The organism is Aliidiomarina celeris (genome assembly GCF_003316875.1).
Classification (GTDB): domain Bacteria; phylum Pseudomonadota; class Gammaproteobacteria; order Enterobacterales; family Alteromonadaceae; genus Aliidiomarina; species Aliidiomarina celeris.
Map to the genome: position 1 here is coordinate 115,344 of NZ_QMIL01000006.1, position 43,691 is coordinate 159,034.

Below are 43,691 nucleotides of genomic sequence, written 5' to 3' on the forward strand. Positions count from 1 at the left end.
CTGTAGTGGCTAACATGACCATTATCGGGAACGACTACACCTCGGAAGACAAAGACTCTGAAGGTGTGTTACTACGCGCCGGAACGACAGGTAAGTTACATAACTTGGTTATTGCTGGCCCAGAAGGCATGGGTGAATGCTTAGAGTTCAACTCAGACGAGTCGATGGCGTTAGCTGCTAATTTCACCACGGAAATGACGCACTCGGTGATTGCTTGCCCGGAGCCTTTCAAAGGCGATGTAAGGCCAACTCAAACCGCCGAAGCATGGTTCCTTGCACAAGAAGGTAACCAAGTGGTTGCGGCGATGGCCGACGCAGTAAATGGCATTTTCACCACCATTAACGCTACGCCAAAAGACATGAGCGAAGTGAACAGCTTCTTCATTGCTGTACCTTTCGTGGGTGCTGTGCACGAGAACTACGATTGGACCCAAGGTTGGACTATTGGTCTTGAATCAAACTAAGGGCGACAACGTTATGAAGCAATCGAAGTTATTTATTGCTATCGCCACTGCCTTGTTGTCTCAGCCGCTTGCGGCTGGGGAAACAGAGGCCGACACCCAAGCGCCGGAGCAAGTGGCTATAGCGGCAGAAGCAGAAGCGGCAGCAGAAGCTGCCGCGGAAGCGGAGCAGCGCATTAACGAAGTAGTACGTGAGCGTGCTGTTGAACGCATTCAAGTTACCGGCCGGCAAATGAGCTCTGCCGCTATTGTTGCTGCAGAGCGTCGCGAACAACCGCAAGTAGCGGATTACTTGGACTCGGTATCGATTGGTCGAATTGGTGACTCAGATGTAGCTTCGGCGCTTCGCCGAATTACCGGGCTTACCTTAGTCGATAACAAGTTTATTTATGTGCGGGGTTTAGGTGAACGTTATTCGTCTACTTTGCTCAACGGTGGCATGGTGCCGAGCCCAGACCCAACCCGCAACGTAATTCCACTGGACATGTTTCCGACCAGCATTATCGAGAGTTTGGTTGTTCAGAAAAGCTTTTCAGTGTTTGAACCGGCCTCTTTTGGTGGCGGTGGTGTGAACATTCGTACACTCAATTTACCGCGTGAGCGGTTTTTCGAGTTTTCGGTGGGGGCGGGGTTTAACTCCGAGAACAGTAACAAGGGATTGAACTATGCAGGTGGTGGCGACGACTGGCGCGGTCGTGACGACGGTACTCGCAGCATTTCCCCAGTATTAAATAATGCACTTGAGCAGTATGGCTCGCTTGAACCTATTGCTATTGCACAAGCCCTTGGCGGTGTTACGGTTGAAAATCTTAACCAAGCACAAGCGATTAACCGCGACTTAGGCTTAGCGCTCAACCGTAATATGGGCATTACCGAAAAATCGATAGGCCCGGACTTTGACGCCAGCTTGAGCTACGGTGACCGCTTTCAGCTGAGCGACGATTTAAGTTTTGGTTTGATGACAGCGGTTTCTTATGACCAAAGCACCAAGAATATCGACGAGCAAGAGCGCTACTACTCGATTACCACCAATAACGCGCTTACGCCTTTGGTGGCGTTCGACGACATTTCGGGCACGGAATACAGCACCAAGCTTTCGGGCATTTTAAACTTGGGGTTGAATTACCGAAACGAGCACAAGTTAGAAACCACCTCTGTTTACTTGCTCGACACCGCCGACGAAGTGAAAATGAAAGTGGGCGATACCATTGAAACCATTAACGAGCTGAACCGCGAGAACGTCGACTATTCAGTGCGTTATGAAGAACGTACTTTGGTGGCTAATCAGGTACGTGGGTCGCATGTGTTCAGTTGGCTTGGTGACTTTGGTGTAAATTGGCAATACACCGACGCAAAAGCCCGTCGCTACGCGCCGGGCGAGGTGGAATATCGCTATTTGCGCAACTATAGCAACGGCGATGCAGACGGGAGCGACTACACGCAAGCGCTACGACGGAGCGACAACGCCGCGCTGTATTTGTTCAGCGACATGGTCGACAACACGGAAAATGGTCGCGTTGACATGAGTTTGCCTTTGTCGTTGAGCAGCTGGGAACTCGAGCTGCAAGGTGGCTATTTTTACTACCAACGTGCTCGCCGTTCAGAAGTGGATCGCTTCAAACTCGACAGCCGTGGTTTTAGTAATATCGAGCTCCAGCAGTCATTTTCGAGCATTTTCTCCGACGAAAATATTCTCGATCCAAGCAAAAAATTCCGTATTTCAGACGTAACCGCGCAGGCCGACGACTATGTTGCGGCGCAGCAGCTAGATGCTTATTACTTGGGTGTGGACGCACTACTGAACTACACCTGGCGGTTTAATTTCGGTGTGCGTTATGAAGACTTCCGGCAAATTGCGTTGCCGCTTAACCCTGCCTCGGGTCAAGTGCAAGGCAATGTAGGGGATTACCCGTTGCTCGACGATGATCTCTACCCAAGTTTGGCCATTACATGGCTTTATCACCCCGATATGCAATTACGTTTCGGGGTAAGTGAAACGGTAGTGCGGCCAGATTTACGCGAAGTTACCCCGGTACTTTATGTGGATCCGCTCACAGACTTTAAAGTGATAGGCTTCTCTGACCTTGCAAGCTCGAAGCTTACTAACTTAGATGTGCGCTGGGAATGGTACACCTACTCGGGTGCGTCGTTGAGTGTGGGCGCTTTCTACAAAGACATTAATGCGCCGATTGAAACCGTAGAAATATTGGGTTCAGACGGTAACTTGTTAGTGTCGTTTAGAAACGCTGAAACGGGCCATGTGTATGGTGTAGAAACGGAGTTTGTAAAACCTCTCGACGACATGTTCGGCGGTGCCTTGAACGGATTCTTTGTGGCTGGGAACTTAACCTTAAGCGACTCTGAAATTGAAATTCAGCGTTTAGGGGAGTCGAATATTACCAACTTAAAACGCAGAATGTCAGGGCACTCCGAATATGTGTTGAACACCCAGTTGGGATATGACTCAAGTAACGAGAAACATTCCGCAACGCTCAGCTATAACGTGTTTGGAGAGCGTATTACCTTCGCAGGTGTAGACGGTAAAGACGACGCCTACGAGCAACCGTTTCATTCACTCGATTTCACTTACTCTTATTACCCTATGGACGGTATGAGCGTGAAACTCGGCATGAAAAATTTGCTGGGTGAGTCGGTTGAAATTCTGCAACAGGGCGAAATACTGCAACGTAGAGAGCCTGGTGCCAGTATTAGTGCCAGTTTAAGCTATCGCTTTTAAGTAAATTCGCTTTTGCAGTGAAGAAAAACCCCTGACTTTTCAAAAGGTCAGGGGTTTTGTGTTGTTTTCGTGACGGCTGTAACAAAACTGCAATTTTAACGCGTTAAGCTACGCCCAACTTAGTTTTGTTCCTAATTGGGAGAACGAAAATGTTAAAAACGAAACGAATCCTTGCGGTGGCTACCGCTGCACTTTTGGGCTTTAGCAGCCATGTAATGGCCGATATTGATCCAAACCTACCAAATTATGAGCGTGCGTCTGGCGTGTCGGGGAATTTAAACTCGATTGGCTCCGACACATTGAACAACTTAATGACGTTGTGGGCAGAAGAATTTAATAAATTCTACCCCAACGTAAATGTGCAAATTCAAGGTGCGGGCTCTTCTACTGCGCCACCTGCGCTCACCGAAGGCACTGCTATTCTTGCGCCGATGAGCCGAGAAATGCGCCAGTCTGAAATTGAAGCTTTTGAAAACCGCTATGGCTACGCACCTTACCCGTTGCCTGTTGCCATTGACATGGTGGCGGTGTTTGTAAATAAAGACAACCCCATTGAAGGGCTGTCGTTGCCGCAAGTAGACGCTATTTTTTCGGCTACCCGCCGTGGTGGCCACCCGGAAAATGTATCACGTTGGGGCCAAGTTGGCTTAACGGGTGCTTGGGCAAACCGTGATTTTGCACTTTACAGCCGTAATGCGGTGTCAGGAACTTATGGGTTCTTTAAAGACATGGCGTTGTTTGGTGGTGATTTCAAATCAAGCATTAATGAACAGCCGGGCTCGTCTTCGGTAGTACAAGGTGTGTCGGAATCAATTAACGGTATTGGTTATTCCGGTATTGGTTACACCACCTCAAGTGTACGCGCTATTCCGCTTGCAGCTGAAACCGGCGCGCCTTTCTTCGAGCCAACGGGTGATAATGCAGCAACGGGCGACTATCCATTGTCGCGTTATTTGTACGTTTACATTAACAAGCACCCGAATCGTCCACTCGACCCAATGGTGCGTGAGTTCGTGAAAATGCTCTATTCTAATGTTGGACAAGGCGTAGTGTTCCGCGACGGTTACGTGCCTTTGCCTGCCACAGTAGGTAACCGCGTAATGGCCGACTTAGGCATTGAGTAACACCGTTTTAAGAAAAGCGAAGGCGCCAAGGAGGGCGCCTTTTTTCGTTGCAGTTTAGTGACGCAATTATGACAATATGACAGTTCTGTCACAATGCTGTCATATTTCGTTTTTATACTAGCCGCAAATTGGTCATCCACCATTTTGAGAGACAACCATGACAGAATCAGTAGCATCTGCCCGCGGTAAGGCTAACGACTCGAAGCTGCCTTCGGCGGAACTGCGAGCCAAGCGCCGCCGGGTACGAACGTTAAAAGACAAAATTTCGCGTATTGGAATTACTTCGGCCGGTTACGGCGTGGTGTTTTCTCTTGCGCTTATTTTTATATACCTATTCTATGAAGTGCTACCGATTTTAAAGGGTGCTTCTATTGAGCCGCAGGCTACCTTTAGTTTACCGGGTGTTACTGAACAAGACCCTCTCGCTCACCTCATTATGGAGCGTTACCAAGAGCTAGGAGTGAGTTTTTCTGCACAAGGGCAGGTTACTTTTTTTAACAGTAAAACGGGCGCAGTAAGCAAGCAAGAGCAGGTGCCGGTCGCCGAAGGCTTAAGCACTACCACATTTGCTGCGGGTGAAGCCATTGGTGGCTTAACGGCCTACGGTTTGAGTAATGGTGCTGTTGTATTTACCAAGCCGCATTACGAATTATCTTTTCCGAATGACCAGCGAGAAATAACACCCCGCCTAAGTTTTCCTTACGGCGAAGCACCAATTCAAGTCGACCCGCAGGGTCAGCCATTTACCATGCTCACTATTCAGGAGTCGACACGCGGCCGCCCGCAAGCCTTTGCTGTCGGCCTTACTGTAGATCAACGCCTAGTGGCTGCGCGCATTGCGACCCGCGAAAACTTGTTCACCGGTGCGATTACAACCCAGGTGACACGCGCTGAGTTACCCGAAATACCCAATACGCCAACGAAAATGTTGGTCGACAAGTCGTTCCGTAACTTATTTATTGCCGACGAAGCCGGCAACCTGCATTACCTCGACTTAACCGACCTGAATCAGGCGCGTTGGGTGCAGTCGGTAGACGCCAGCCCGAACGACGCCATTACTGCCATGGACTTCTTGGTCGGCTCGGTGTCGATTATTGTCGGCACCGAAAAAGGCGAGTTGAGCCAATGGTTCTTGGTGCGCGACGAAGACAACAATTATGCACTCGAACGGATACGCGACTTTCAGCCGCACAATGCAGCGATTCGTAAAATAGCGCCCGAATATACCCGTAAGGGCTTTGTAGCCGTTGACGACAAGGGCCAAGTAGGGCTGCACTACGGAACTTCGTCGCGTACCTTGTTGATTGAAGATGCCGAGCAAGGGCCGCTGCATAACGTAGCCATGTCGCCGGTTGATAAAGCCATATTTACGCTCAACAACCAGCAGCAGGTAACCTATTACTCCGTGTGGAATGAGCACCCGCAGCTGTCACTCAAAGCCCTGTGGAGCCGTGTTTGGTATGAAGGCCGCAGCGAGCCCGAGTATATTTGGCAGTCGTCGTCTGCAAACGACGAATTTGAGTCAAAGTTCTCGCTCATGCCGCTCACTGTCGGCACGCTGAAAGCGGCATTCTTTGCCATGTTATTTGCGATGCCACTGGGCATTATGGCGGCCATTTACACCGCCTATTTTATGACCCCAAAACTGCGCGGAGTGGTAAAGCCGACCATTGAAATAATGGAAGCATTGCCCACCGTTATTCTTGGCTTCTTGGCCGGTTTGTGGCTTGCCCCCTTTATGGAAAGTAACTTACCCGCGGTGTTCTCATTGCTGCTGGGCTTACCTTTAATGATGCTGCTTATGGCCTTTGCGTGGAAGTCGATGCCTAGCAACGTACGCAACCGCGTACCGGCGGGCTGGGAAGCGGTTCTGCTGATTCCTATCGTGGTGGTGTTTGGCTACATTGCCGTGGTTGCGAGCCCGTACATTGAAGTTGCTTTTTTCGACGGCAGCATGCGCCAATGGCTCACCGATAACGGCATTACTTACGACCAGCGTAATGCTCTTGTAGTAGGCGTTGCCATGGGTTTTGCGGTAATTCCAACGATTTACTCTATTGCCGAAGACGCAGTGTTCAATGTGCCCAAGCACCTTACACAAGGCTCTTTGGCTTTGGGTGCAACGCCGTGGCAAACCATGATGGGCGTGGTATTACCCACGGCAAGCCCAGGTATTTTCTCGGCGTTAATGATCGGTTTTGGCCGTGCCGTTGGGGAAACCATGATTGTGCTTATGGCGACGGGAAACAGCCCCATTGTGAACTTCAATATTTTCGAAGGCATGCGTACCTTGTCGGCCAACATTGCAGTGGAGTTGCCAGAAACGGCGGTGGGTAGTTCGCACTTCCGCATTTTGTTCTTGGCGGCGTTGGTGTTGTTTACCTTCACCTTTATTTTGAACACCATTGCGGAAGTGGTACGCCAACGCTTACGCAAACGTTACAGCAGCTTGTAAGGTTGGGGAAAAGTTATGAAGAATTGGTTTAAAAGCGGCGCCCCGTGGATTTGGCTTACAGGTGGGGCGGTAACGCTCAGTGTCGTTATGGTTGCAGGGTTACTAGGACTCATTGCGGTACGTGGCTTTAGTCACTTTTGGCCCAGTGACGTGGCTAAAATTGAAATTACCGACCCCGTTAGTCAAGAGCGCAGCGTTCTTTTAGGAGAAATTGTGCGCTCGGAAGGAATTACCGCAGTAACCGCTCGCGAGGCGGGGAATACAGTGCCGGAAGGGCAGGAAATTGTAACCCGTTACCTGATCAAACAAGGCAACCGCGACCAGCTCGGTACCGACTTTGTGTGGCGCTTCGAGTTTGGCATGAGTGACTTTGAGTACCCAGCAGGCGTGTATGTGATAGAACGGCGCGAGTGGGGTAACTTTTACGGGTTTCCTAAGGCTATTCAGATCGACGGGCAAACCACTACTGAGCTAACGAGCGGTAGCAGTGAACAATTTCACCAACAGGTGCAGGCTGCCGTGGCTGAAGCCGTTGCCACGCACCATAGTATTCGCAAAATTGAACGTGGCGACATTGGCGCGCTCAACACTCAACTTGAGCGCTTGCGGCTGCAAGAGCGGCAACTCGACTTAGACGGTGTAGCCGGCAGTGAAAGAGCTACAATTCAAGCCGACATTGACAGCCAACGCGCTGCTATTGAAGCCGACTATTTGGTGTTACGTAATGAGCTTGATGCGCTTTACGCCGACATGCGCCGCAATACGCTCGTCATGGAAATGGTCGATGGCCGCGAAGCGTCGATTCGGTTCGCCGATGTGGTTTCCATTATTATGCCGAACGATATGAGCGCGCTGCAAAAATGGGGCGAATACTTTCATCGCGTTTGGGGCTTTTTAACCGACGAGCCGCGTGAAGCGAACACCGAAGGCGGTATTTTCCCGGCAATTTTTGGCACCATTACCATGGTGTTCGTAATGTCGATTATGGTAACGCCTTTTGGTGTTTTGGCGGCCATCTACTTACGTGAATACGCCAAACAAGGCACAGTAACCAAGATTGTGCGTATATCGGTGTATAACCTAGCCGGTGTGCCCTCTATTGTGTACGGAGTGTTTGGTCTTGGCTTCTTTATTTACTTTTTGGGTGGCAACATTGACCGTATATTCTATGAAGCCGCATTGCCGTCGCCAACTTTTGGTACGCCGGGGCTGTTCTGGGCGTCGTTAACCTTAGCGTTATTAACGCTCCCCGTGGTGATTGTGTCGACCGAAGAAGGCTTAGCGCGGATTCCGAGCACTATTCGGCAAGGCTCGCTGGCGCTCGGCGCAACCAAATCGGAAACCTTATGGCGAGTTGTAGTGCCCTTGGCAACACCGGGTATGATGACCGGGCTTATTTTGGCCATTGCCCGTGCAGCCGGTGAAGTAGCGCCGTTAATGCTGGTGGGCGTGGTTAAATTAGCGCCCACCTTGCCGATTGACGGAGAGTTTCCGTTTATTCACCTTGAGCGCAAGATCATGCACTTAGGTTTCCATATTTTTGACGTGGGCTTCCAAAGCCCGAATGTTGAAGCGGCACGCCCGCTGGTATACGCCACCGCGCTTACGTTAGTGGCATTAATTGTGATTTTGAACCTGACCGCGATTGCGATCCGCAACCACTTGCGTGAGAAGTATCGCAGCGACTCAGACTAAGGAGCAAGCCATGGCAACTTCAACACAACCGAATTCAGCAACAGAGACGAATACCATTATGAGTACAGAGCAACAGGCAAAGCCGACCATTAAAACGCAGCTCCAGCAAGACGGCGTTGCCGAGCAGCTGGCAGACCTTGAAATTAAATTAAAGGTGAACAACTTGCGGCTTTCTTATGGCGAGAGCGAAGCGCTCAAAGGCATAAACCTCGATATTCCAAAGAACCGCGTAACCGCTTTTATCGGACCTTCAGGCTGCGGTAAGTCGACGTTATTGCGCTGTTTTAACCGGATGAACGACTTGGTAGACAACTGCACGATTACGGGTGAAATTGTGCTCGACGGGCAAAATATCTATCAGCCGAAAGTAGACGTAGCCGAATTGCGTCGGCAAGTGGGTATGGTGTTCCAAAAACCGAACCCGTTTCCTAAGTCAATTTATGAAAATGTGGCCTATGGTTTACGCTTACAGGGTGTGAACGACCGCCGTACCCTCGACGAGGTGGTAGAAACCTCACTACGAGGCGCTGCATTATGGGACGAAGTGAAAGATCGTTTGCATGACAATGCCTTCGGCTTGTCGGGCGGCCAGCAACAGCGTTTGGTTATTGCCCGTGCAATTGCAATTGAGCCGGAAGTATTATTGCTCGACGAGCCGGCCTCGGCGCTCGACCCTATTTCAACGTTAAAAATTGAAGAATTAATTAACGAGCTTAAAGAGCAATACACCATTGTGATCGTAACCCACAACATGCAACAAGCGGCGCGGGTTTCCGACTTCACGGCGTTCTTGTACATGGGGCAGTTGATTGAGCATGCAGACACCAACGCATTGTTTACCACACCCATGAAAAAACAAACAGAAGACTACATTACGGGTCGCTACGGCTAAGGTGAGAGCAAATGGATAAGTTAAATTTAGGCAAGCATATTTCCGGCAAGTTTAATGAAGAGCTTGAGTCGGTAATGAGCAAAGTACTGGCTATGGGCGGTTTGGTTGAAAAACAGCTCATGGACGCCTTAGAGGCAATTCAAAAAAGCGACCAAGAACTGGCCGAGCGAGTACTTAAAAGCGATCGCAAAATAAATGAGCTGGAGCTTGAAATTGACCAAGCCTGCACGCGTATTATTGCCAAACGCCAACCCACAGCGAGCGACTTGCGCTTAGTGCTTTCGATATTAAAAGCCATTTCAGACCTTGAACGTATGGGCGACGAAGTGGAGCGGCTTGCTCATGTGGCGCAAGAGTCGTTTAGCAAAGACCAAGAACATTTATTGGTAAGCCTAGAGAACTTAGGCCAGCTGGTGTTAGTGATGCTACGCCAAGTGCTCGACGCCTTCGCCCGAATGGACGAAGAAGCTGCGTACTCTGTACACCAACAAGACGCCAGCGCTGATCGGCAATACGAAGCCTTAACGCGCCAACTCATGACCTACATGATGGAAGACTCGCGCAGTATTCCAAAAATTATGGACGTGCTGTGGGCTGCGCGCTCGCTTGAACGTATTGGCGACCGTTGCCAAAATATTGCCGAGTACATTATTTTCTTTGTACGCGGTAAAGATGTACGCCACATGTCGCCGGCGTCTATGGAAAACACGGTAAAAGGCATTCGTTAATTTTCACTTTGCAGTGAATGCCGTTACACTAAGCGCGCTTTTCGCAAACAACGAAAGCGCGTTTTTTCTTTGGGCAAAGGTATTGGCAATGAAGCTAAAATTAAAAGTTATGCACGGGTTGGCACGTTTGCGCCACGCCAGTAAGTTTATTCGCGTGCCTCGCTTACCCTTTTTACGCGCTCAAAAATCGCTTCGTACCGACTTGCCGGCCGTTTTTGTGATGGGCTGTGGCAACAGTGGAACCACCTTAACTGCGGCACGCATTGGCCGCGCTAAAGGTGTATACCTGCTTGGCGAAGAAACCAGTTTATTTCAGCCGCGTACGCCCTTTTCGCAAGCCTATGCGGTGTTCGACCAACTACTGATTGCCTTGAAGTTTTACAACGCTAGCATGTTGTTAGAAAAAACACCGAAACATATTCATGCGGTTGATCGTATTTTAGCGTTGTTTCCGCATGCGAAATTCGTGGTCACGGTGCGCAACCCACTCGACAACTGTGCGTCGCTGTACAAACGGTTTCAACACAAGAAAAGTAAGGGGTTGGGCTACGCCATTACACGTTGGAATCGTGACAACTTGGCGGTGTTAACGCTGTTAAAAAAATACCCCGAGCGGGTACATGTGGTGCGTTTTGAGGCGCTCACTGAAAACCCTGAAACTACCTTTAAAGGCATTTTCGAGTTTCTCGAACTCCCTTGGCAGCCTGAAATTCTCGAAGCGGGTAAAACCGCTTACGATCAGGTGGAACAAAAGCGCAATATGAAGCTGCGCCAAGAGCAGGTCGCAAAACCCATCACCGCTCGCAGCAATACTTGGAAAGAAATCCTAAGCGAAGCCCAAGCAGAAAAGGTAAGGCAAAAAACCCAACTTATCGCCGACGCCCTCGAAAAGAAATTATCGTGCTGCACCGAAGCACCTACAGAATCCGTTTAATGCAATACCCGCGCGCGGATAGTGCCGGGGATTTGTTTTAAGGCTTCGAGCAATGACTCGGCGTCTTGGCTGGCCACGTCCATGACCACATAGCCGAGCTCGTTGTCGGTTTGTAGGTATTGGCTGGCAATGTTCACGTTGAGCTCCGCAAATACTTGGTTGATTTTGTTCAGCACACCCGGCTGGTTGCGGTGAATATGTAGCAGCCGACTTGATTCTTTGTGGCTTGGTAATGCTACTTCAGGAAAGTTCACCGCCGACAACGTGGAGCCATTGTCGGAGTATTTAATAAGTTTTAATGCGACTTCCGTACCAATGTTTTCCTGTGCTTCTTGGGTAGAGCCACCAATATGAGGCGTTAAGATAACATTGTCGAGGCCGCGTAACGGCGACACAAATTCTTCCTCATTGTTTTTCGGCTCTACCGGGAACACGTCAATTGCGGCACCGTATAAATGCTGCTCACGCAGAACCTCAGCGAGTGCAGCTAAGTCAACCACAGTGCCCCGTGAGGCGTTAATGAGCGACGCGCCCTTTTTCATCATGCGAAGCTGCGTTTTGCCAATCATCCATTGGGTTTCTGGCGTTTCCGGCACATGCAAGCTCACAATATCGGCGGCTTTAAGAAGCTCATGGAGGGAAGCTGCAGGCATTGCATTACCCAAGCTCAGCTTATTTTCAATGTCGAAAAACAACACTCGCATACCCAGCTGCTCTGCCAAAATACCCAGCTGTGTGCCAATGTGGCCGTAGCCAATAATGCCAAGGGTTTTACCGCGTGCTTCGTGGGCCCCGGTGGCCGACTTTATCCAGCCGCCTTTATGGCAAGCCATGTTTTTCTCCGGCACTCGGCGTAACAACATAATCATTTCAGCAAGCACCAGTTCAGCCACGCTCCGAGTATTGGAAAACGGCGCGTTGAATACAGGGATACCGAATTCCCGCGCGGCCTGCGTGTCGACTTGGTTGGTGCCAATACAAAAGCATCCAATAGCATTGAGCCTGTGTGCATTGGCCAATACCTTGCGGGTAAGCTGAGTGCGAGAGCGAATGCCAATAAAATGAAACTCGCCAATACGCGCTGCGAGTTCGGCTTCGTTCATGGCCGTGCTGTGCTGCTCAATTTCCGTGTACCCTTGTTGCTCGAAGCACTCCACGGCACTGGGGTGCACACCTTCAAGCAAGAGGATTTTAATTTTCTGTTTGGGTAGCGAGAGCACCGTGGCCATAAGTGTTTCCTATCGAGTTAATTTTCTAATGCTGTGGCCGTTACTCAACAAGGCTATGTCGGCATGACGCCGCGCGAACAAACCATTGGTAACAACACCGGTTATATTATTGATCGCTTCTTCTAAGGCTTCAGGCTTTTCTATATTCAAGTTATGAATGTCGAGAATGACGTTACCGTTATCGGTAATAACGCCTTCGCGGTAAACGGGGTCGCCGCCTAACTTCACGATTTCTCTAGCCACGTATGAGCGCGCCATAGGCACCACCTCTACCGGTAAGGGAAACGCGCCAAGCGCCGTGACTAACTTGGAATGGTCGGCAATGCAAATAAAGGTTTTCGAACAAGCGGCTACAATTTTTTCGCGGGTGAGCGCGCCACCGCCGCCTTTAATCATTTGTAAATGGCGGTTAATTTCGTCGGCACCATCTACATACACACTCAGTTGGCCAACTCCGTTGAGGTCGTAAACCGGAATGCCATGCTGTTTGAGCCGCTCGGTGGAGGCGTCGGAGCTCGATACAGCGCCTTCAATATCAAACTTAATGGCGGCCAGCGCGTCGATAAAATAATTCACCGTAGAGCCGGTACCGACCCCCACTAAACTGCCTTCTTCGATATAGTCGATAGCTGCTTCGGCTGCTTGTTTCTTGGCTTGATCTTGAAGCGCTTTGGTTTGCTGTGAGGTCATAGGGCCACCGTTGTTGAGAAATTGAGGTGTTGAGAAATTGCGAGCAACGGCTGGCTATTATACGGCAGAGATTCGGAACCGCCATACTTTTGCAGGGGTTATTATGTAGGGTAAGGGTATGTCCCATGCTGCGCTTGGTAGCTGCTCAACCTGTTGGCAGTTGTGCGCATAGCCTACCGGCATAAGCTGAGGGTGAGCACCGTGGTGCCAGTCGGCAAGGGTGCGGTCATAAAAACCACCGCCCATGCCAATGCGTTGACCGGTCGAGTCGAAACCAACCAACGGCACCAACATTACCTCAATGTCGGCTGCGGCTTTATAGTCGTCGGCTTCGCATAGGGGTTCGGCTATTCCATATTTATTGTTTACCAAGCGGCTTTGTGGCCGATAGGGCGCAAATCGTAAGGCCTTCTCCGGGGTAATTACTGGTAAGTAAACATGTTTGCCTGCCGCCCAGCAGTGCTCAACAATAAGTGCTGGGTTAAGTTCGCCGTCGTTGGCAAGGTACAGCGCAACCGTCTTCGCTTGGGCCACAAAAGGTAGATTGACAAAGTGGGCACAGGCTTGCTTTGCCGCTTCTTGTTGTTCCTCAGCGGTGAGCGCATTGCGGCGTGCCCGCAGTTGCTGGCGAATGCCGGTACGGTTTGTTGTTCCACTCGTTTTCTGCACTGCGCGCCCCTTTTGTGTTTTTTAAGTTCAACCATTTGCGCCTATAGCTTGCCACATGCGCTCGAGACTGCGAAACTTGCCTCACTGTTTTTAGCAAGGATACCGACATGCTGCAATCTCGACTACTCATGCTTATGGCTTTGTTTTTTCTGCTCCCCGCCTGTTCATACGCGCAGCCGGCCGAACGGCTGATTTTGCGTGGCGGTATTTTAGTGAATGGCGAAGGCGCACCTGCCGTGGGGCCTGTCGATATTGTGATTGAAGGCGACCGCATTGTGAATGTGCATGTAGTGGGTTACCCGGGCGTGCCCATACGAGAGCAAGGGCGGCCGCAAGCGCGCGCTGGCGACCGAGAAATCGATATTACCGATCATTACGTGCTGCCTGGATTTATTGATATGCATGGCCACTTGGGCGGCAATGCACAGGGTACGCCGGCTGAATACGTGCAAAAACTTTGGCTCGCCCATGGTGTTACTACGGTGCGTGAACCCGGCAGTTTCCGCGGTTTACAATGGACGATTGAACAGGCTGAGCAAGCCGAGCGGGGCGAAATTGCGTCGCCGCGCATTATTCCCTATGCCGGCTTTGGCATGGGCAGCAGCGAGCCTATTATCAGTGCCGAGCAGGCGCGAACCTGGGTGCGCGACATTCATCGGCAAGGCGCTAAAGGGATAAAGTTTTTTGGTGCAACGCCGCGAGTTATTGCCGCCGCACTCAGCGAAGCCAATGCGCTTGGGCTTGGCACCATGATGCACCATGCGCAGCTGAATGTGGTGCGCACTAATGCACTCGACTCGGCACGTTTAGGGCTCGGCTCTATGGAGCATTGGTATGGTTTGCCCGAAGCACTGTTTACCGAGCAAGTGATTCAAAACTACTCGCCAACCTATAACTACCAAAATGAACAAGACCGCTTTGGTGAGGCTGGAACCTTATGGCAACAAGCGGCAGCGCCGGGCAGTGAACGCTGGAATGCCGTTCGCGACGAGCTCATTGAGTTGAATTTCACCATTAACCCCACCTTCGGTATTTACGAAGCCAGCCGCAACCTTATGGCGCAGCGAAATGCCGACTGGCATGCCGACTATACTTTGCCGTCGTTGTGGAAATTTTTCACGCCCAGCCGCTATGCGCATGGGTCTTATTGGTTCGACTGGGGAACCGACCAAGAAGTAAGCTGGCGCGAGAACTACCGTATCTGGATGCAGTTTATTAATGACTTTAAAAACCACGGTGGGCGAGTGACCGCCGGCTCCGACTCTGGCTACATTTATAAAGTGTATGGCTTTGGCTACATTCAAGAGCTTGAACTGTTGCGCGAGGCCGGCTTTAACGCCCTCGAGGTGATTCGCGCTGCAACACTTTCGGGCGCAGAAGCTTTAGGGCTCGACGAAGACATTGGCAGTGTGGTGCCGGGCAAAAAGGCCGACTTGATCATTGTGAAAGAAAATCCGCTGCGAAACTTTAAAGTGCTGTATGGCACGGGGCACTATCAATTAAATGAAAACAACGAACCCGAACGAACCGAAGGTATTCGGTACACCATTGCCAACGGTGTGGTGTATGACGTGAGCGCGTTACTTGCCGACGTGCGCGCTATGGTGCGCGAGGCCAAACAAGCAGAGGCAGCAGAACAAGCGGAGAACCCATAATGGAAAAGAATCACCCGAGTAAAGTAGACGCACTTTATGTACTGTTACTCACCGCCATACCCTTGTTAGGTTTTGTTGGGGTGGGGTTGTTTAGCTTGGTGGGGCAGGGGCTTATTGCACTGCTGTTGTTTTTTGTGGCTATTGTATGGCCGGCTTGGGTGTTGCTCGGTACACGTTACCGTATCGACAGCAGCTATTTGTACGCAAGTTGTGGGCCGTTACGGTATAAAGTTGCGCTAGACGAGATTAAAGACGTTGCGCCGAAACGGAGCTTAGCGCTGGGCCCTGCATTGTCGTTCGACAAGTTGAAAATAACCTATGCAAACGACAAAGTGTTGTGGGTGTCACCTACCGACAAATACACCTTTGTGTTCGACTTAGGGCTAGGCCGTGAAAATGAGTTCGACGAGCTTGCAGATCCAGAACAGGAGTAATGTGCGGGTATTCACGCCAACGCAATGCTATTCGAGCGTGGTTTCGGTACTTATTTCGGGATCGTCTTCAGGCAGTTCAAATTGAGTGCTACAGGTGTTGAGTACAAGAATGGTGGCAATCACAATCACCACTGCTGCAACAATTTCTAGTTTTTTCATGGTTCTACCGCTTCTCTGCAGGTGTTTTACGGGCACCTCAGCAACAGCGTAAATAAAGACTCTCCAAGGTGCCGCTGCCTTGTGTTAGCCCTTGAACCCATAGGTCCAAGGCGGGTGCTGGAACAGCATTCTCAGGCTTCCCGGCGTATCCCGGGCATGCACACTGAATGTGTAACAGGACCCTATTCTAAAAGCATCGGCTCAGGGACATCCACATGCTGGCAAACACCCCAGAGAGCCATTTCATTGTAGCGCACTTGGTGCGCTAAAATCAGCCTTAATCGTTCTTCGGCTCACCGATTGCTTTTTTTATGGTCGCTTGTAAAAGGGAAACCTTGTCTTCAAGAGCCGCCATTTTTTCGGCTTGCTCATTTTTTTCGCGCATCCATTCATGGCATAAATTCAGCGCAGTCATTACCGCAATTTGCTCAATATTGGTAAGTTTGGTTGCCGAACGTGTTTCAGACAAACGCTCGTCGAGCTGCCGCGCCGCTTCGCGTAGGGCGCTTTCTTGCCCGTCTGGGCACATTACACGATAGTTGCGATCCAGCAAGTTAATGTCGACAATCTGACCACTCATTCAAAATCCTCTGGTGTAATTCTACGCCCGTTCCAATATTTGTTTGTATGTGCCGCAGCATAGCGAGCGCACTGCGGTTATGCAACAGAGTTTACTTCGCTTTCAAGAGATTGAAAACCGTGCCTGTGCTTGGTGGTGCGCGCTACACAGTGGTACGATACGGCAATAAAACATTGTTTAAGGACCCTTATGACCGACGCTAAAGATCACTTATTCGACCAATGGAGCCAGTGGCTAGAGCAAGAGCAGATGATTATTTCTGCGGCTGAGTTGCACGGCATGCTCACCGGGCTGCTCGCAAGTGGCGAGCGAGCTGAAGGAGACTGGCTGTTAATGGTGGCCGATTTAGCGAATGAGGGCAGTGCATTTTCGAAACCCATGGTGGAACGATTACAGCTATTAGCAAAAGCGATTCGCGCAGAACTCGCCAGCGAAGAGTTACTGTTTCAACCCTTGCTACCCAACGACGACGAGCTACTGACCGAACGGCTGTTAGCGCTTACAGAGTGGGCACAATGCTTTTTAGTGGGCTTTGGTGTGAACCAACAGAACCTAAAGAGTGCATCGAGCGATCTGCAAGAAGCGCTGCAAGATATGGCAGAAATTGCCCGGCTGTCGCCTGAAGTAGAATCGGGTGAAGACGACGAACGTGCCTATTATGAAGTATCGGAGTATGTGCGCATTACCGCTATTATGTGCTTTAACGAATTAGGCCAAATGCCGCCAGCGCAAACACCAACGAACACCACTATTCATTAGGAGTACGCGAGCACTATGACTTTGGCGAACTCGGTTCCGGTTAGCGAACTGCAACAACGCCGGCAGGCATTGGCAAAAGCAATGGCGCCCAATAGCGTGGCTATTATTCCGGCCGCGCAAGAGCAAGTGCGCTCGAACGACACTCACTATCCGTTTCGGCAAAATAGTGACTACTACTATTATACCGGCCTAAACGAGCCAGGTGGTCTATTGGTATTGCTGCCGGGAAAAGCCAATGAAAGCCTTTTATGGGTGCTTAATCGCGATCCCGAGCAAGAGATATGGCACGGCCGGCGGCTTGGTTGCGAGCAAGCGCAGGCGCTGTCGGGCGTTGCCCAGTGCTATAGCTTAAACACCTTGCAAGAGCAGCTCGCGCTGTGTATTGACGGCTGCGACGAGCTGTACATTGCCCAAGGTATGCAAAGTTGGGTGACTGCAACGCTCGAAGACGTACTGCGCCAGTTGCGGGCGAACAAGCGTAAAGGCCAGCGCGCGCCGCAACGTGTGCACGATCTCACCCCGTTCATGCACAACCAGCGGTTAATCAAGTCGAAGTACGAACAAGCCTGCATGCGCCAAGCCTGCAAGATATCGGTCGATGCGCACCGCCGCGCCATGCGTGCGACTGAGCCCGGGCGTTACGAATTTCAAATTGCGGCAGAGCTGCACCACGAAATGCATTGGCAAGGTGCCGCGGGGCCTGCATACGGCAGTATTGTTGGCGGCGGTGAAAACGCTTGTATTTTGCATTACACAGAAAACACCAGCGAATTGCGCGACGGCGACCTATTGCTTATCGACGCTGGGGCTGAATTCTTAGGCTACGCGGGCGACATTACGCGCACTTTTCCTGTGAACGGAAAGTTTAGTGAGCCACAACGTAAGCTTTATAATCTTGTACTGCGAGCGCAAGAAGCAGCATTTGCGGTTATAAAACCCGGTGCAACCCTACCCGACGCCTACAAAGCTTCGGTACAGGTACTTGTAGAGGGCATGGTTAAGCTTGGTATTTTACAAGGTGAGGTGGAGCAGCTTATTGCCGACATGGCGTTTCGTCCCTATTTTATGCACGGGCTTGGGCATTGGCTTGGGCTCGACGTGCACGACGTAGGCGATTACCAAGTGGCGGGTAAACCACGGCCTTTAGAGCCGGGTATGGTGATTACCGTAGAGCCGGGCCTGTATATTCCCGCCAACGCGGATTGCCCAGAAGCCTATCGTGGTATGGGTATTCGTATTGAAGACGATTTACTGATTACTGAGTCAGGCTTCGATAACCTTACCAGTGGCGTGCCAAAAACCATTGAAGGAATAGAAGCGCTGATGTCGCGAGGCAATAAATGAAACCGCATATTGTCATTGTTGGCGCTGGGTTAGTCGGCGCATTAGCCGCGAAGGCGCTGCATGATGCAATGCCGAGTGCAGCCATTACGCTACTCGACGCCGCTCCCGAAGGTGCGCGCCAAGACCCGCGAACCCTCGCGTTAGCCCTACGCTCGCAACAATACTTGGCGCAACTTGGCATTTGGCAAGCACTCGCGCAAGAGCCGAAACACGCGGTTACGCCCATTCAACATATTCATATTAGTGACGCCACAGGGCCAGGCAGTGCGCCGCTACACGCGGTCAACGAAGGCGTAGACGCGCTCGGTTATGTGGTGCAGGCGCAACAGGTACAAGACGCCCTCGACCATGTGCTGCAGCATTGCAGCACGGTGCAAAAACGTAATGGTGTTGAAGTGACTCGAGTACAGGCGAACGCCAGCGGCAACCGGTTAGAATTGAGCGACGGCAGCCAACTGCAAGCGAATCTATTACTGGTAACCGACGGTAGTATGTCGAGCACACGCGCCTTATTAGGAGTGCAAATGCGCCAGTTCGATTACGCTCAGCACGCCTTAGCCGGCTTTATTGAAACCGACAGGCCGCACCAATTTACTGCGTATGAACGCTTTACCGAGCAAGGGCCAATGGCGTTGCTACCCTGTTCTGGGCACAAACGTTTTGCCTTGGTGTGGTGCGCAGAGCCAAATGAAATGGCGCGTTTAAAAGCATTGCCAGAGGTGGTGTTTCGCCACCACGCGCAACACTTATTTGGGAACCGTGCCGGTTATTTTACCCACAGCGAGCGGCTGGGTACTTTCCCGCTGCACTTTGCTTATGCCGAGCGCTTTGTTGGCCACCATTTTGCTGTGCTGGGTAATGCGTGCCATACCCTGCACCCGGTAGCCGGGCAAGGGTACAATCTAGGCATTCGTGACGTTATTGCGTTGGTGAACACGATTCGTACTTACGGGCTGGGCGACCTCGGCAGTGTTGCGCAGCTTTTGGCCTACGCGCAGGCGCGCCGTGCCGACTATCAAACCATTACGCAGTTTACCGACGGGCTTGTGCATTTATTTTCTAACAACATAAAACCATTAAGCTTCGCTCGCCGTTGTGGTTTAAAAGCATTACGCATCATTCCAAGTTTAGCCAACCCGGTGGCGCAAAAAGCCATGGGCTTTGGTGCTGGAAAGAGTGCCGAAAAGAGCGCGGAGAGTAGTATATGGCGTTAATACGCGCACAGGTTGCCATTGTTGGCGGCGGTATGGTGGGCTTGGCGTTGGCATGCAGCATAGCCCAGCGTGGTCGTTCCGTAGTGGTGATTGAAAAAAGCCCAGCGGCCAAACAAATACCCGAAGCATTGCAACTACGTGTAAGTGCGTTGAACCTTGCGGTGCAAGGTTGGTTAGAACGCATGAATGTGTGGCAACGGCTGCCTGCCGAGCGACTCGGCACCTACCACGCCATGAACGTGTGGGACCGTGACCAAGGTGGCCGTATTTATTTTTCAGCAGCAGAAGCCGACCAAACCCACCTAGGAACCTTGATCGAGAATGCTGTGGTGGAAGGTGCGTTGTGGCAACATGCCGAAGAACTCGGTGTTAAATTTATAACCGGTGCGGAAATAACAGCGGTCGAACAACACGAACACGACGTTGAGCTTAAGCTTGCGGGCGTTGAAGGCGAACCTACGGTGCTGGCGCAGCTGTTAGTGGCCGCCGACGGAGGCCGTTCGCAATTAAGGCAGCTGGCAGCCTTGCCGGTTAGTTTTAAAGACTATGAACAAATGGGTGTAGTGGCGACCCTGCGCACGGAAATAGAACACCAAGGCATTGCACGCCAAGCTTTTTTACCCGGCGGTCCGCTGGCCTTGTTACCCATGGCCGACCCGAATTTAATATCGGTGGTGTGGAGTGCGCCGAGCCTCGAAGCGAATGCGTTAGTTGCGCTCGATCAGGTTGCGTTTGAACAAGCCATTACCGCGCACAGCGACAGCTGCCTTGGTTATTTAACCCTAGTAAGTGAGCGCCAAGCCTTTCCGCTGCGCGCGCAATACGCCGAGCAATGGGTGAAAGGTCGGCTGGTGTTAGTGGGCGACGCTGCCCACACCATTCACCCGCTGGCAGGGCAGGGTGCAAACCTTGGCTTGGGCGACGCCTATGTGTTGGCAGAACACTTAAATGAATTGGGTACATTGCAAGGGCAGTGGGACCCCGCGCAGTTACAGCGTGCGTTAAAACGCTATGAAAGAGCCAGAAAAACCGCTGCACTACGGCACCTTGCTACCATGGAAGGGTTCCATCAACTATTCCGCGCGCAACATCCGTTGCTGCGCGTTGCCCGTGCGACCGGGCTTAACCTTACCAATAAAAGCAGTGCAGCCAAACGCTTCTTTTTAGAGCAAGCCAACGCGTTTTAACCGTGGTGGTTATTACTGGTAGAAATTAGGTGCTGCGGTAAAAGTAGTCGCGCAAGTAATCCTGCAGGTGGTCTGCGGCGGTATTTTGGCTGTGGCCATGGCGCTCTAAAAATATATTAATATTACCGAGCGCCGGCAGTTCAAGATCGCTATTTTTCAATTCGTATAGATCATTTGGCACTGAGCTACGCGCTAACACAGTAACGCCAAGGCCACTGTGCAGGGCACTGCGAATGCCAGTGAGATCGTTGTTGGTATAGGTAATGCGGTAGGGGTGATGCGCAGCTTTCAGCGCGGCCAAGGTGCGGCGCCGATAAACACAGCCTTCGGAGGCCAACACCAAGGGCAATGGCTCCGATACCGCATTGTCGGGGCGGCCGGCAACCCACACTAACGCGTCTTCTTTGACCAACACGGCATGTTCAGGCGCTTGCTCGGCAACCGTTAAAATAACGTCGAAGCTGCCTCTGCTGGCGCCTAAACGTAAATCGCGACTTAACGCCGAGGTAACCTCCAAGGTAATTTGCGGATAACTGGTGGAAAACTGGCCTAGAATGCGCGGTAATAACGCAGTAGCGAACTCACTGGGAATACCCAAACGCACTTGGCCAGCAAGCGGCTGGCGTTCAAATTTGGCGATCAGCTGGTCGTGTTGCTGCAATAACAACTGCCCACCTTGGTATAAATCTAGCCCTGCGCCGGTCAGCTTTAACTGGCTGCCTTGGCGCAAGAGCAAGGCGCTGCCAAGCTGCTCTTCAAGGCGTTTAATTTGCAGGCTTATCGCCGGTTGAGAGCGGCTTAAACGGTCGGCCGCTTGGGTAAAGCTTTGCTCGTCGTACACGGTAATAAAGGCGCGCAAAGCGTCGAGTGAAAGATGTTTCATTGATACGCTCCGGCGTTGGACGGCCAAAAGCGAAGCGGCCAACGCTATAAAAAAAATCAATATCAAGAAAAGCAATATAACATAAACTTATAGCTCAATTTGTCTTTTTAATTTGTTGAACTGGTCGCAGGCTCCTATAATGTGCGCAATCTTTATGCATGCGAATGGAATGGCTCGTTTGCTCACTTAATTGGCGAAAAGGGTAATGTTTATGGCACAGCGTACTGCACTTTATAACGCACATGTTGAAGCTGGCGCGAAAATGGTCGACTTTCATGGGTGGGACATGCCGCTTCATTACGGCTCACAAATTGAAGAACACCATGCGGTGCGCCAAAAGGTAGGCATGTTCGACGTGTCGCACATGACTATAGTGGACGTAACCGGGCCAGAAGCAAAAGCCTACTTGCGCCATTTATTAGCCAACGACGTGGCCAAACTCAAAGAGCCGGGCAAAGCACTTTACAGTGCAATGTTAAATGAGCAGGGCGGTGTTATCGACGACCTGATTGTGTATTTCTTTAACGAAGAGTCGTACCGTTTAGTGGTGAACTCCGCTACTCGCGACCGCGACTGGGCGTGGTTGAACCAGCAAACCGCAGAATTCGACGTGCAGGTTACCGAGCGTACTGAGTTCGGCATGATCGCGCTGCAAGGCCCGCAAGCACAAGACACGATTAAAGTATTACTGAGCGACGAACAGCACGCTAAGGTTCAGGGCATGAAGCCTTTTTACGGCGAGCAATTGGGTGACGTATTTGTTGCCACCACCGGCTACACCGGCGAAGCGGGCTACGAAATTATTGTGCCAGTGAGCGAAGTAGAAGCCACTTGGAATACGTTAGTGGGTGCTGGCGTGCAGCCTTGTGGTTTGGGTGCACGCGACACCTTGCGCCTCGAAGCAGGAATGAACTTATATGGCCAAGACATGGACGAAAGTGTGTCGCCTTTAGCGGCAAACATGGCATGGAGTGTGGCTTTTGAACCCGCCGAGCGTAACTTTGTGGGCCGCGAAGTGCTCGAAGCACAAAAAGCAGCCGGCACGGAAAAACTAATTGGCTTGGTAATGACCGAAAAAGGCGTGCTGCGTGCAGGCTTGAAAGTTATTGTAGAGGGCGGCGAAGGCGTGATTACATCGGGTACATTCTCGCCTACTCTAGGCGTGAGTGTTGCGCTTGCGCGGGTACCTCAACCCGTGGGTGAAACCGCACAAGTGGAAATGCGCAAAAAAATGGTTACAGTAAAAGTAACGAAGCCAAGTTTCGTTCGCAATGGCAAGGCCGTTGTTGAATTCTAATTCAAACTAATTGTCCCGCCAGGCGGGTTTCAACAAGGAACTAGAACATGAGTCAGGTACCTAAAGAGTTAAAATACGCGCCCAGTCACGAATGGCTTCGCGACGAAGGTGACGGCACCTACACCGTAGGTATTACCGAGCACGCCCAAGAGCTTCTTGGCGATATGGTATTCGTTGAGTTACCCGAAGTGGGCGACAACGTAGCCGCTGGCGACGACTGTGCGGTAGCAGAGTCTGTAAAAGCTGCTTCAGACATCTACGCACCGGTAGGCGGCGAAGTGGTAGCCATTAACGAAGACCTCGAAGACTCGCCGGAGCTGGTGAACAGCGACCCATACGGCGACGGCTGGTTGTTCAAAATTAAAATTGACGACGACAGCGACTTGGCAAACTTACTCGACGCCGACGGCTACAGTGAGTCTATTGCTGACGAATAAGTTAGAGCGAGATTATGCAAAGCCCCGGTGTCGCCGGGGCTTTGTTATTCATTTCTATTCATTTTCATTGAATTAGCTATAGCAGGTATTTTGCATGAGCAGTAAATCGCTTCACCAACTTGAGCAACACGACGACTTCATTTATCGCCACATTGGCCCAGACGCCGCCGAGCAGAAGGAAATGCTAGATGTTGTGGGTGCGAACACGCTGGAAGAAATGACCGCGCAAACGGTTCCTGGCTCTATTTTACGCGAGCCATTCTTGAGTGTCGGTGAACCGATGTCTGAGCGCGAAGCGTTAGCTAAATTAAAGAAAATCGCGCAAAAGAACAAAATTTATACCAGCTATATTGGCGCGGGTTACTACGACACCGTTACCCCGAACGTAATTCTGCGTAACGTGTTGGAAAATCCAGGTTGGTACACGGCGTACACGCCTTATCAGCCAGAGATCGCGCAAGGGCGTTTACAAGCAATTTTGAACTTCCAACAGCTCACCATCGACCTGACTGGTTTGGAAATGGCCAGCGCCTCTTTGTTAGACGAAGCCACCGCCGCTGCAGAAGCCATGGCCATGGCGCAGCGCGTGAGCAAATCAAAATCAAACGCGTTCTTCGTGGCCGATCATGTATTCCCACAAACGTTGGACGTGGTGAAAGCCCGCGCTGAAATGTTTGGTTTTGAAGTGATTGTCGGCCCGTGGCAAGACGCGCCAAACCACGATGTGTTTGGTGCATTGTTCCAAAGCCCAGCGAATAACGGTGAAGTATTAGACTTAACCGACGTGATTGCTGCCGTACAAGCCAACAAAGGTGTGGTTGCAGTCGGCTCTGACCTGATGAGTTTAGTGCTATGTAAGTCACCGGGCGAAATGGGTGCCGACATGTGCTTCGGCTCCGCCCAGCGTTTCGGTGTACCTATGGGTTACGGCGGACCACACGCGGCGTTTTTTGCAACTCGTGAGAAATTCAAGCGTGCGCTACCGGGTCGTATTATTGGCGTTTCTCGCGACAGCCGTGGTGAAACTGCATTACGTATGGCCATGCAAACCCGTGAACAACATATTCGTCGTGAAAAAGCGACCTCGAACATTTGTACCGCGCAGGTACTACTGGCCAACATGGCGTCTTTTTACGCCGTGTACCATGGCCCGCAAGGCTTAAAAACCATTGCTTCACGCATTCACCGTATGACCTCAATGGTCGCTTCGGCGTTGACTGAAAAAGGCATGAAGCCGGTGAACGGCAGCTGGTTCGACACCATTACCTTCCCAGCGGAAGGCGAAACTCGTGCGGCGATTTTAGCCCGCGCTGAGCAAGCAGAACTGAACTTGCGTACCGACATTGAAGGTCATTTAGCCATTAGCTTCGACGAAGCCAAAACACGCAACGATTTAGCCACCTTGCTAACGGTTTTGTTTGGCGACAACCACGGTTTTGCCATCGACGCACTTGATGAAAGCGCGCAAAAAGGAGCGGGTATTCCTGCTGCTCTTGAGCGTACCAGCGCCTTCTTAACCCATGAAGTGTTCAACCAATATCACTCAGAAACTGAAATGCTGCGCTACATTCGCCAGCTCGAAGGTCGTGATTTGGCATTGAACCACAGCATGATCTCCCTCGGCTCATGCACCATGAAGCTAAACGCCACTGCAGAAATGATTCCGGTAACCTGGCCTGAGTTTGGTCAGCTCCACCCGTTCTGCCCGATCGAGCAGGCCCAAGGCTATGCAGAAATGCTAGAAAGCCTGAGCACCTGGTTGATTGATATTACGGGTTACGACGCCATGTCTATGCAGCCAAACTCAGGTGCACAGGGAGAATACGCCGGCTTGTTGGCGATTCACTATTACCACGAGAGCCGTGGCGAAGGGCATCGCAACATCTGTTTGATTCCAGAGTCGGCGCACGGTACCAACCCAGCTTCAGCGCAAATGGCCGGTATGAAAGTGGTGGTGGTTGCTTGTGACGCCAAAGGCAATATCGATCTGAACGACTTGCGTGAAAAAGCGGCGAGCGTGTCTGATCAGCTTTCGTGCGCCATGGTTACTTACCCTTCAACTCACGGCGTGTATGAAGAGAACATTCGTCAAGTATGTGACATCGTGCATGAGCACGGCGGTCAGGTGTACATGGACGGTGCCAACATGAACGCGCAAGTGGGCGTGACCTCACCGGGCTACATTGGCTCAGACGTGTCGCACCTGAACTTGCACAAAACTTTCTGTATTCCGCACGGTGGCGGCGGCCCAGGCATGGGACCGATTGGCGTGAAAAGCCACTTAGCACCCTTCTTACCGGGGCATGTAGCGATTGACGGCAAAGGTTTAGTGAAAGGTAACTCAGCGGTTTCAGCAGCGCCTTACGGTAGTGCCAGCATTTTGCCCATTTCATGGATGTACATTGCCATGATGGGTAGCCGTGGTTTGCGTGAAGCCACTGAAGTGGCGATTTTGAGCGCCAACTACATTGCCAAGCGCCTCGAGCCGCATTACCCGATTTTGTACCGTGGCCGCAACGACCGTGTTGCTCACGAATGTATTATCGATTTGCGTCCGCTCAAGGATGAAACTGGCATTGCTGAAATCGACATCGCCAAGCGCCTACAAGACTACGGTTTCCACAGCCCAACCATGAGCTTCCCAGTAGCCGGAACCCTAATGGTTGAGCCAACCGAATCGGAAGCCAAAGGCGAGTTAGACCGCTTTATCGACGCCATGATTAGCATTCGCCAAGAAATTCAGAAAGTGGCAGACGGCGAGTGGAGTGCAGACAACAACCCATTGGTGAACGCACCGCATACGCTAGACGATATCGTTGATGCCAACTGGGACAGAGCCTACACCCGCGAAGAAGCAGCGTACCCCGCCAGCTGGCTGCGCGGCCACAAGTTCTGGCCAAGTGTTAACCGTATCGACGACGTATACGGCGACCGCAACTTGGTGTGTAGCTGCCCTCCGTTGAGCGCTTATAAATAAGCGCTGCATTGCAGCGCCAACCATATCTGTAGGTACCGCACTGCGGTACTTACATCGATATATGCCGCTTGGCGCTGCAAACACCCCGTAAGTGCTGCACCGCAGCACATAGAACCCCAGCCCTTGCCAAAATAAAAACACTAGGGTAATTTACCAAAAGAACAAAAACGCGCGCTGAAGGAGTAATGGCAAGCGAAGCAGTTGCCCAGCAACCGCAATGAGCCCGCTCAGACAGTATCCTCAGGGAAGAGCCTTTCTCATTTTCGCCAATCCATACCAAATTCATGCTCGATTTTAACTTTGCCGCACCGTGTTTTTGTGCGCGTTAACAAACCAAAGAGAACGGCAGAATGAGGCTGAACATGAACTTCGAGAACGTTAACGCGCATGCACACTTTGTTTGTTATCAAGCACGCACGGTGTATCGGAGATATGAGGCATGCTTAGTAATACAATGTTAGGAAATGGAGAAATAGATTGAATATCGAGCCAGAAAACAAACACTCCTTATCAGAACTAGAAGATTCAGAAATTCTGAGTGAGATCCCGAGCGCCTCTAAGGGCATTACGGTACTGCCCGAGCCGTATCGCGACGTTGATGGATTGATAGTTAAAGCAGATGCAGGGGATTTTACTAAGTGGGTAAAGCTCAATGCTCCAGAAATTGAGATAACCGCTAATGAGGGACATAGTAAGCTGGCGTTGCGCTCTGGAGACTATTGGCTTCCACTAGTATTCTTGGCTAGCGATGTGTCACTACCCTTATACCTTAATATTGTTTCAAATTATTTGTATGAGAAAATGCGAGGGGCTTTGAGGGGTGATCAAGCGCGGGTTCACTTAAGCGCAGTATATGAGGACAGAAAAGAAGGAAAGATTAAGAGGTTTGATTTTGAGGGAGATGTAGAGTCACTAAAGTCGGCGATCAAAAAGTTTGACTTGAATAAATTCATGGGCGAGTGATGTGTTTAATACATCGGAAGCAGAATCTGTCTATCATAATGTGCGACCTCTTATTGTTAAGGCACTTCAAGAAATCGACAAAAAACAATTTCATGAGATAGACCAAGGTTTGTCAGAAGCAGGCGCTATTTTGGCCGCAAGCCAATCTGTTTGTGGTGATGATCTATATCTCAATGATCTATATGTCATAAATGCGCTTTTTGATTTTATAAAATCATATGTGCGTCTGTGGAAAAATATTTTAGGCGAGCGTTTCTCGGAGTCATGGTCTAACCTGCAGGATTGCCTTGACCTATTGAGGGTAATTAAAAAATTCTCAGACGTATCAGTCGAACACTTCGAGAGTCAATTGCTCGCATTAGAGCGGCTTTACCCATATGGTGTATTTTTCAGCATTGGCGCAACAGTTGAATATTTTGAGTGCAGTATCTGCGGGAAGGATATCGACTCTCTTAGTTGTCCTCATGTTAAAGGTGAGCTCTATTCCGGCCTGATGGCTGTTGGAGTGGCTAAGAATATAAGTCAGCTTGACCACGTTGCAATTGTGTCACGACCAGAAGATAAGCGATGTACGGTGCAATATGAGAACGATGGTGAGCATTTCCATGTTGTTCGCTACCTCTCTCGCTTGCTTAATGATGATGCGTTTCCTATTTCTCACTTTAAGGAGCTTGAGTTTTCGAAGGTATGGAACAAGAATCCGGATTTCCAAAAGCAAGGCCGAAATGAAGTGTGTGCATGTGGGAGCGGGAAAAAATTCAAAAAATGTTGCATCGACAAAGAATACATCGAAGGTGATCATGTTGAAATTGTTCCGAAGCCATTTGATCCGACGTTTGCAATTTCCTAACAATCGCAGACACAGGGACAAAATTTCCGCTTCGCTCCAATTTTGCCCGTGCTGCGGGCGTTATGCAGTCAGTCTCACGCCTTGTTGACAAGTGTCACGTGACGCAATACACTTTGTTTCATGATCAAATCCTTCGCTGACAAACGAACTCAAGAACTTTACTCCAAGGGCAAATCAAAGAAATTTCCTGCGGATGTTGCTCCGAGAGCCGCTAGAAAACTCGAATACGTGGATCTGGCGGTGCAGCTGGAGGATTTGAAAGTGCCGCCTGGCAATCGCCTTCACCCTCTGGCGGGAAATAGGCAAGGGCAGCACGCAATTTCAATAAATGATCAGTGGCGTATCTGTTTTCGTTTTGAAGCTGGCGACGCGTATGAAGTCGAAGTGTGTGACTACCACTGAGTGAGGTGATGACTATGGCTATTCCTAATACTGCCGGCATGCAGCGCAAGCCGACTCATCCTGGCGAGATGCTGAGGGAGGATTTCCTTCCGGACTATGGCCTGTCCGTTTCCGGGTTGGCTGAATCTCTGGGGGTTTCTCGCCAGTCAGTTAATGAATTACTGCGCGAACGTCGTGCTGTCAGTCCTGAAATGGCACTCAGGCTTGCCCGTTTGTTTGGTAATTCACCAGAATTCTGGCTGAATGCGCAACGATCTGTTGATCTTTGGACGGCCGCTCAGTCGGTCAAGGATGAAGTGGATCGAATCAAGCCGTTACACGCTGCATAACCATGCCATGTACTGGATGCCAACCCTTGTGGCATGACGGCGGGCGTTATCGTTTCTTTTTTACAGTAATGAGAATGCGGAGCCGGCCCACATACATATTCAACGCGAGAGGATGCTTGCTAAGTGCTGGTTAAAACCAGTAGCCCTATTTCAGTTCCACTGACGTGGTTCCCGTCATTGTCCCAGGCGACAGAATCTCAGCTAAAGGACTGGGAAATACTTGGTGATGGAGAGGGAATTCATTGGCCCCAGTTGGATGAAGACCTGAGTGTGAACGGTATTCTCCTAGGTAACCATGGAAGAAGATAATAAGTCGATAAGCTGCGCCCCTGCGATAGCTTCTTAGTAAACCTACGCGATGAAGATTGTTTGGTCACCGCAAGCCTTTAAACGCGTAAAAACCTACTATCACATAAAAAATACCACTCACACTCAAATTCCGACCGTTCACACATTCCTTGATTGTATCTGGGTAGGGGCTGCGCTAACTTAGCTGGCAATTGATTTGTCCAAGTGAAAGCAGTGCGGTATGCCGATAACCTTCCAATTCAACATAAAAGAAAAGCTGGCCATCTCCGCGATCCTGACGGTGTTGTACTTGATTCCCGCCAGTATCGAATGGGCGCAGTATGAGCAATTCGACCTTGGGATCGTGGCGCGGAGCTTGCCGATTTGGTTAGTGTGCTTCTACGTTGGCCCGTTTTGGTTATTTTACGCACTACAGAAGATAGGATTAGTTGCTCGTTTGTCAGTGGTACCGCAAGGCGTTGCCTTCGTGGCACTGATGTTTGCAGGTGCAACCTTGGTCTATCACCTACACCAGCTGTTTTTTCCTGATTATCAGTTTGCCTGGCCCGAACGGCTGTTGTCGGCATTTTTGTGGGGCGTGTTTATCTTTGCCATGACGCATCTTTACTTGCTCTATGGCCGCTACGTCAACGAAAAGCGCCTGCGCAAAGAAGCGCAATGGGCTGACTTGACGAGTCGGCTGAATCCCCACTTTCTATTCAATTCTCTCAATACCATTTCAGCCTTGATACACCAATCGCCCGACCAAGCAGACGATGTGCTGCATAAGCTGGCCGACATTCTTCGCTATTCCGTTGATCAGCAATCTCGTTCGGTGTCACTTGAGCAAGAACTAGCGGTTTGTCAGACCTACTTAAGCATTGAACAGGCGCGATTTGGCGACAACTTGCAGGTTGATTGGCAGCTTGAGGAAGGTCTAGCCACTGAGAACTACCAAGTGCCGCCCTTATTATTGCAACCGCTCATTGAAAACGTGATGAAACACGTCAAACGTCGGCCTATCCTGCTTCGTATTGGCATTACGAAAGAGCAGAGCCAAGCACAAGAGCAGCTTGTGTTTACGGTAGAGGATAACGGGCAAGGCTTCAAGACCTCGGTACTTGAAGGCAAAAGCAGCCAAGGTCAGGGGTTAAACCTCGTTAATCAGCGCGTCGGGCTTGTTGGCGGTGCGCTTTTACTGACGAATAGCACGCCAAGTCGAAGTCCAAGTAACCAGGCACCGGAACCGGGAGGTGCGGTGTGCACAATAACGCTACCAATCTAAGACTGCGCGTCATTATTGTCGAGGACGAGGCGCCCGCTCGAGCCAAGCTAACCAGTCAGTTAGCGAAGTTGCATGAGGTACAAGTGATCACTGAGTGCTCCACTGCAACTTATGCCATTGAGCAAATAAACGCCCTAAAACCCGATGTGGTGTTGCTTGATATTGAACTTGGTGAGTTGTCTGGTTTTGATGTTCTGGCCGCAATCGAACAGCCGTGTCATGTCATCTTTACCACGGCGTACAATCAATACGCGGTCAAAGCTTTTGAGAAGCAGGCGCTGGATTATTTACTCAAGCCCTTTGATCTCAACCGTTTGCGCCAGGCGCTTGATCGCGCCGTTATCAATAACACGGCAATCTCCGCCGAACCCAGCAAGCCACTGATGGCAAAGGTCGGTGACAAGGTGCACGTGCTGCAAACCAGTGCGATTCACTTTATCAGCACGCAGCAGGGCATGGTGATGGCTAGGTGCGCTGATCGTAGCTACCACCTGAACGCAAACCTAGAGTCGATAGTCAGTGACTTACCCCGTTCGTTTTTACGAGTGCATAGAAACTGCATCGTCAATACCGATCATGTTAGCCAATTGGAGAAATGGCAAAGCGGTGCCATGTTGCTGCGATTCGACGACATCCCCGACAGTGTTACCACCAGTCGCCGCGGTGCACTCGCACTTAAAAACTACCTGAACCTTTAGATCAAAGGAAAGCCAATGAACAAGTTATGGTTACTGCTCGCATTTTTATTAGCCAAACCGGCGGTTGCCGAAAGCTTTGTGCTAGAGAACGTCTTACTACCCGACTTCGAACAGCGTCAGTTATTACCGGTAAGCGTTGAAGTTGAAAACGGTCTGATCAAGCAGGTGGTAGCGGCTAGTCAGGAATTAACCCATGACGATGTTCGTGATGGGCAAGGGCAAGTCATTATGCCGGCCTTCATCGACATGCACTCGCATAGCATGGGCAATTCTTCACTGGATCGCAGCGATTATCAGTACATTGGCATCCGTGGTACCGCCAATGCCATGTTATATGCGGGCGTGCACGGTTGGCTTGATTTATACAGCGTGGAAGAGGACATACTAGGTTACCGCAATGCCAAGCACCATGAGGCGAGAGACGAAGCCCAGGTGTTTGCCGCCGGTCCATGCTTTACCGTGCCAACGGGTCATTGTGATTTTGGTGATACCCGCCTCATTAGCACACCCGACGAAGCGGTAGCTGAACTGCGTGATTTAAGTCAGTATGAGCCGGACGTCGCAAAGATTGTTTATGACACCGCAGGCCGAGCACCTACCGTTGATATTGCAACGCTTACAGCCTTTTTAAACGAGGCGCAGCGTTTGGGTATTAAATCCGTGGTACATGTTGGTTCTTGGGACAATCTGCGCACAGCAACGGAGCTGGGCGCTAATGCCGTAACGCATCTGCCTTGGACACCAATGCCTGAAGATCTTCCGGCACTCATGCAAGCGCAGCAAACAGCGTTCATTCCCACGGTGTCGGTCATAAATGAAGCGCTACTGCTGCATGAGCCCACACCGGAAGCATTAGCAGAGTCCGTGCTGGCGATTCCAATGGCCGACGCGTTGGTGAAACAAAAGCTGTTAGAGGATTACCCGGTAACAGCCGAGCACCCGCGTATGTACGAGTGGTTGGCTGGGTTAAAAGACGACAAGGTTTTGGATAATCGCCGCGAGGCCATCACCAAGCTAAATGCCGCGGGCGTTACTATCTTAGTGGGTTCAGACGCTGGCAACCTCGCCGTGTACCAAGGCATTGGCTTTCACCGCGAAATGTACTTTCTGCAAGCGCAGGGCATGACACCCTGGGATATTCTCCACGCAGGCACCCACGGCGCTTATGAATTTCTCGAGTTAGAGTGGGGCATCAGTGTCGGACAACCCGCTCACTTCACCCTGCATAACCCAGCCATATTTGAAGATGTCAGCCACACCACCGACGTCAGTACTGTCTACCTGCACGGCCGCGAAGTAGAGCGCGAGCCCCTGCTAGACTTCGCCAAACCCGGCTGGTTCCAGTACATGAAGCTCTTCTTCGGCTTCGAAGTATAAGCCAACGAATTCTACTAAAACGAAACGAGCAGGTCAAAACTTGCTCGTTTCCTCCCAATCAAGTAATCTCAAAATTAGTTAAAAAACGAACGCCAATGGATGTATGGCAATTCGAATGATTTGAGCCCGCTCAGCTAGTTTCCTCAAGGAAGAGCCCACCTCATTGTTTTTTTCGTTAGATTGATTGCCTGTTTTGATCGCGCGCAGCTGGGCGGCACCGCTTATTCTTCGTCTCGCTATAATCAATTTTAAAGGGGGTTGGCGGTATTTCGGCGGGATAACAAGCAAGTTAAACAAAAGCAAAGCGTGCATGCCGATGTATCAGAGATATGAGGCATGCTTAGTATTCAAATGTTATGTAAATCGTCGGGTTTGTGGTTTTATGGTTGCTATAGCTGAGCCAAGTGGCAGCTGGTAAAGCCTGCCAGTGTTCCCGGTGCAGTCTACGGCTTGTGAAGTAATCGAAGGCTTTGGGAGGTTTTGGCGTTGAGGGCTTCGGTTCTGGTCCAGCGGTTGAGTTTGTTTGGTCACATTGTTCTTGGTGCTGTCGGTTGGCACATCAGGTTTGGAGAATTACGAAATGGTTGGCGTGGGGCAGCTTGAAACAGGGAAAGTGCCGGTGGTTTGTTTTTCCGTTCTTTTCCTCTATTTATAGGGCCTTGTGTGGAATTGAATTTCCATAACAAGGTGTTCAAGTTCGTTCGCTTTGCTCACTGGGACCTTCGCAGCTGCGCTGCTTCGGCCCCTTAACACGGCGTTAACTGTCTCTATCTATGAAAGTCGTAACTTGGAACTGTAATGGGGCACTCAGACGAAAGCTTGCAGAAGCAGATAGCTTGCGAGCTGATGTCTTGGTGGTTCAGGAATGTGAAGATCCTGCGCTGTCGACCCCCGAATATAGAGAGTGGGCCGGTTCTTACCTGTGGGTGGGCGAGTCAAAAAGTCGCGGCATCGGCATTTTTCCGAGAAACGGTCATCGAGTCGAAAAGTTAAATTGGAGTGGCAGCTTTTCCGTCCCTGGGCTTTTCAGCAAAAGTGAAACACTGAACTGGAGCACGGAAGATCTCAGGCTTTTTCTCCCTTTCACTATCAATAGAGATTTCATCGTGCTGGCCGTCTGGACGAAGGGGAGCAATGAAGAAGCATTTGGCTACATTGGGCAATTCTGGAAGTACCTTCAGATTCACCGTGACGATCTTAGCGGGCCAAAGACAGTCATTCTCGGAGATTTTAATAGCAATGTGCGCTGGGATAAGCCGGACCGCTGGTGGAATCACTCGGACGTAATTGCCGAGCTTAGTGAGATGGGGTTCAAGAGCCAGTATCATCGAGTCTTCGAGGAAGAACAGGGCAATGAGACCAGCCCGACATTCTTCTTGCAGCGGAACCGCGAGAAGGCCTATCACATTGACTACGTTTTCACCTCGTCAGACGTTGCCGAAGAATGTAATTTGCAGGTCGGTCAGCACGACGAGTGGATTTCAATAAGTGACCACGTACCGCTGACGTTGAGCATCAACAGTTAACACCTATGAGCCTTCGTCCTGTCAATAGGCATTAGTTTTTTATTGGCCGCCGTGTGAGCGGCCAATACCAAATCTCTGAGCCAGTGAGCCTGCTTCGTCTGTCATCGTTGGCTGTTGGTGGCTTACAGCAAACACCTATTGAGGCTCACTTAATGTGGTGGTTTACCACGGCCAAGCCGGATTGCTCCTTGCAGGTTGGCTTGGGGCACTAGACATTCATCGGTTAACCAGCATCTGTCCTATTCAAAAAGCGGGTTACTTTTCGGTCCCAGTTAGTTTCAGGCTCAGCGCCGATGTAAGCACACTCGCTCAGGGTTTTTGTGCACGCCAGCAGGATGGATAATCAAAGCGACGGGCTTCGTAGTGGGTGTAGAAATTCGGTTTAAGGGTTGCATACCCAGTCAGCAGACACCGGTTTTCAGTACACTCCGTTATGATCCAGTTAGACGTTGGTCATCATCCTGCTGCGTGACTAACTCGTTAAGAAGCGTTTTTCATCGAATATTTTCATGTTTTTTAACATGAAATAGACGGCACGGCCTAGCTTGTGAGCTAAAGCCGACAAGGCCTTGGCTTTGCTCAAAGCGCTGCTGCCGAACAAGATTTCCGCTGCGCGCCAAACTAGCAGCAAATGAGGGCGTGACTCCCTATGTCAACTCTGTAAATAGTTGTTCGCTAATCGATGAACTTTTGAAGTAAACGAATTCTTCGCTAACGACAAACCCCGTCACCACCCTGCGCTAAACTAAACCAAACTTACAAAGCCCGACTTTAACGAACATCAACACCTAAAACTTCGGAACTTTGTGGTATCTTTTAGCGAGTGAATTACAAACCTAAAAAGTGCTCAAAACGGACTCAAGCAGGGATATAAAAATGACAAGTACTCAACAGCGGGCGGCGCTTCAGCGCCAAATTTGGCAGATTGCCAACGACGTTCGTGGCTCAGTGGACGGCTGGGATTTTAAGCAGTACGTACTTGGTACCTTGTTCTATCGGTTTATCAGCGAGAATTTTGCGAGCTACATTGAAGCGGGTGATGAGAGCATTAATTATGCGTCGCTCGATGACTCGGTGATCACCGCTGAAATTAAAGACGACGCGATCAAAACCAAAGGCTACTTCATTTACCCCAGCCAGCTATTTGCGAATGTCGCTAAAACGGCGAACAGCAACGAGAGCCTGAACACTGACCTCGCGCGCATTTTTGGTGAAATTGAAAACTCGGCCAATGGTTACGCCTCCGAGCAGGACATCAAAGGCCTATTCGCTGATTTCGATACTACCAGCAACCGCTTGGGCAACACCGTAAAAGATAAAAACCAACGCTTAGCCGCGGTATTAAAAGGGGTAGCAGGTTTAGATTTTGGAAACTTCGAAGACAACCAAATCGACTTATTTGGCGACGCATACGAGTTTTTGATTTCAAATTACGCTGCCAATGCGGGTAAGTCGGGTGGCGAGTTCTTTACGCCGCAGCATGTGTCGAAGCTCATTGCATTGCTTGCCATTCACGGGCAAGAGAGCATTAATAAAATTTATGACCCGGCAGCGGGTTCGGGCTCTTTGCTCATGCAAGCGAGAAAGCACATCGACGTGCATCGCATCGAGGACGGTTACTTCGGGCAGGAGATTAACCACACCACCTACAACCTTGCGCGTATGAACATGTTTCTGCACAACATTAACTACGACAAGTTCAATATTCAACTGGGCAATACGCTAACCGAGCCGCATTTTAAAGACGAAAAACCTTTTGATGCCATTGTGTCCAACCCGCCTTATTCGGTGAGATGGATTGGCAGTGACGATCCCACCTTAATCAACGATGAACGTTTCGCACCTGCGGGCGTGCTGGCGCCAAAATCGAAGGCGGATTTCGCCTTTGTGTTGCACGCACTCAGTTACCTTTCAAGCAAAGGCCGTGCAGCCATTGTTTGTTTCCCCGGTATTTTCTATCGCGGCGGTGCCGAGCAGAAAATCCGTAAGTATCTCGTGGATAACAACTACGTCGATACCGTGATTTCATTAGCGCCAAACTTGTTCTTTGGTACCACGATTGCCGTGAATATTTTGGTGCTTTCCAAGCATAAGCAAGACACCACCACGCAGTTTATTGACGCGAGTAATTTGTTCAAGAAAGAAACCAATAACAACATACTGACCGATGAACACATTGAACAGATCATGAAAGTGTTTGAAAGCAAAGAGGATGCTGAGCACTTCGCGAAATCAGTGTCCTTCGAGCAGGTGGCAGAGAACGACTATAACCTATCCGTCAGCAGCTATGTCGAAGCCAAAGACACCCGCGAAATAATCGACATTACCGAACTCAACACCGAGCTGAAAACCACCGTTGCCAAGATTGACCAGCTGCGCGCGGATATTGATGCGATTGTGGCGGAGATTGAGGGAACGGATTCAACCAACATAAGCACCGCAGGAGGCGAACTTAGATGAGTAAAAGCAAAGATATTGCCGCACTCAACACGGACGCAAAAATCAAAACCGTCGAATTCGACGGGATTAAATGTGTGGGAGTCAGGGATGAGTGACTTTAGCTTTATGGAACGGTTGTTGGATGGGGTTGGGGTGGAGTGGAAGCCATTTGGAGATATCGGTGAATTTATTCGTGGTAACGGTCTACAGAAAAAGGATTTCATCGAGAATGGGTTTCCAGCCGTGCATTACGGCCAAATATACACAAAGTATGGATTGTTCGCAGAAAAGACGTTCACTTTTGTCTCGGAAGAGTTAGCGACTAAGTTACGAAAAGCCAGACAGAATGACTTGTTATTGGCGACCACATCAGAAAATGATGAAGATGTTGTTAAGCCGCTGGCTTGGCTTGGTGGCAACGTGGCCATTTCTGGAGATATGATGCTGTTCAGGCACGAGCAAAATGTAAAATATCTAGCGTACTTCATTCAGACGGCTATGTTCCAGAACGAGAAGCGAAAGTACATTAGTGGCGCAAAAGTGCGTCGAGTATCAAGTAGCGATTTGGCAAAAATCGCGGTCCCAATCCCATGCCCTGAAAACCCAGAAAAGTCGCTACAAATCCAAGCGGAAATCGTCCGAATTTTGGACGCATTTACCTCCCTTACCGCCGAGCTTACCGCCGAGCTTAACGCACGCAAAAAACAATACAACTACTACCGCGATAAATTGCTCAGCTTTGAAGACGGCGAGGTGGAGTGGAAGCCTTTGGGGAAATTAGCTGAAAACCTTAACTCAAAAAGAAAACCAATCACGAGCGGGCTGCGAGTTGCTGGTGATATTCCGTATTATGGTGCCTCGGGTATTGTCGACTATGTTCAGGACTATATTTTTGACGAAGACTTATTGTTAATTTCGGAGGACGGAGCAAACTTATTAGCCCGCAACACTCCTATTGCTTTCAGCATTAGCGGTAAAACGTGGGTAAATAATCATGCTCATGTACTTAAGTTTGAAACTTATGCAGAGCGCAGATACGTTGAGTATTACTTAAACAGCATCGATCTGACTCCATTTATTTCCGGTGCGGCTCAGCCGAAGCTGAACAAAAAAAACTTGGAAGCTATTCCCGTTCCAAGCCCATCTCTAAGAGAAAAAGAGAAGATAGTAGCAATACTCGATAAATTCGATGCCCTAACCAACTCCATCACCGAGGGCCTCCCGCGCGAAATTGAGTTACGACAAAAGCAGTACGAGTATTACCGTGATTTGCTGCTAAGCTTTCCAAAGCCAGACGAGCAGGTGGCTTGATATGTGTATGTCGCAACGTAAAGTAACCCGATTACACGTTGTTTACCGAGCGACTGAGACACCTCGGCTCAAAGAAATCCAGTTGCCAACCACAACTTATAAGAATTTCTTAGGAGCTCAAATCGTTAATCGATTGATTCATATTCAGCGAAGTATCTCAGACAACTACCGAGGATTCCTAGGTAGTTCAAAGTTTAACCAAAAAAGGAAAAGGAATTTCCGATGACCAACAATAGTGAGATTTACCAATTTACAGACGGTAAGTTAGGGCGATATTCAGTATGTGCAAAATTCGCACACACTGGCGAGTCTCGTATTACGAATGCAACCAATATGCAAAAGATGCATATTGCTCTGTGTCTGCCGGAGGTAACCCATGACTAATAAGCTAAGCGTCAAAGACCAAACCTCTGAATTTCTACTGTACACAGCACCCAATGGTGACGTTAAAGTAGAGGTGCTGCTGAGCGATGAAACCATTTGGCTCACGCAGAAGCGCATGGCTGAGTTGTTTGGTGTCGGGGTTCCTGCAATATCGAAGCACCTTGAAAACATTTATGAATCAGGTGAGCTGCAGCGTGAGGCAACTATTTCCATTTTGGAAACAGTTCAACAAGAGGGAAGTCGAGAGGTTAAGCGCAAGCTTGAATACTACAACCTCGACGCCGTGATATCCGTCGGTTACCGCGTTAACTCAACACAAGCCACGCAGTTTCGTATTTGGGCCACTCAACTGATCAAAGAATACATCATCAAGGGCTTTGCCATGGATGATGAGCGCCTGAAAAATGGTCAGTATTTTGGTAAAGATTACTTCAAAGAACTCCTCGAACGCGTTCGTTCCATTCGCGCCAGTGAACGACGCATTTATCAGCAAATAACCGACATTTTTGCTGAGTGCAGTATCGACTACGACCCAAAATCAGAAACCACACGCCAGTTCTACGCCCATGTGCAGGATAAATTCCATTACGCTATTACAGGACATACCTCTGCTGAAATTATTAGCCTGAAAGCGGATGCAAGTAAGCCGCTTATGGGAATGACAACTTATAAGAATGCCCCCAAAGGTCGCGTGCTGAAATCGGATACGGTTATCGCTAAGAACTACTTATCAGAAACGGAAATTAAACAGCTAGAACGCACGGTATCGTCGTTTTTTGATTACATTGAGGGCATTATTGAACGGCGCAATACCTTTACCATGGAAGCCTTTGCCGCCAGTGTGGATAAGTTCTTGGCCTTTAACGAATATCAGATACTGGAAGGTTATGGCAGCGTGTCGCGAGCAATTGCTAAGCAGAAGGCCTACCAAGAATACGAACAGTTTAATAAGTGGCAGAAAATTGAGTCAGATTTCGACCGCGAAGTGAAAAAGCTGCTGCAGAAAAAGGATACAAAGGAATGACGACGTATAAACCCATAGCCGAGTCAAAACACTTTATCGTATTAGATAAGTACACCAAGCAATATGAAGTTGCTGAAAGCTACCAAAGCGAGAGTGATTTAGAGCGCGAGCTGATTCAAGATTTGGTGAATCAGGGCTATGAGTTTGTGCATGGCTTGAATAATCCGGTGGCCATGTTGGCGAATGTTCGTGAGCAGCTGCAAACGCTCAATAAGGTGACTTTTAACGAAGGCGAATGGTTACGTTTTGTTGAAACCTACCTCGATAAGCCAAGCGACAACATTACTGACAAGACACGCAAAATTCACGACGATTATATTTTTGATTTCGTTTTCGACGACGGCCGTATTCAAAACATTTATTTGGTGGATAAAAAGAACATTGCACGCAACAAAGTGCAGGTGATTAAACAGTTTGAGCAAACTGGCTCCCATGCCAACCGTTATGACGTGACCATTTTGGTCAATGGCCTACCGCTGGTGCAAATTGAGCTAAAAAAACGCGGTGTAGCCATTCGTGAAGCCTTTAATCAGGTTCACAGATACAGCAAAGAAAGCTTCAACGCCGAGGGCTCGCTGTTCAAATATTTACAGTTGTTTGTGATTAGCAATGGCAGCGATACCCGCTACTTTGCCAACACCGTTAAGCGAGACAAAAACAGCTTCGATTTCACCATGAACTGGGCGCGCTCTGATAACAGCCGCATACTAGACTTAAAAGACTTCACCGCCACCTTCTTTCAAAAAGACACCTTGCTGAAAGTGATTTTGCAATTTTCGGTGTTTGATACCAGCGATACACTGCTTGTTATGCGCCCTTACCAAATTGCCGCGACAGAGCGTATTTTGTGGAAAATCAAAAGCTCATTTCAGGCGAAGACATGGAGCTCTAGCGACGCCGGTGGGTATATTTGGCATACCACGGGCTCGGGGAAAACATTAACCAGCTTTAAAGCCGCACGACTCGCCACCGAGCTTGAGTTCATCGATAAAGTGTTCTTCGTGGTAGACCGTAAAGATCTCGATTACCAAACCATGAAAGAATATCAGCGCTTCTCGCCAGACAGTGTAAATGGCTCAGACAGCACCGCGGGCCTGAAGCGAAACCTGTCGACGGACGACAACAAGATTATTGTCACTACCATTCAGAAGTTGAACAACCTGATGAAAACCGAACGCGACTTGCCGATTTATCGCCAGCATGTGGTGTTTATTTTTGACGAGTGTCACCGCAGCCAATTTGGTGAAGCGCAGAAAAACTTGCAGAAGAAGTTTAAGCGCTACTACCAGTTTGGCTTTACCGGTACGCCCATATTTCCGCAGAACGCGCTCGGCGCAGAAACCACCGCCAGCGTGTTTGGCCGTGAGCTGCATTCGTATGTAATCACCGATGCGATTCGTGATGAAAAAGTACTCAAGTTCAAAGTGGACTATAACGATGTCCGCCCGCAGTTTCGCGAAATTGAAACCGAGCAGGACGAGAAGAAGCTAAGCGCCGCTGAAAACAAACAAGCCTTGCTTCACCCCGAGCGTATTCGGGAAATTACCCAGTATATTTTGAAGCACTATCGTCAGAAGACTCATCGTATGCAAGCAGGCGGGCAGGGTTTCAATGCCATGTTTGCCGTGAGCAGTGTAGATGCCGCGAAGGCGTATTACCAAGCCTTTAAAGAGCTTCAGCAAGGCAGCGATCGGCCGCTTCGTGTTGCGACTATTTTTTCTTTTGCGGCGAACGAAGAGCAGGACGCCATTGGCGAAATCCCTGATGAGAGCTTTGAAGTGTCGGCCATGAACAGCAGCGCTAAAGAGTTCCTAAATGCTGCAATTGCTGATTACAACGCTATGTTCAAATCCAACCATGGCGTTGATAGTAACGGCTTTCAAAACTACTATCGCGATTTAGCGCAGCGGGTTCGAAATCAAGATATAGACCTGTTGATCGTGGTTGGCATGTTCCTTACTGGATTTGACGCGCCAACATTGAACACGCTGTTTGTGGATAAGAACCTACGTTACCACGGCCTGATTCAAGCTTACTCACGCACCAACCGTATTTATGATGCCACCAAAACCTTCGGCAATATTGTGACCTTCCGCGATTTAGAGAAAGCGACGGTTGATGCCATCACGTTGTTTGGTGATAAGAACACCAAGAACGTGGTGCTCGAGAAGAGCTACAAAGAATACATGGAAGGTTTTACTGATTTAGTCACCGGGCAAGCGCGGCGCGGCTATATGGAAGTGGTGTCGGAATTAGAACAGCGCTTCCCAAACCCTGATGAAATTGAACTCGAGAAAGACAAGAAAGACTTCGCCAAGTTATTCGGCGAGTACTTACGGGTTGAAAACATTCTGCAAAACTACGATGAATTTGCCAGCTTAAAGGCGTTGCAGACCATTGATACGAGCGATGCAGAAGCTGTTGAAGCGTTCAAGATTGAACACCATTTAAGCGACGATGATATTGCGACGTTACAAACCATTCGCATACCACCTGAGCGCAAGGTACAGGACTATCGCTCAACTTATAACGATATTCGCGATTGGATATGCAGAGAAAAGGCGGCCGAGAATCAGGCCCAGTCAACCATTGACTGGGACGATATTGAGTTCGAGGTTGACCTGTTGAAATCGCAAGAGATTAACCTCGATTACATTCTTGAGTTGATCTTCGAACAGAACAAGAACAATAAAAATAAGAGCGATTTAATCGACGAAGTGCGCCGTTTGCTCCGTGCCAGCCTCGGTAATCGTGCCAAAGAAAGCTTAGTGGTGAAGTTCATTAACCAAGCCAACTTAGATGCCATTCCTGACAAATCGGACATTATCGATGACTTCTACAAATTTGCGCAGGCAGAACGGAATCGCGAAGCGGCAGAATTAATTCGCACAGAGAACCTCAACGAAAACGAAGCCAAGCGCTACATTGCAGCTTCACTGCGCCGCGAATACGCCAGTGAAAACGGCACCGAACTCAATGCCACACTACCCAAACTCAGCCCCCTTAATCCAGAATACAGAACCAAAAAGCAGTCCGTATTCCAAAAGATCTCAGCCTTCGTAGAGAAGTTTAAAGGGGTTGGGGGGCAGTTGTGAGTTAGTTTTTCATATCTTCCGCTTGGCGCTGCACACAGCTCGTAAGTGCTGCACCGCAGCACAGAGAGCCCCAGCAACCGCGCAAGTACGCTTTGTTTGTTATCGCGCACGCACGGTGTATCGGGGATACGAGGCGTGCTTAGTAATACAATGTTATGATTACCAAGGAGTATAAATTGGTAGAAGTATATAAAAATGGTGATCTGCATGTATGGATTCCTGTTGCAGCAGAAACCGACAAATACCCAGCAAGAGCGTTTTTACCAATTAATGGGCTAAATGAAGCCTATCTTCATGGCTATAAGGCGGAGATTTCTGAGTCTAAGTACCTTGAGGCTCTTTGTGATATTCAAAATTCATTTTTATCGAACGAAAGTAAAGTTTTCACTGTTAATGGTGGGAAGAAAGAAGAGCGACAATACAAAGCTAAGTGGCGTCACGGTAGGCAAAAAAATTCACCGCTCCTGGGGCCAACAAAAGGCTGGGTGAAAGTTAACTTGGCTGACGTTGAAAGAATTGATGATGCTGTTCTCGCAAAGTCTTTAGATAATTCAGACAGTAAATATAGTGAACTTGAGAGCTCAATATTAGATCCGATTTTATGTGGTAGTGATGCAGAGCTGGCGGAGCAGGCACAGCAGATAATAAACTCTATTGGAGATAAAATTCCCATGGGGCAAGTTACTCCAAAAAAATCATCTGCTAGCCAAGAAGTATTTTTACGAGATGCAGCAGTTGTAGCCTATGTATTAAATAAAGCAGGTGGTGTGTGCGAGTGTTGCAATGAAGGCGCCCCATTCCTCAAAAAAAATGAAGAGCCATTTTTAGAAGTCCATCACGTAAAACACCTAGCGGATGGAGGGAGCGATACGATTCAAAACACGATCGCGGTTTGTCCAAATTGTCATCGGGAGCTTCACTATGGAGCTGGCCAGCAGGCATTGATAGAAAAGCTGTATTCAAATATAGAGAGATTAATCTGCGAGTAAATCATAACAAGGTGCTGCTAGGGACAAACCTACGCTGCGCTTCGGTTTGCCCCAGAGCACAGCGTTAGCTTACCAATAAAGCTCATTACTCTAACTCTAGATCTCGGGTGATATATTAAATTACAAATGATTTTCAGGTAGTTGTGATTGACCGAGTACAGCTACAACCAAAATGAAGCCGTCTTCTTTTG

38 protein-coding genes, 1 other RNA gene and 2 pseudogenes (1 of these 41 only partly in view) are annotated in these 43,691 nt (G+C 49.7%); 33 read left to right on the forward strand and 8 right to left on the reverse strand.

Annotation, left to right across the window (positions count from 1 at the left end):
• The 8 genes and pseudogenes from DQW12_RS11305 to DQW12_RS11340 form a co-directional block, all read left to right on the forward strand.
• Positions 1-464, forward strand: partial view of a beta-helix domain-containing protein gene (locus DQW12_RS11305; protein WP_113907977.1) — the end only. Its footprint begins 2,245 nt before the window's first position; 464 of the gene's 2,709 nt are visible here — the last part of the coding sequence; the start codon falls outside the window, past its left edge; its stop codon occupies positions 462-464.
• 13 nt (positions 465-477) lie between these two features.
• On the forward strand, positions 478-3,198 hold the full coding sequence (locus DQW12_RS11310) for a TonB-dependent receptor domain-containing protein (protein WP_113907978.1): 2,721 nt from the start codon (positions 478-480) through the stop codon (positions 3,196-3,198).
• A gap of 149 nt (positions 3,199-3,347) precedes the next feature.
• Positions 3,348-4,322 carry a PstS family phosphate ABC transporter substrate-binding protein gene (locus DQW12_RS11315; protein WP_113907979.1) on the forward strand — a complete coding sequence of 325 codons (975 nt, stop codon included), beginning with the start codon at positions 3,348-3,350 and terminating at the stop codon, positions 4,320-4,322.
• A 157-nt stretch (positions 4,323-4,479) separates the two neighbouring features.
• A complete protein-coding gene (locus DQW12_RS11320; protein ID WP_113907980.1) occupies positions 4,480-6,777 on the forward strand; it encodes an ABC transporter permease subunit in 2,298 nt (765 codons plus the stop codon).
• Between the two features lie 15 nt (positions 6,778-6,792).
• The gene (gene pstA / locus DQW12_RS11325) at positions 6,793-8,472 is read left to right on the forward strand and encodes a phosphate ABC transporter permease PstA (protein WP_113907981.1); all 1,680 of its coding nucleotides are present in this window, start codon (positions 6,793-6,795) and stop codon (positions 8,470-8,472) included.
• Between the two features lie 154 nt (positions 8,473-8,626).
• Positions 8,627-9,364: pseudogene (pstB, locus tag DQW12_RS11330) on the forward strand (phosphate ABC transporter ATP-binding protein PstB); the annotation flags it as partial.
• A gap of 11 nt (positions 9,365-9,375) precedes the next feature.
• The gene (phoU, locus tag DQW12_RS11335) at positions 9,376-10,092 is read left to right on the forward strand and encodes a phosphate signaling complex protein PhoU (protein WP_113907982.1); all 717 of its coding nucleotides are present in this window, start codon (positions 9,376-9,378) and stop codon (positions 10,090-10,092) included.
• 88 nt (positions 10,093-10,180) lie between these two features.
• Entirely contained in the window at positions 10,181-11,026 is an 846-nt protein-coding gene (locus DQW12_RS11340; RefSeq protein WP_157957916.1) for a sulfotransferase family protein, read from the forward strand.
• Here the strand turns inward: DQW12_RS11340 and serA are convergent.
• The 3 genes from serA to DQW12_RS11355 are packed head-to-tail and all read right to left on the reverse strand — an operon-like array spanning position 11,023 to position 13,614.
• Positions 11,023-12,255, reverse strand: coding sequence for a phosphoglycerate dehydrogenase (serA, locus tag DQW12_RS11345; protein ID WP_113907984.1), 1,233 nt, complete (start codon positions 12,253-12,255; stop codon positions 11,023-11,025). The two genes, DQW12_RS11340 and serA, sit on opposite strands and share 4 nt — an antisense overlap.
• Before the next feature lie 9 nt (positions 12,256-12,264).
• Entirely contained in the window at positions 12,265-12,945 is a 681-nt protein-coding gene (rpiA, locus tag DQW12_RS11350; protein WP_113907985.1) for a ribose-5-phosphate isomerase RpiA, read from the reverse strand.
• A 57-nt stretch (positions 12,946-13,002) separates the two neighbouring features.
• Positions 13,003-13,614, reverse strand: a complete 612-nt coding sequence (locus DQW12_RS11355) for a 5-formyltetrahydrofolate cyclo-ligase (RefSeq protein ID WP_113907986.1) — start codon at positions 13,612-13,614, stop codon at positions 13,003-13,005.
• A 128-nt stretch (positions 13,615-13,742) separates the two neighbouring features.
• On the opposite strand from DQW12_RS11355, the gene DQW12_RS11360 reads away from it, so the two are divergent.
• Together DQW12_RS11360 and DQW12_RS11365 are read left to right on the forward strand one after the other, a co-directional pair.
• A complete protein-coding gene (locus DQW12_RS11360) occupies positions 13,743-15,269 on the forward strand; it encodes an amidohydrolase family protein (protein WP_232819964.1) in 1,527 nt (508 codons plus the stop codon).
• On the forward strand, positions 15,269-15,703 hold the full coding sequence (locus DQW12_RS11365; RefSeq protein WP_113907988.1) for a PH domain-containing protein: 435 nt from the start codon (positions 15,269-15,271) through the stop codon (positions 15,701-15,703). Before DQW12_RS11360 ends, DQW12_RS11365 begins: the two co-directional genes overlap by 1 nt.
• Positions 15,704-15,730: 27 nt before the next feature.
• Here the strand turns inward: DQW12_RS11365 and DQW12_RS13720 are convergent, their stop codons facing one another.
• The 3 genes from DQW12_RS13720 to DQW12_RS11375 form a co-directional block, all read right to left on the reverse strand.
• The gene (locus DQW12_RS13720; RefSeq protein ID WP_269800932.1) at positions 15,731-15,862 is read right to left on the reverse strand and encodes a hypothetical protein; all 132 of its coding nucleotides are present in this window, start codon (positions 15,860-15,862) and stop codon (positions 15,731-15,733) included.
• 56 nt (positions 15,863-15,918) lie between these two features.
• Positions 15,919-16,102, reverse strand: a non-coding RNA gene (gene ssrS, locus DQW12_RS11370) — 6S RNA.
• A 37-nt stretch (positions 16,103-16,139) separates the two neighbouring features.
• A complete protein-coding gene (locus DQW12_RS11375) occupies positions 16,140-16,442 on the reverse strand; it encodes a cell division protein ZapA (protein WP_113907989.1) in 303 nt (100 codons plus the stop codon).
• Positions 16,443-16,631: 189 nt separating this feature from the next.
• Here DQW12_RS11375 and DQW12_RS11380 point away from each other — a divergent pair, with 189 nt between their 5' ends.
• The 4 genes from DQW12_RS11380 to DQW12_RS11395 are packed head-to-tail and all read left to right on the forward strand — an operon-like array spanning position 16,632 to position 20,946.
• Positions 16,632-17,201: a UPF0149 family protein gene (locus DQW12_RS11380; protein ID WP_113907990.1), complete on the forward strand. Its 570-nt coding sequence runs from the start codon at positions 16,632-16,634 to the stop codon at positions 17,199-17,201.
• Between the two features lie 15 nt (positions 17,202-17,216).
• Positions 17,217-18,545 (forward strand): Xaa-Pro aminopeptidase, encoded by a 1,329-nt coding sequence (gene pepP, locus DQW12_RS11385; RefSeq protein ID WP_113907991.1) that lies wholly within the window; start codon positions 17,217-17,219, stop codon positions 18,543-18,545.
• Positions 18,542-19,759 carry an FAD-dependent monooxygenase gene (locus tag DQW12_RS11390; protein ID WP_113907992.1) on the forward strand — a complete coding sequence of 406 codons (1,218 nt, stop codon included), beginning with the start codon at positions 18,542-18,544 and terminating at the stop codon, positions 19,757-19,759. The genes pepP and DQW12_RS11390 overlap by 4 nt, the downstream gene beginning before the upstream one ends.
• Positions 19,750-20,946 carry an FAD-dependent oxidoreductase gene (locus tag DQW12_RS11395; RefSeq protein WP_113907993.1) on the forward strand — a complete coding sequence of 399 codons (1,197 nt, stop codon included), beginning with the start codon at positions 19,750-19,752 and terminating at the stop codon, positions 20,944-20,946. The genes DQW12_RS11390 and DQW12_RS11395 overlap by 10 nt, the downstream gene beginning before the upstream one ends.
• A gap of 25 nt (positions 20,947-20,971) precedes the next feature.
• Here DQW12_RS11395 and DQW12_RS11400 read toward each other — a convergent pair whose 3' ends face one another.
• The gene (locus DQW12_RS11400; protein ID WP_113907994.1) at positions 20,972-21,829 is read right to left on the reverse strand and encodes a LysR family transcriptional regulator; all 858 of its coding nucleotides are present in this window, start codon (positions 21,827-21,829) and stop codon (positions 20,972-20,974) included.
• A 211-nt stretch (positions 21,830-22,040) separates the two neighbouring features.
• On the opposite strand from DQW12_RS11400, the gene gcvT reads away from it, so the two are divergent.
• The 13 genes from gcvT to DQW12_RS11465 all read left to right on the forward strand — a co-directional run bounded on the left by gcvT (position 22,041) and on the right by DQW12_RS11465 (position 34,258).
• On the forward strand, positions 22,041-23,126 hold the full coding sequence (gene gcvT / locus DQW12_RS11405; RefSeq protein WP_113907995.1) for a glycine cleavage system aminomethyltransferase GcvT: 1,086 nt from the start codon (positions 22,041-22,043) through the stop codon (positions 23,124-23,126).
• A gap of 47 nt (positions 23,127-23,173) precedes the next feature.
• On the forward strand, positions 23,174-23,563 hold the full coding sequence (gcvH, locus tag DQW12_RS11410; RefSeq protein ID WP_113907996.1) for a glycine cleavage system protein GcvH: 390 nt from the start codon (positions 23,174-23,176) through the stop codon (positions 23,561-23,563).
• A gap of 94 nt (positions 23,564-23,657) precedes the next feature.
• Positions 23,658-26,540, forward strand: coding sequence for an aminomethyl-transferring glycine dehydrogenase (gene gcvP, locus DQW12_RS11415; RefSeq protein ID WP_113907997.1), 2,883 nt, complete (start codon positions 23,658-23,660; stop codon positions 26,538-26,540).
• Between the two features lie 477 nt (positions 26,541-27,017).
• A complete protein-coding gene (locus DQW12_RS11420; protein WP_113907998.1) occupies positions 27,018-27,503 on the forward strand; it encodes a hypothetical protein in 486 nt (161 codons plus the stop codon).
• 1 nt (position 27,504) lies between these two features.
• Positions 27,505-28,353, forward strand: coding sequence for an SEC-C metal-binding domain-containing protein (locus tag DQW12_RS11425; RefSeq protein WP_113907999.1), 849 nt, complete (start codon positions 27,505-27,507; stop codon positions 28,351-28,353).
• Positions 28,354-28,473: 120 nt separating this feature from the next.
• Positions 28,474-28,755 carry a type II toxin-antitoxin system RelE/ParE family toxin gene (locus DQW12_RS13785; RefSeq protein WP_113908000.1) on the forward strand — a complete coding sequence of 94 codons (282 nt, stop codon included), beginning with the start codon at positions 28,474-28,476 and terminating at the stop codon, positions 28,753-28,755.
• Positions 28,756-28,769: 14 nt separating this feature from the next.
• Positions 28,770-29,084, forward strand: a complete 315-nt coding sequence (locus DQW12_RS11435; protein ID WP_113908019.1) for a HigA family addiction module antitoxin — start codon at positions 28,770-28,772, stop codon at positions 29,082-29,084.
• Positions 29,085-29,181: 97 nt separating this feature from the next.
• Positions 29,182-29,247, forward strand: coding sequence for a hypothetical protein (locus DQW12_RS13645; protein WP_232819965.1), 66 nt, complete (start codon positions 29,182-29,184; stop codon positions 29,245-29,247).
• Complete coding sequence (locus DQW12_RS11445) at positions 29,244-29,393, forward strand: DUF2442 domain-containing protein (protein WP_269800933.1); 150 nt, start codon at positions 29,244-29,246, stop codon at positions 29,391-29,393. The genes DQW12_RS13645 and DQW12_RS11445 overlap by 4 nt, the downstream gene beginning before the upstream one ends.
• 220 nt (positions 29,394-29,613) lie before the next feature.
• Positions 29,614-30,657 (forward strand): sensor histidine kinase, encoded by a 1,044-nt coding sequence (locus DQW12_RS11450; protein ID WP_113908002.1) that lies wholly within the window; start codon positions 29,614-29,616, stop codon positions 30,655-30,657.
• Entirely contained in the window at positions 30,633-31,355 is a 723-nt protein-coding gene (locus DQW12_RS11455) for a LytR/AlgR family response regulator transcription factor (protein ID WP_113908003.1), read from the forward strand. The genes DQW12_RS11450 and DQW12_RS11455 overlap by 25 nt, the downstream gene beginning before the upstream one ends.
• A gap of 15 nt (positions 31,356-31,370) precedes the next feature.
• Entirely contained in the window at positions 31,371-32,732 is a 1,362-nt protein-coding gene (locus DQW12_RS11460; protein WP_113908004.1) for an amidohydrolase family protein, read from the forward strand.
• A 773-nt stretch (positions 32,733-33,505) separates the two neighbouring features.
• Complete coding sequence (locus DQW12_RS11465) at positions 33,506-34,258, forward strand: endonuclease/exonuclease/phosphatase family protein (protein WP_113908005.1); 753 nt, start codon at positions 33,506-33,508, stop codon at positions 34,256-34,258.
• 472 nt (positions 34,259-34,730) lie between these two features.
• Here the strand turns inward: DQW12_RS11465 and DQW12_RS11470 are convergent.
• Positions 34,731-34,841: pseudogene (locus tag DQW12_RS11470) on the reverse strand (IS110 family transposase); the annotation flags it as partial.
• A gap of 293 nt (positions 34,842-35,134) precedes the next feature.
• Between DQW12_RS11470 and DQW12_RS11475 the strand changes: the two are divergent.
• The 6 genes from DQW12_RS11475 to DQW12_RS13580 all read left to right on the forward strand — a co-directional run bounded on the left by DQW12_RS11475 (position 35,135) and on the right by DQW12_RS13580 (position 43,500).
• Complete coding sequence (locus tag DQW12_RS11475; RefSeq protein ID WP_113908006.1) at positions 35,135-36,718, forward strand: type I restriction-modification system subunit M; 1,584 nt, start codon at positions 35,135-35,137, stop codon at positions 36,716-36,718.
• A gap of 87 nt (positions 36,719-36,805) precedes the next feature.
• Positions 36,806-38,008 carry a restriction endonuclease subunit S gene (locus DQW12_RS11480; protein ID WP_113908007.1) on the forward strand — a complete coding sequence of 401 codons (1,203 nt, stop codon included), beginning with the start codon at positions 36,806-36,808 and terminating at the stop codon, positions 38,006-38,008.
• Positions 38,009-38,230: 222 nt separating this feature from the next.
• Positions 38,231-38,392, forward strand: coding sequence for a hypothetical protein (locus DQW12_RS13490; protein ID WP_157957917.1), 162 nt, complete (start codon positions 38,231-38,233; stop codon positions 38,390-38,392).
• Positions 38,385-39,416 carry a virulence RhuM family protein gene (locus tag DQW12_RS11485; protein WP_113908008.1) on the forward strand — a complete coding sequence of 344 codons (1,032 nt, stop codon included), beginning with the start codon at positions 38,385-38,387 and terminating at the stop codon, positions 39,414-39,416. The genes DQW12_RS13490 and DQW12_RS11485 overlap by 8 nt, the downstream gene beginning before the upstream one ends.
• Positions 39,413-42,511, forward strand: coding sequence for an HsdR family type I site-specific deoxyribonuclease (locus DQW12_RS11490; RefSeq protein WP_113908009.1), 3,099 nt, complete (start codon positions 39,413-39,415; stop codon positions 42,509-42,511). The genes DQW12_RS11485 and DQW12_RS11490 overlap by 4 nt, the downstream gene beginning before the upstream one ends.
• 176 nt (positions 42,512-42,687) lie before the next feature.
• Complete coding sequence (locus DQW12_RS13580) at positions 42,688-43,500, forward strand: HNH endonuclease (RefSeq protein ID WP_198683955.1); 813 nt, start codon at positions 42,688-42,690, stop codon at positions 43,498-43,500.
• Positions 43,501-43,691 lie beyond the last annotated feature (191 nt).

Bases quoted from the DNA above. Each gene is read 5' to 3' on its own strand.
- DQW12_RS11310 (WP_113907978.1), top strand. From the start codon at position 478: ATGAAGCAATCGAAGTTATTTATTGCTATCGCCACTGCCTTGTTGTCT.
- DQW12_RS11315 (WP_113907979.1), top strand. From the start codon at position 3,348: ATGTTAAAAACGAAACGAATCCTTGCGGTGGCTACCGCTGCACTTTTG.
- DQW12_RS11320 (WP_113907980.1), top strand. From the start codon at position 4,480: ATGACAGAATCAGTAGCATCTGCCCGCGGTAAGGCTAACGACTCGAAG.
- pstA (WP_113907981.1), top strand. From the start codon at position 6,793: ATGAAGAATTGGTTTAAAAGCGGCGCCCCGTGGATTTGGCTTACAGGT.
- phoU (WP_113907982.1), top strand. From the start codon at position 9,376: ATGGATAAGTTAAATTTAGGCAAGCATATTTCCGGCAAGTTTAATGAA.
- DQW12_RS11340 (WP_157957916.1), top strand. From the start codon at position 10,181: ATGAAGCTAAAATTAAAAGTTATGCACGGGTTGGCACGTTTGCGCCAC.
- serA (WP_113907984.1), bottom strand. From the start codon at position 12,255: ATGGCCACGGTGCTCTCGCTACCCAAACAGAAAATTAAAATCCTCTTG.
- rpiA (WP_113907985.1), bottom strand. From the start codon at position 12,945: ATGACCTCACAGCAAACCAAAGCGCTTCAAGATCAAGCCAAGAAACAA.
- DQW12_RS11360 (WP_232819964.1), top strand. From the start codon at position 13,743: ATGCTTATGGCTTTGTTTTTTCTGCTCCCCGCCTGTTCATACGCGCAG.
- DQW12_RS11365 (WP_113907988.1), top strand. From the start codon at position 15,269: ATGGAAAAGAATCACCCGAGTAAAGTAGACGCACTTTATGTACTGTTA.
- DQW12_RS13720 (WP_269800932.1), bottom strand. From the start codon at position 15,862: ATGAAAAAACTAGAAATTGTTGCAGCAGTGGTGATTGTGATTGCCACC.
- DQW12_RS11375 (WP_113907989.1), bottom strand. From the start codon at position 16,442: ATGAGTGGTCAGATTGTCGACATTAACTTGCTGGATCGCAACTATCGT.
- DQW12_RS11380 (WP_113907990.1), top strand. From the start codon at position 16,632: ATGACCGACGCTAAAGATCACTTATTCGACCAATGGAGCCAGTGGCTA.
- pepP (WP_113907991.1), top strand. From the start codon at position 17,217: ATGACTTTGGCGAACTCGGTTCCGGTTAGCGAACTGCAACAACGCCGG.
- DQW12_RS11390 (WP_113907992.1), top strand. From the start codon at position 18,542: ATGAAACCGCATATTGTCATTGTTGGCGCTGGGTTAGTCGGCGCATTA.
- DQW12_RS11395 (WP_113907993.1), top strand. From the start codon at position 19,750: ATGGCGTTAATACGCGCACAGGTTGCCATTGTTGGCGGCGGTATGGTG.
- DQW12_RS11400 (WP_113907994.1), bottom strand. From the start codon at position 21,829: ATGAAACATCTTTCACTCGACGCTTTGCGCGCCTTTATTACCGTGTAC.
- gcvT (WP_113907995.1), top strand. From the start codon at position 22,041: ATGGCACAGCGTACTGCACTTTATAACGCACATGTTGAAGCTGGCGCG.
- gcvH (WP_113907996.1), top strand. From the start codon at position 23,174: ATGAGTCAGGTACCTAAAGAGTTAAAATACGCGCCCAGTCACGAATGG.
- gcvP (WP_113907997.1), top strand. From the start codon at position 23,658: ATGAGCAGTAAATCGCTTCACCAACTTGAGCAACACGACGACTTCATT.
- DQW12_RS13785 (WP_113908000.1), top strand. From the start codon at position 28,474: ATGATCAAATCCTTCGCTGACAAACGAACTCAAGAACTTTACTCCAAG.
- DQW12_RS11435 (WP_113908019.1), top strand. From the start codon at position 28,770: ATGGCTATTCCTAATACTGCCGGCATGCAGCGCAAGCCGACTCATCCT.
- DQW12_RS11450 (WP_113908002.1), top strand. From the start codon at position 29,614: ATGCCGATAACCTTCCAATTCAACATAAAAGAAAAGCTGGCCATCTCC.
- DQW12_RS11460 (WP_113908004.1), top strand. From the start codon at position 31,371: ATGAACAAGTTATGGTTACTGCTCGCATTTTTATTAGCCAAACCGGCG.
- DQW12_RS11465 (WP_113908005.1), top strand. From the start codon at position 33,506: ATGAAAGTCGTAACTTGGAACTGTAATGGGGCACTCAGACGAAAGCTT.
- DQW12_RS11475 (WP_113908006.1), top strand. From the start codon at position 35,135: ATGACAAGTACTCAACAGCGGGCGGCGCTTCAGCGCCAAATTTGGCAG.
- DQW12_RS11480 (WP_113908007.1), top strand. From the start codon at position 36,806: ATGAGTGACTTTAGCTTTATGGAACGGTTGTTGGATGGGGTTGGGGTG.
- DQW12_RS13490 (WP_157957917.1), top strand. From the start codon at position 38,231: ATGACCAACAATAGTGAGATTTACCAATTTACAGACGGTAAGTTAGGG.
- DQW12_RS11485 (WP_113908008.1), top strand. From the start codon at position 38,385: ATGACTAATAAGCTAAGCGTCAAAGACCAAACCTCTGAATTTCTACTG.
- DQW12_RS11490 (WP_113908009.1), top strand. From the start codon at position 39,413: ATGACGACGTATAAACCCATAGCCGAGTCAAAACACTTTATCGTATTA.